Origin of the sequence: Cellulophaga baltica, from assembly GCF_018861125.1 — a bacterium.
Classification (GTDB): Bacteria; Bacteroidota; Bacteroidia; order Flavobacteriales; family Flavobacteriaceae; genus Cellulophaga; species Cellulophaga baltica_A.
This window is the reverse complement of the sequence record NZ_JAHKQN010000019.1, coordinates 57672-115342: the sequence shown is the minus strand read 5'-3', so window position 1 is coordinate 115342 and position 57671 is coordinate 57672. Positions and strand designations below refer to the sequence as shown.

The window sequence follows — 57671 nt, the reverse complement described above, 5'->3', positions numbered from 1 at the left end:
AACTGATTCTGGAGCCACGGAAATATACTTGTTATTTCTAAAAACAGATGCTGTTTTTGGCCGAACATCTAATAGGGCTTTAATATTTCCTCTAGCTTTTTGAACTGCAGCATGTTGAAATAATTCCCCTACTGAATAAAAAACCATTACCGCTATACCTTCAGGATATTCTCCTAAAGCGAATGCTCCAATTGTCGCTATAGACATCAGTAAAAATTCAGTAAAAAAATCACCTTTTTGAATACTTTTCAATCCCGCCTTTAAAACTGGCAAACCAACCGGAAAATATGCAATTCCGTACCATACTAACCGAACCCATCCTTTAAAAATTGAAATTGCTTCCGTATAATCTAAAGTAAGACCAACCACAAGCATTACAAAACTTATAATTGCCGGTAAATAAATTTTAAAATTTGAAGTAGCTTCTTCTTGACTATGACCGTGATCATGACCACAACAACTAGATTCATTAGTACCGCAATTTTTATTTACATCATCTTTCTCAATCATATTACAAAGTTGAGAAATAAGTTTATGCAACGGTAGTGCATTTAGTCATTACATTTATCACAAATGCCTTTTACAACAAGATTAACATCTTCTGCAGTAAAATTATCAGGTAAGTTCATAGGTTGAATCTTATGATCTGTAAGACAAGTGGTTTCATTACACTTAGTACAATGAAAATGCAAATGCAAGTCTTGCTCAACATCGCAATTACAACCTGCTTCACATAAGGCATATTTTGTAGTTCCTGTGCCGTCATCAATTTGATGCACAACACCTTTTTCTTCAAAGGTTTTTAGTGTTCTATACAAAGTTGTTCTTTCTGCTTTATCAAAAGCATGTTCAATAGCAGTTAAGCCAACTGCAATTTCTTTAGTGTCTAAAAATTGATATACCAAAATACGCATAGCTGTTGGCCGTATATTTTTTTGTTCAAGAAATTGCTCAATAGCAGTCATTAAAATAGTTATTTAGAATTAGCTACATCTATAGATTAAAGTTACTCATCTACAGCAAATAATCCTATAACTAATCGTCGATAATTGTTTTCATTGTTGTTTTTATCTTTAAAGAAGTAATCTTCTAAAATCCCAAATTATGAAAAATTATAAATTATACTATTTGATTTCTCTAGCACTATTTTCTATTGCTATTATAAGTGCTGTTATAAACTCTTATGTTAATTACAATATAGTCGCATCTAAGTTTATAAGTCTTGGTTACCCTGCTTACTTAATTGAGGTATTAGGTGTAGCACAAATTTTAGGATTGGTTATTATTTTTACCAGAAGAAGTAAATGGATGGTAGAATGGGCTTATTCTGGATTCTTTACCAATTTAATTTTAGGAATAATAGCACACTTATTAGTAAAGGATGGTAACGGCGCTATGGCTGTTTTTTGTTTAACATTATTATTAGTTAATTACATACTTTACAAAAGGAAAAATGTAGAGCATAAAAAATATATAAAAAAAGTAAAAGAGAAAGTCCAACTTAGAAAAGTTGTTTAATAAAAAAACCGCCAATTAATTGGCGGTTTTGATTTATATAAAACAATATGCTTCTTATTTATTCATAAGTGTTTGCGTGCTTTTCAAATCACCATCAACATAAATTTTCAAGTAATAATATCCTCTACTTAAGTACCATAATGGTAATACTGTTTTATTTTCTCCTGTAGATAAAGTCTTATTAGATTTATAAACAATTCTACCGTAACCGTTATATATTACAAATGTTGCTTTTGATCTTTCTGAAGCTTCTATTTTAGCCACTACATAAGATGAAAATGGATTAGGATATACATCTGAAACAATTAATTCTCCAGAGCCAGAACCATCATCAGTACAAGAACCTACAGTATAACCGTATCTTTCATAATACTTCACTAAATATTCCCATACACAAACAGAACGACCTTTATAGCACATTGCTATTTTGGTATATCTACCTTTAGTTTCACAAACTACATTTTCAACCTCAACAACAATATCAGATTCAATATAACACCCATTAGCATCAGTTACCGTTACTGTATACGTAGTAGTTTCTTCTGGGCAAGCTGAAATCTCCTCAGTAGTTTCCCCTGTACTCCAAGCATACGTATAAGGGGCTACACCACCAGTTACACTAGTAACACCAATAGTTGCACAAGACTCATCACCATAACCAGCATACACTTTAGTATCTTCTGATTGTGTAATTTCTATTGCAGTAGTTTCTTCAATAGTAATTTCAGTAGTTAAACTTTCTCCTGATGCATCTGTAACAATTACGCTATATTCACCACCAACTAAATCAGTTGCTGTTGCAGTTAATTGTCCGTCACTCCATTCATAAGAATACGGTGAAACACCACCAGACACACTTACAGTTGCAGTAGCATCTTCACCATCACAATTTGTAGCTGTAGCCGTAATTTCATTTATTTTAAACTCTTCTAACAGAAAACGTGCAAATACCGGAAAGTGATCTGAAGCTGTAGTTGAAAAATCTGCATCATAAAACTCATACCCTACACTTACAGTTTCTTCAATATAATAAGGACTAACTTCTTCTGACACCATAATATGGTCAATCATATTCTCACTAAACACATAAGAACGGTAATTATTATCACTTAAAACACTCGTAAGAATGTTGTAATTAGTTGGATCATTTACATAAGCCTCAAAAGTACTTACTGCAGAAGAAACATCACTAGCCACTGTAAAATCAACATCATCATTATAGTCCCCCATAACAATTAAGTTTCTTGAACCGTATTGTACATCTAGAGTATCTTTTAAAATCTCAACATCATATTTACGCATATCGTAACGCTCTTGCGTAGTTGTTGAACTGTTTGCTCTTGCATGTAAAGCAACAATATCAAACTGTTTAGTTACACCCTCAATAGTAACATCAGCAGTCATTAAAAATGGTAAACGACCACTAGCGTAAAAACGAGTTTTATCTGTTACTGGGTAATCAGCTAAGGCAGACTCATCACCACCGTTATAATATGGATGAATACTTGCCAAAAGAGGTTTTGTTTCTACTACCGAAACTGTAGCTGTATTATATATAAAGCCTAGTTTTTGTTGTGTCCCAGAAGTATCATCAGGATACGAAACAGCATCTGACAATACGTAATCATAACCTTCCATTTCACCCACTAAAGTCGCAAACAACTCTTCATCTGAAATTTCTTCAACAGCATAGATATCAGCATCTAAAGATTGTAAAACTACTTTAACACTATCTTTTTGAACTTGATCAGGATTGTCATAACCCAAAGCCGGAGAATTTGAAGCATCACCAAACCACTCAATATTCCATGCCGCAACATCAAATGTTTTTTCTTTTGAAATGGTAACAGAACTTCCTAATGGAACATACTCACCAGCACAAGCCATATCAGATTTCATACGTGGTAATAATTGATATATTTCGTAAAAACGACCTACAACACCAATAATCTCATCACAAGAATCTGGTTGCCCTAAACCAACTAATGCCTCAACATCAATATCTATACGTAATTCTCCTGTTCCACTAGCATCAGTAATTTCAAAGTTTGAACCTCCGAATATAATATCTCCTGGATTAGGAAAAGAAGGACTTACCACTCTTACCAATTCCGCTGGATGATCACCTAATTCTGCCAATGTAATTGTCTGTACTTCTATTGGAGTTGCTGGCAAACCATTATTTTCAACACTAACAACAGTGCTAATTTGTATTTGATCGCTATATGAACTTCTAGTTCCTGTAAGTGTAATAGAATCGCCTACCATAAAATTTCCCTCTCCATGAACAGTTTGGTCAAATATTGCTATCGCTGCAGTTGCATCTTGAATATAAGCAGAACCTGCAAATTCATCTGCAACTGTTAATACTCCTGAAATAGTTACTAACTCACCATCTTCAGTATTTCTTGCTTCAAGAATAGTTATAGTTCCTGGAGCTATTACTGCCGCTCCATTTTCAGTACCCGGAGAAGGAAAAGCTTGTGTGTATGTAGATGTGTTTCTTAAACCACCTGTACCGTTAGCAATACGTTGCATTGAGTGATTGTCTTTATCACCTTCACCCGCCTCATTAACTTGTGCTTCACCAGAATTCAATAAGACTAATAAACCAGCATCATCGTCATCGTCAGTTCCGTAAACTAAAGCATCAATTAAAGTATCATCTACTAAAATTGCCGTATCATTTGGAAAGCTCGTAGCATCACCTTGATAAAGTGCAATTGCATCTGCTCCATTTTGCAATCCGTTTGTTGTAAAAGCTACTAAATCGACATTTTCAACACTTTCAGAGCCAATTACAAAATAACCATTCTCATCAGTAGCATAACCATCTAAATCTATAGCATCATTATAACTTAAATCATCACTACCATTATATAATACGATTACATAGCCATCTAAAGGTGTATTACCTGTTCCGCCATCGTAAAGTTCTACAAATTCTAATGCATCAGTACTAGTATTATCTACATCAGCCTCATTTATTAAAAGTGTTACAGAATCTGATACCGTATATGTATAAGTGGCAAGAGGAACTGGCAAGCTTGCTGTTGCATTATCTATTTGATCATCTAATGCATCAGCTCCACTGAAAGTCCAATTCTCAATTGCAAAAGCAGTATCAGGAACAGTATTTTCAACTCTATAGGCCCAGCCATCGGTATATTCCCATGCTTGACCAGAACCATCAACATCTATTTCACCAAAAACATCAACTACTACGCCATCCATAAAAAGCTCAACAGCGTCATCACCATTTATTGCCATAGCACCAGAAGTATATGTAGGTTCAAAACCAAAGAAATTTGCAAATTCTACACTTTCTGAAGCTACATATATAAATGTACCCGCTGTAACTGCGACTGCATCAAAAGTGAATTCTTCACCATCAGTACCACCGCCATTATTTGCAGAACCTAATCCATAAACACTTAAATCATCTATATCTTCCGTTACATACAACTCAACACCTTTAGGTACTCCACCTGTAAGTGGACCATCGTATAAGGCAGTAATTAATAAGGCGCTCTCAGAATTGATAGTCACAGTAGTTGTTGTAAACTCAATACCATCTGAACTTTCTGAAATATTACCTGTAGCATCTACTGCTATAACCGTAAAACTATATGCAGTAACAGCTTCTAAATTTTCAATAGTTATTGATGTTTCTGTTGTTGTTGCAACAAGTTCAGTACCATTATATATTTGATATTCAGTAACAGCTACATTATCTGTTGAAGCATCCCATGATAAATCTACACTTGAACCTGTAATATTTGATGTTACAATATTTTCAGGCGTTGTAGGCACTTCGTTATCTTCAACGGTTGTAGTTGATAAATTTTCGGCTCCTGGTGTCGGAGTTGACATAGCATAAGCACTAGTACTTTTTAAGCCTCCTGAACCATTAGGTGATCTTTGCATTGAATTTAAAGTTCCATTACCATCTTCATTTTCATCAACTTGTATTTCTCCTGAATTTAATAAAACTAGCAAACCTTCATCGTCAGCATCACTTGTACCATAAACTAAGGCGTCAATTAAAGTGTCATCAGCAAGCACTGCTGTTCCTGTTGAAAAACTCGTAACATCACCTAAATAAAGAGCAACAGCATCAGCTCCGTTTTGTATTCCGTTTGTTGTAAATTCAATTAAATCAACATTAGCAACACTTTCTGATCCTATTACAAAATAGCCGTTCTCATCTGTCGTATAACCATCTAAATCAATAGCATCATAACTAACATCTGAACTACCATTATACAATACAACCACATAACCATCTAAAGATGTGTTACCAGCACCACCATCAAAAAGCTCTATAAACTCAGATGCATCAGTACTATCTTGATCAGCATCTACTTCATTAATCAAAAGTCCTTCATCAGAACTACCGGCTGCAACAGAAGTACCTTGTAATAAAACATCATCAAAACCAGCATAATCACTACCTCCATTTTGTTTTACATATAAATTTAAAGCTACTGAACTAACCGTATTAGGAACAGATGCTGTAATTTTTTCCCATCCTGAAGTACTATAAGGACTATCTACTGTAATAGTTACTATACCTTGAGAAACTCCGTCATGTAAAATTTCATACGTAATAACATCACCATTTGCCACATCAAAACCATCTACATTTACACTGAATGACAAGGTAACATCTTCAAAAGTTGAAACATCTACACTGTTAAAGGCTAGTGTACCTCCATCAGCTGTACCACAATTACCTTCTAAATCTTGAATACCAAAAAAGTTAATTCCAGAATTTGGTGTTGTTATTGAACCAACACTTGTCACTACATCCCAAATATCAGTACCATCGGCACATGCAACCGGAGACTGTGTATATGCCCAAGTATCTTCAATACTACTTTCATAACCTTGAAAAACAATGTAATCACCTGTTGCAGGAATATCTGTAGCTTCAAGTGTTGTAACTGATTCTTCATTACTATTACCTGAAGTATTGCTTGAAGCATCAATTGCTACAACGTAAAAAGTATATTCTGTATCCGCTATTAAATCAGTAACCGTATAAGTAGTTTCAGTAGAAGATGCTATTTGTGTTCCGTCTTGAAATATTTGATAAGCTATAACACCTACATTATCTGTTGATGCATCCCATGATAAAACTGTTTCAGTATCAGTAGTATTTGCAATTACTAAACTCTCAGGAGCTGTTGGCGCTTCAGTATCAGTAGAAGTAGTCTCAAATCTATTCTCTGCTTGTGGTCCTCCCCAAATTGTTGTAGCAAATGCTGGGTTATCAATAAAAGGATTTCTATTCCCTTGAATACCCTCCAGAAGAATATTTCTATTAATTTCTACTTGAGAAACAGGGTCTTCAGCGTTCCATTCTAAAAATATATCTCGCATATCTGAACTGTACGTAGAGTCACCTAAGCCTACAGTGTTAGGTAAACAACGATCGCCATAGCGCACATACATATACATCATCATACGAGCAACATCGCCTTTCCATTCATCACCAGGATAAAAACCAGAATTAATTGCTTTTGCAACGCCAGAATCATCTATGTAAGGATTGTTACTTCTTGTACTATTAAATTGCACATCAGAAGCACGTAAGTGATGCGCATCAGAACCTGGACCAGATTCTCCTAAATTAGGGTTGCCTAATGATTTTGGATACGTATGTTCACGGTTCCAATCTCCAGTATTCCCACCGTTTGAATCTTTTGATCTACTTCTATCATTTGTTAAGTCTGAATCAGTATCATCATACCCGTATATTAACAAAACGTTATTAGAATTTGTAGGGTCAAGATCAGTTTGCTTTAATGCGTCCCAAACACCAGGAGTATAACTTAACTCCGTAGTATGAGTATTCGTAATTAAAGTTGAAAGGTTCGTTTTTAAATCTTCTCCAGTTGCAGTAATATCAGTTCCATTATAATAATCAGGAACTTGAGCATGCACAAAAGTTAAAACAAGAAAGTTTAAAGCACCTAAAAGCAGGCACTTTTTAAAGTAATTTTTTTTCATATCGTGTTGGTTAATTTTAAACAGTCAAACTTAGCACTTGACTATTGGTTTCTCTAAAATACATTATTAACTATACGTTAAGAAATTATAACTACCCGAAGTATTCTATTATTACTAAATTCTTTATTTAACCTTGTAGATTTTATAGAATAAAAAATATATAGCAATAAAAATATTATTTTAAAAATAAGGTAATTGAAATTAAAAATCGGCTCATTTTATTTTAACAAGAATTGAATTACATAATTCTCTTAAAAAAATCAAATAAGAACAATGCAATAAAAAAAATAAATGTTCTTATACATATAAAACCAAAAAAACCTCTAATTTTCATTAGAGGTTTTTTGTGATGGCAGAAGGATTCGAACCTTCGACCGCCTGCTTAGAAGGCAGGTGCTCTATCCAGCTGAGCTATGCCACCATTTACAAACAAAAATTATTATTCTAGTTTGCGGGTGCAAATATACTATTTTCCATATTTATTTTGCAATATTTTTTTAAGTAAATTATACATTTACCAAAAACAAGATACAAAGTAATAAATATCAAACAGTTATAAAACTAAAAAAAGTACAAACAGTTATTCAAAACATCATTTTAAGCCTCAAAAGTTTTTGTTCTTTTTACAATTAGTAAGCCTAAAACAGTTATACCTGCATTCACAGCAATATTTACAAACCCAAAATTAAACTGAAAATTTTCTAATAAGTACACACTTAAAAAATAAGTTAATAATGGTGAAGAAATACAAATTACAGGAACCCAATTATCTTTAATGCTAATACTTGTAAACATGCCAAACATATACAAACCTAGTAAAGGTCCGTAAGTATACCCTGCCACTTTAAAAATCAACGAAATAACATCACCTTTACTATTAGCAAATAGCATAATAATTGCAAATATCACTACGGAAAAACCAAAAAGCACTCTGTTTTTAATCGTTTGCTTTTCTGCTACTGATTTAGTCTCAATATCTAGAAAATCGTATGTAAATGATGTGGTTAATGCTGTTAAAGATGAATCTACACTAGAAAATGAAGCAGCTATAATTCCTAATAAAAAAAATACACCTGCAAAAACACCTAAATGATTTAATGCTAAATTAGGAAATAAGTTATCGGTTTGAACAAAAGATCCCTTCTCGTTTACATCTAAAGTAACTCCGTTTTTTTGAGCATACATATAAAGTAACACACCCAAACCTAAAAAAAGAAACTGAGTTAAAGCTAGTATAAGACTATAGGTTAACGTGTTTTTTTGAGCATCCCATTGATTTTTACAGGTAAGTGTTTTTTGCATCATATTTTGATCTAAACCAACCATAGCAATTGCTACCAGAATACCTGCAATAAATTGTTTGTAAAAGTTATTGCCAGAACTGCCTTCCCAATTAAAAACTTTAAAGTACTCATGAGATGTAATCTCACTTACGGTATTTGGGAAAGATAAATCCAATTCTGTTGTTATGGTATATATTGTAATTAAAGCGCCTAATAGTAAAAAAGTAGTTTGCATTGTATCCGTCCAAACAATAGTTTTAATACCCGATTTATTGGTGTACAACCATACTAACAATAGTATTATAAGAACTGTTACACAAAAAGGAATTTTCAACTTGTCAAATAATGCATATTGCAAAATTTTAGATGCTAAAAGTAGTCGTAAAGCTGCGCCAAATGACTGAGAAATTAAAAAAAATAATGATCCTGTTTTGTATGATTTTAACCCAAATCTATCTTTTAAAAAACCATAAATTGAAACCAATTTTAACTTAAAATACAATGGAATTAATACAAAAGTGATAAAAATATAACCTACTACATTACCCAAAATAAATTGATAAAAATAGAAGTAATTATTACCCACCATACCTGGTAATGAGACAAATGTAACACCGGATAAACCTGCACCAACCATACCAAATGCCACTAAAAACCATGGTGATTGTCTATCACCTGTAAAATAGGTTTCAACACTCCTATTTCTAGAAGTAAAATAGGAGATAATCATTAAAATTATAAAATAAAGTATTATTATGCCTAAAACTAAGTAAGTGTTCAATATGTGTTATTTAAAAAATATGGTATAATTTACTGTTTTTTAATAGAAATCTATTTAACTTATTCAAAATTCCACTCATCGACACTAATTTGTTATTCAACTACAAATGAATTTATATTCTTTTTTATTAATTCATCTTTGCCGTAAATATTAAAACTATGGATGTATTATTTATCGAAGACGATACAATTGAGACAATGAAATTACAACGTACTGTTTCAAAACTTCAATTAAAGCATAATATCATAGAAGCTAAAAATGGGGAACAAGCATTGGAGGTTTTAAAAAATGCTACTAAATTACCAGATATAATACTTTTAGATTTAAATATGCCACGAATGAGCGGTATTGAATTTTTGAGTATTTTAAAGGCAGATGAAAAATACAAATATCTTCCTACAATCATTCTTACAACATCAGAAAACAGAGCTGATTTGTTAGAATGCTATAGAATTGGAATTGCTGGCTACGTAATAAAACCCTTAAAATATGAAGATTACGAAACTAAATTAAAAACCGTTTTTGAGTATTGGGAAACAAATGAGCTAGTGAAGGCATAGGAAATTTAGCATTTCACAACATTTTTTTTATAAAACGTAATATATTTCCTACTTTGTAAAGAAAAATAAAAAAGTTTTATGAAAGGTGTTGTTTTTACAGAGTTTCTTGAAATGGTTGAATCTAAATTTGGTTTAGAAGTCGTTGACACTATTATAGAAAATTCTAATTTAGCCTCGGAAGGAATTTATACTTCTGTTGGCACCTATGACTTTAATGAAATGATTAGTCTTATTACCAATTTGAGTGATGAGGTAAAAGCCCCTATGGGTGACCTAATTTATACTTTTGGTCTTTACCTGTTCAATGGTTTAGGTACTTCTCACCCTGAAGTAATAGAAAACTATACTAATCCAATTAATCTTTTATACGCAATTGAAGACCATATTCATGTGCATGTAAAAAAACTTTATCCTGACGCAGAACTTCCTACATTTAAAATATTAGACAAAACCGAAACTTCATTATCTATGATATATAGTTCTTCTAGAGGTCTATATAGACTAGCACACGGTTTAATTGAAAAAACATTTGAACATTTTAATGGTGAAGCAACTATTAGCTATGAACTTCTAAAAGAAGACGGGACTGAGGTTAAATTTGATATTGTCCAACATGGATAGTAAAGAAATTACATTATTAAAAAAAGCACTTGCAAGGCAAGTCAAGGCACGTAAGCAAGCCGAAAGAATCTTAGAAGAAAAATCTAAAGAGCTCTACGATGTTACTTTGCATTTAAAAGAAGCAAATAATAAGCTTGAAGAAACATTAACTGAAAAATCAACGCAACTTGATGGTGTCTTTGTTAATCTAATTGACCCTTACGTTGTAATGGATTTAACTGGTAATGTTATAAAAATGAACTCTTCTGCTAAAGAGTTTTTACAGGCTGATAATACTAAAGAAAAATTAAATTTAGGCCGGTTTATTCATAAAAATTATATTGATTATACTCATACTTCATTTAAAGCATTAATTGAAGTTGGTATTGTTAAAAATTATCGGGCCAAATTAGTTATAACAAAAGGTGTTGAAAAATATGTTGAAATTAACGCAAGCTTAATTTATGACAACAACCAAAAACCAATTGGAGCTCAAGGAGTTATAAGAGATATTAATCAAGAAACAGAAATAAAAAAACTTTTAAGTGAACAAAGAAAGCAATTAGATATAATTGTTCAAAATTCCCCATTAGCAATTGTTTTAGTACAAAATCGTGATATTATAAAGGTAAATAACTCTTTTATTCGTTTGTTAGGATATTCTGAGTCTGAATTGAAAAATATTAAAATTGATACCATTGCAAAACCTGAAGACCCAAAACAAAGAGAATCTTTGTTTAATCAATTGGAAAAAGGTGACATTGATAATTTTACAATCACATATAAATACATAAAAAAAGCTGGCGGCCATATTCTTGGTAAAACTGCTATTAGTGCTGTTAGAAACCAAAACGGGAGTATTGATTACAAAGTTGGTTTAATTGAAGATATTACAAAGACAATTGAAGCTGAAAAGCAGTTAGTAGACTCTAAAAACAGATTAACAAAACTTATTGCAAACTTACACACAGGAATTCTTGTTGAAGATGAAAACCGAAAAATTACTCTAACCAATGAAATGTTTCATGATCTTTTTGATGTTAAAATTAATAAAGAGGGGTTAAAGGGTTATGATTGTGTTGTAGCTATAGAAAAGATTAAGCATCTTTTTAAAAATCCCGAAAGAGAAATAAAAAGAATTGAAGAAGTTACTAAAAACAAAAATCTTGTTCTAGCCGATGAAATTGAAATGATTGATGGTAGAATTATTGAACGTGACTATATTCCTATATTCAATAGTAATGTTTATGCTGGCCACTTATGGACTTATAATGATGTTACAATTGCTAGAAATTACAAGATAAACCTAGAATCAGAAAAAGAAAAATACAGCAGTATTATTGCTAACATGAACCTCGGGTTAATTGAAATCGACAATAACCAAATTATTCAATTGGTAAATCAAAGTTTCTGTAAGATATCAGGCTATTCAGAAGAAGAACTTATTGGTAAAAAAGCAACTGATGTAATTCAAGTCATTAATAAAGATTTACTTGAAAACAAAATTGCTAGTAGACGTACAGGAAAATCTGATTCATATGAAATAGATATAAAACATATTGACGGCACTGTGAAACACTGGTTAGTTAGTGCAGCACCTAAACATGATGTTACAGGAAAAGTAATTGGTTCAATTGGCATCCATTTTGATATTACTGAACAAAAAACATTAGAAAATCAAAAAGAAACTTTACTTAAAGAATTAGAACAGAGTAATAAAGGTTTACAAGAATATGCTCATATAGTATCACATGATTTAAAATCGCCATTACGAAGCATTAATGCACTTTGTTCGTGGTTGAATGAAGATTATAAAGATGTTTTAGATGATCCTGGTAAGTATAACTTAAATATGATGCAAGAGAAGGTTGAAGCCATGGACAGTTTAATTGATGGTATTTTAAAATACTCAACTATTAACAGTGAAAATATTGTAAACACATCTGTTGATGTTAATGAAGTAATTAAAGAAATTACTGATATTATATTTATTCCTGATCATGTTGAAATTGTGGTAACTAACAAATTACCAACAATTTGTGCTGACCGAACTAAAATACACCAACTTATTCAAAACTTTTTAAGCAACGCTGTTGTTCATATAGAACGAGAAAAAGGACTTGTAGAAATTGGATGTATCGAAACACCAACGCATTGGGAATTTAGCGTAAAAGATAACGGTGTAGGTATTCCAAAAGAATACCATGAAAAAATATTTAAAATATTTCAATCTGTCGGAAATAAAGAACGCTCAACGGGTATAGGCTTATCAATTGTAAAAAAAATCATTGACTTATACGAAGGTAAAGTTTGGTTAGAAAGTGAGATTGGTGTAGGAACTACTTTTTTCTTTTCATTAAAAAAATAATTATGAAAACAGTTCAAGTTCATAAATTAAAAGGTAATAAATGGAATTTTATTTCTGAAAAACAGGAATTAAAAGACCCTTTAGTTTTAGTATTTGGCAATCGGTTCTTATTAGAGTCACCAACTATTTATAATGATGTAAAAGAATTATTTCCCTCAGGAAATATTGTTTTTGGTTCTACATCAGGTGAAATTATAAATGAAAATGTACATGATGATAGTATTGTAATAACAGCTATTGAGTTCGAAAAAAGTAATTATATAGTCCATTCAAAAAACATAACAGAGTTTGATAATAATTCAGAAAAAGTAGGTGAAGCTTTAGCAACTAAATTTTCTAAAGAAAATTTAAAACATATTTTTATAATATCAGAAGGAAGTTCTGTTAATGGTAGTTCTTTAATAGAAGGTTTAGAAAAAAACATTGGTACTAACATAAAAATATCAGGTGGTTTATGTGGTGATGGTGCTCGATTTAAAAAAACACTAGCTTCATATAATGAAAGCCCAAAAGAAGGAGAAATTGTAGCTATAGGTTTTTACGGTGAAAGCTTAGAAATTTCATGTGCAAATTATGGTGGTTGGAAGGCTTTTGGACCCGAACGAATTGTCACAAAATCAGTTGGGAATATATTATATGAACTTGATCACAAACCGGCATTAAATTTATACAAAAAGTATTTAGGTGATAAAGCAAATGAATTACCTCAAGCAGCACTATTCTACCCTTTAAACCTTAAAGTTGAAGGTAGCGATAAATCAATAATTAGAACAATCTTAAATATTGATGAAGAAAACAACACCATGATTTTAGCTGGTGATGTACCAGAAAATGCTTCCGTCCAATTAATGATGTCTTCAGTCGATGATATTGCTGAAGGAGCATCAAAAGCCGCAACGTATGCCATGCGTAATAGAAAGCACAAACCAGAATTATCATTATTAGTAAGCTGTATTGGCCGCAAACTAGTTATGAACCAACGAATAGAAGAAGAAATTGAGGAAGTAATTGAAGTTACTGGCAATCAATCTGTAACAACAGGTTTTTATTCTTATGGCGAATTAGCACCATTTTCTAACCGAAATGAATGTAAATTGCACAACCAAACAATGACTTTAACCCTTATTAGCGAATAATGCACTCACTCTTAAAAAGACAAATTAGAAAATACATACCCGAGAATCTAAAAGACTCTAAGGAACTTGTACTTTTTATAGAGGCAATTGATAAGTCATATTCAGATTATGAAGAAAAATCTGAAATGATACAAAGAGCAATGAAATTAAGCTCCGACGAATTATATAAAGCAAATAAAGATTTACGTGCTGAAACTGAAAGTCAAAAAAAGACTTTAAATATTCTTAAAAAAGCGATTAACATATTAAACGATTCTAAGAATGTAATTGAAGATAATAACAAAATAAGTTTAGCTTTAGATCCTATAGAAATAGTAAATAGAATTGAAAAACAAGCTAAAGATATAGTTAGAATGACTGCTGAAAACAAAGCGATGGTCAAAAATCTAGAGCGTCAAAATGAAGCTTTAAAAGATTATGCTCATATGGTTTCACACGATTTAAAATCGCCTATTAGAAACATTAATGCATTAATGTGCTGGATACTAGAAGAAGAAAAAGAAAAGTTTTCTAATGAAAGTAAAGAAAATTGTAACTTAGTATCACAGAATCTCGAAAAAATGGATTCATTAATTGAAGGAATTTTAAGGCATTCAGCCATAGATTCTCTTGAAGAGCCAAAAATTCATCTTGACTTAAATAAATTGATTGATGAAATTAAAAAAACTATATATTACCCAAATACAATTACTATTGATATAATAGGTAGTTTACCTACCATGTATGTTGAAAAATATAAAATAGAACAATTATTTAAAAATTTAATTACCAATGCTGTTACTGCTACAGAACATCGCGAAAAGGGTGTGATTACTATTGATTGTATAAACGAAAATGAGTTTTGGAAATTTAGCGTAACAGATAATGGTAAAGGCATTGCAAAAAAACATCAAGAAAGTATTTTTACGATGTTTAAAAAGCTTGAAAATAAAGCTAACGCAACAGGTATTGGTCTTGCTTTAGTAAAAAAAGTAGTTAATATTTATGAAGGTGACATATGGTTATCTTCAGCTGAAGATCAAGGAACAATATTTTATTTCACTTTAAAAAAATAGTATGGAACAACAACCAAACTTAAATTATATAAAACAATTAGCTGGTGATGATAAAGCTTTTGAAATAAAATTTATTTCTGTCATAAAAGAAGAAATACCCCTAGAAAAAAAAGAATATGAGAATGCAATTGCTAGCAACAATTTAAAAGAAACAGCTGACATTGTACATAAATTAAAACACAAACTAAATATTTTAAGCCTTACAGAAGATTATAAATTAGCAGTGACCTATGAAGAGGAATTATTGAGGGGAGATAAGAAGCTAGATACAAAATTTTCAACTATCTTAGAGAAGATTGACGCTTATACTAAAAACCTATAACAATTATGAATTGTATCATTGTAGATGATGAAGCAACTGCAAGAGCTATTGTTGAGCAGTTATGTTCTAAAATTTCAGATTTAAATATTATTGATTCATTCTCAAATGCTATGGAAGCAATTAAGTTTTTGAATCAAAATACTGTTGATGTCATTTTTCTAGATATACATATGCCAGGATTTACAGGGATTGACTTTATACAAACGTTAAAAAACCCGCCAAGAATAGTGCTTACCACATCAGATACTGATTTTGCTATTGAAGCTTATGAATACGAGCCCATTGTAGATTATTTGGTAAAACCGATAACGCAAGACCGTTTTGAAAAATCTATTATTAAAATTAAAAAAGCTTTAAAAAATTCTGCCAAAACCGTAGAGAGTAAAACACTTCAATCTACCAATACTGAAGAAGATATTTATATAAATATTGATCGTAGGCTCATAAAACTTAAATTAAATGAAATTTTGGTTGTTGAAGCCAAGGGCGATTATATTGATGTAAAAACTATTCAGAAAACATACCGCGTACATAATACTTTAAAAAGTATAAAAGAAAAATTGCCCGAAAGTACATTTTTACAAATACACAGGTCATTTATCATCAACTTTACTAAAATTATAGATATTGAAGATAACAGTGTGTTAATAGAAAAAAACGTCATTCCTATAAGTAGATCTAACAGACCGGAACTTATGAGAAGACTGAATCTTTTATAGATTTTGATTACATATATCTAATCTCATTAGTTTTAAAACACATAATATTGTAAGTTTTTTCTCGTTAATTATAAATTAACCCAAACTTAATATATCATGCCGATTGAAATAAATGAAGAAAATGGAATTCACTCCTTAAAAGGAGAATTAAATTGGAGAAATGCAAATTTAATTAGAAATCACGTAAAAAACTTATTACAAGCTAACAATACTGTTATTATTAATATTCAGAAGCTTAACAGTATGGATAAGGTTGCAGCTAAAAACCTTGAGAGGTTGTATAAAGAAGCTACTTTAGAAAATAAAAAAATCACCTTTTTAGAACATAATAATGAAGTTATTAAAGCATTTATGCAAAAAACAAAAACCCATTATATTATTGAAAACAATTGTGTTTTAGAAAATAAATAAGCTTAAAAACCACCAATATTGGCAATTTTTAAGCTTATTTATATCAATTATTTTTTTATATTTTTATAAAATAACGGTTCTTTTAAAAAGAGCCATTTCACTTTAAAACCAATTTCAGTAAACTCAAAACCTGCTGCAGTTGCTGAGGCTATATTGCTGTATTTCGCATAAAAATCGGCACTCCATCTTTTATTAAATTGATGCTTCACCCCTGCTTCTGCTCTAAAAATTACAGAAAAATCATCGTCTTCAACTTTCTGTAAACCAGAAGCTGCACTTAACATATAGGTGGTCTTTTCTGAGAAATTACCTCGTAAATCTCCAAATAACTCAAAAGCCATATACTTTTCAGGACTAAAGTAAATTGTTGGCACTTGATCCTGAAAAGTGATGTATTGAAAATTCAATCCGAATTTGAAAGCTGGCTTCTTAAATAAGTTATAATACAACGATGTAAACAATATGTTTCTAACATTATTATCAGACTGTTGCGTGTGCATTAATTGTGTATACCATCCCAATTTAAAATTGGTGCCCAAATTATAATTTAATCCAAAATGATTCATTACAATTTCGCGTTCAATTAACTCTGCATTAAAACTTTGTAATTCACGTGTATACCCTAAAGTTAAATTTTGAAGCTTGAAAGGTTGCATTTCCAATTTAACATCAATAACAGGTTGCACATACGATTCACCTGAAAAACTAGAATTATTAATACCCAAAGAAGCTTTAACAGTTGTTTTAGGCAATAACTTATACCATATTCCTGCAATTAAAACATGCGTACTGGCACTATTTATTGTAACAGAATTATCTGTAGTCCTAAACTGATAACTTAAGGTTGTATTTAATTTTGTAGTAATAGGTACATTAAAATTTGTTGTACTTGAAAATGCGACATTATCACCATTATCAAAAGTATAAGCTACATGTTCTTCTACATAAGGTGTGTATTTAATGTTTAATTTTTCTATAAAACCTAAAGCATCTTTCTGACCTTTAAATACTTTGAGAGTTTGAAAAGCTGCTTGGTATGCAGGTATTATTTTATCAGAAGCAAACAATGCATTGGCTTTACCCAAATTGCCATCAAAAGAAGCACTATCTCTTTTTAAAATATCATCATAATTAGATAAACTCAATTTAAAATCTGCTGTATACATACCGTAAGTTGCACTTAACGCAGAAACCCAATTTCTGTCAGGGTATTTTTCTTTCAATAAAGCAATTTCTTCTCTCGCTATTTTGTATTTGTTATTCCATATTAAAGCTTGAACATATCTATTATAGGTTTTCTCTAATAATTCATCATCAGCAAGTTTATAAACTTTTTCTACTGTAAATTCTGAAATTTTCAAAGCAGTTTTATCATCTTCTCCAATATGATGAGCTAAAACAATTCCGTTTAAAGCTGTAATAGAATCTTTAGGACTAGTAGCATATCGTTTATATGTTTCAATAGCTTTATCAGAATTTTTCATGATTAAGTGAACATTTGCGATATTTAAAAGCGCATCTTTATCTTCCTTAAAATCAACAAAAATTTCATTTAATAACTTTAGACCCTTTTTATATTCTTGCTTATTTACATAATAGTTTGCAAAACCAAGATTCATATACTTTTTAGAAACTTTAGCACTTTCATTTTCTGGCTGTAGAGCAATTGCTTGTTCTACGACTTCTAGAGCTTTAGGATATTCCTTTAAGTTTGATAAAGTATTTGCATAACCTAAAACAGCACCAAATTTATCGGGGTTTTCTTTTGCTAGCTTTTCATATAAAGGTTTGGCTACTAAATATTTTTTTGCCCAAAGAAAAGATTCATTATAATTTATTTGAACCTCAAAATCTTGAGGATACTTTTTTAGTAGACTTGCAAAAATTTTATTAGCTTTTTCTGGCTCACCACTTAAACCTACTGCTCTACCGTAACACAGTTTTGCTGTTTTATTATCAGGGTCAGTTTTTAAATATGAATCAAAAAACACTTCTGCTTCTTGAAAATCACCTACCTCCAACATGCTAAAACCTTTTTGCATGCTATTCTCTTGCGCATGTAAAAGACTAAAAATAAGTATAAAAAGTAATGTAATGGAGTTTCTCATTAAGTTGTAAGTTTTTTACTACTTATAAAGTAACGATGTTTTTTTCAAATTATTAGGTTTAATTATTGTTTTATTCAATAAATATTAGATCTTGAGAAATCTAAATGCTTTAATTCAAAGAGATTCCCTTAGCAAATATTAAAGCCAGCTTACTAATTCCAAATAATTTAAATCTTAACTTATTAAATGTAACACATAAAAATTAACTAATAAATAAAAAATATAAGAATTTACTTACAATAAAGTAATTTTTAAGCGTTATATATACTGAAAACCAAACGCATAAATATAAAATCAAAATGAACACACTTAAACTTTTCTTACGAAAAATATCGCCTGAACAGCTGTTCATGGGCAGTGTTTTAGTGGTGAATGGCGGTAATTATATTTATAATTTATTGTTAGGCAGAATACTTGGCCCTGAGGCATTTGCAGAAGCAGCCTTATTAATTACCTTATTATTGGTTCTATCTTTTATTGGAATGACATTTCAATTAACCACTGCTAAATTTGCAGTAGTATTTTCAGGAAAACAATGGTCAATTTTTAAAAACCGGAGTTATAAACAAGCAAGTATTTATGGTCTTGTAGCTGGCTTACTTATTGTAATATTTGCTAAAAAATTACAAGAAATTTTTCATACAGAAAGTCATTGGATGTTTGTTTTGTTTGGTTTTGGAATACCACTATACTTTTTTATGAGTGTAAATAGAGGTGCATACCAAGGAAATCAAAATTTTAAAAATCTTTCAGTTACCTACCAGACTGAAATGTGGAGCAAATTGGTAATCACATTATTGTTATTAATTGCTATCCCTTTTGAGACCTCATTTTTAGTAGCATTGGGTATTGTTATTTCATTCTTTTTTGGCTTAATACCTTCTGATATAAAAGATTTAGACCTTACAAGTAAAGAGCGTTTATTACCTGAAAACACAAAAAGAGTAAATAAATTTATGATATTGACCGTATGTTATGAGTTTACTCAAATTATAATAAACAATAGCGATATCCTATTAGTAAAACACTATTTCGACCCACTTGAAGCTGGTTTATATGCTTCCTTAGCATTAATTGGGCGTGTTGTTTATTTTGTTGCTTGGATGTTCGTAATGTTGTTATTACCAACGGTAGTTCAAAAGCAAAAAGATGGTGAAGCGACTGCTCCAACACTCTTTAAATATGTAGGTTACATTGCTTTATTATCTACTGTGATTATACTTGCTTGTTATATTATGCCCGAATTTATAATTAACATAATGTTTGGCAAGGCTTACATATCAATGGCTAGTTTATTATGGCAATATGCTTTAGCAACATCATTATTTGCCATTGCAAACATATTCGCATATTATTTTTTATCATTAGATCAATATGTTCCAGTAATACTCTCGGGTATTTTAGGAATGTCACAAATAATATTAGTAGTACTCTTCCACAACAATTTAGCAACAGTGGTACAAGTACAAATAGTAGCGATGGCTATTTTATTAGCTGTTCAAATCACCTATTTTTTAACCAAAAAAACTAAATAATTGCAAAGTACAAGATAATACTTTAGTCATTACCCAAATTAAATATTACAATTATGAAATTAGCAATCGTAACAGCATACCCGCCAAGTAAAGTAACTTTAACAGAGTATGGTTATCATTTGGTAAAGCATTTTAGATTACAAGAACAGGTTACTGAACTTATATTAATTTGTGATAAAACTGAAGGTGAAAAAGATTTAGCCTTTGAAGAAGATGGTTGTAAGATTACAGTAAAAGAATGCTGGAGTTTTAATAGCTACAAAAATATTTTGAGTGTTAATAAAGCTATAAGCCAGACTAAACCTGATGCTGTATTATTTAATTTACAGTTTTTAAAATTCGGAGATAAAAAAATTCCTGCAGCTTTAGGTTTATTACTACCTGCAATTTGTAAAATGAGAGGTATCCCAACCATTTCATTATTACACAATATTTTAGAACAAGTAGATTTAGAAAGTGCTGGATTTACTAAAAACAAAGTTTTACAAGCCATTTATAACTTTATTGGCACTACTCTAACAAGATTTGTTTTAGCTTCAGATATTGTTGCGGTTACCATTAGTAAATATGTAACTATTCTAGAGAAAAAATACAAAACAGATCGTATAGCTTTAATTCCGCATGGTGCTTTTGAAACACCGCCAGAACCAACTTACGATTTACCTGAAGGTCCTAAACAAGTAATGGCTTTTGGAAAATTTGGAACATACAAAAAAGTTGAGATTTTAATTGAAGCGGTTGAAATTATTAGACAAAGAACTAAAGAAGATATAGAAATTGTTATTGCTGGTACTGACAGTCCAAATACACCAGGGTATTTAGAAGGAGTAAAAAACACTTATAATAAAGTTCCACAAATTAGATTTACAGGTTATGTTGCTGAAGAAGATGTTGAAAAGATATTTAGAGATAGTGCTGCGGTAATTTTCCCATACACCTCAACTACAGGCAGCTCAGGTGTTTTACACCAAGCAGGAAGTTATGGCAATGCAGTTGCTTTACCTGATTTAGGCGATTTGAGTATTCTTGTAAAAGAAGAAGGTTATAAAGGTGAATTTTTTGATGCAGACAATGCTAATTCATTAGCTGATGCTATACAAAACATTATAACAAATGATACGTATAGACGTAGTTTAGGACAAACAAATTATAAAGCAGCTTGTTCTTTACCTATGTCAACAATTACTGAAATGTATTTAGAAGAATTTAATGAAATTATAGAACAAAAGTCTGAGTCTCACTCTTTCAAAAAAGTGAATGCTTAATACTTTTTAAAATTTGGTTAGTGTGCGAAAAGGGAGATGTAAACACAATGTTTACTCTCCCTTTTTATTTTTCTGTAAACTGAAGTAATTATAAGACGATTTCTCTTTTCCATTAATATCAAAAAAACCAAAGTTGTGTTGTTTGTTTTTTCGCCAAGGTAAACTACCTGCAACTTCACTTGGTACTTCTTTAAAATCATACAATGTCCAAGCTAAAAATGGAATGTTATTTTTTAATAAAATAGGCTGTATTTCTTTATAATAATCCGCTTGATCAACTTCTGAACCTTTATAAAAATTCCATAACCCACTATATGATGATAGTCCGTATTCTTGCAACATAATAGGTTTTCCTTGAGATTTTACTGTAAGTTTATTGTAATCTTTCTCAAAATCAGAAATCTTTTTATAATAGTGAAATGAAACAAAATCTAATTCATTTACTAACAAAGTTGCCGCCTCTGGCGATGACCAACCAATAGTCACTGGATGGTTCACATCTTCATTTTTAATAGTTACTATCATTTGCTTTAACCAATTTACTACAGTAGTACTACTACGAGATTTAAAATCTAAATCTGGCTCATTTTTAATATCCCAAGCTAACAAAGCTTTATTATTTTTTAGTGCGTTAACAATAATTGTAGCATGTTTGTTTGTAATTGTCCAATCAGATACATCGTAATTTCCATAAAAATCAAACAGCGTAACAACTACCTTTAAACCGTTTTTATTAGCAATATCTAAGATTCTTTTTAGCTGGTCTAATTTTTCATAATCAATGGATGCTTTCCCAAAAGCTTCATAAGGCACAAATATTCGTATCGTATTCATTCCCATTTTTTTTATTAACTCAAAATCTAAATGAATAGTGAATGGATTAAATTTCTTGCCAAACATGTTCCACGGGCTATCTTTTGGATAATAATTCAATCCTTTAGCATTTTTAATATTAGAATAATCTATAGCAACTTTTTCTTGTGCGGCAACAGTGTCGTTAATAATCTTTTTTAAATGTCGAATTCGCCAAAAACCATCTTCTAATAACAAAATAGCTTTATAGCTTGATGTATCTCGCTCTTGTAAAACCATTTTATCTGCTTCAAAAACTTCTTTAAAAGAAACTACATTTTTGTCTTCAACTACAGCCAATTTACCATCAGCACTATAAAAATCTAATGATAAGTTATGGCTAAGTGTAGTGGTGTTTAGGTTTATATTATGCGCTAAATTGTAATCAATGGTTTTATACACCTTCACCCTTGCACTATCTGTATAATAATCTTTTACTCCATAATAATCATTGGTCTTATATGCTATATTTTTTACATACCAAGAACTTAAATAATCACGTTCAATCTCACCTTGAGTTTGCTTTTCTAAAGGTCTACCTGGGTTTTGTAAATCTTCCCAAGTAACATTAGGCAAATACACATCTTCACGTTCCACCTCAAGGTGTAACATTGAAGTACGATCTGCTCCAGTATTTAAATAAGATAATACGCTACTGATACCAAAAAGTATTAAGCCATTTACCGCTAAAAAAGAAAGTATTAAAATACCTCTATATATATTTCGGTTAATCCGTGCTGCCATCTAAATTTAAATTATAAGTTTTTACAATTCCTGCTGATTTTATTTCAATTTCATAATTTCCATCAGGATAAAAATCAGGATCTAAATAATACATTACTTTACCATTTTGTAAGGTACTAACTTTTGTCTCAATACGTTGCTTATCACTATCGTTAATAGCCAAACGAACCAACAAACCATCTGGTGCTAATTGATTCATAAAACTAGTTATAGGCCCTACAATAATTCTTCTATTGTCTTTTGAAATATTTACTGGATAATCATCAAATGCAGTTTTAAAACTTACGTTTATAGCGTTGCTTTTGGCCGCACCCGTAACATATGCTTTTACTTTCCAAGTATCTTTTTTATCAGGATGTAGCATTTTAGCAATAGCAACACCACCAATTGATAAACCTACTGCTTGTAATTGTATTCCTTTGGTATTTACGGCGGTAAATGATACTAGCGTTCCATCACTAATAACATTTCCAAATTCATCTTTTATAATTGATGTATTAAACCTAATAATCTGATTACCATCTGCGTAAGCATGATCTCGGGTATAATCAATTTTAAATGTGGTTGCATTTGCTGGAAAAACAATAGAGGTCAACTCTTTTGATTTTACACCATTACATAAAGCGGTTACTAAAATTCTACCCGATTTATGTGGCGCACCAACATTGTACCAAGCAATAAGGTCGTCTGTTTCTAAAGGAACATCAGTCACATCATTTTCAAACTGATATCTTAACTCAACCGTGGTACCATCAAGAACTGGATTATCATATACATCACTCGGAATTACAACAAGCATTGAAAAATCAATATCTCCTGCACTAATACTTCGAGGACCAAAATAAGATTCTAATCCATTCTTTTTTGAAATATTTGGTAATATTTCAAACGTGCCTGATTGTAAAACAATTGACTCATCTACTAATTTCCAATCGACCAAACCTATTTTTCTTGTTATTATTTTTGGCAAACTATATTGTACTCCAGCATTTGCTATTTCTCCACCAACGATAATTGTTCCAAAAGAATTTGTTACAACTAACTTAGGTAATAGGTCTATAGAGTTTATTTTGCTTTCAGAAATAAAAACTATAGTTTCATCAGCTAAAAACTCTTTCTTTAAGTCATTAAACTTAAAATCATTAGAAACTTTATCCGGTTTTACTTCAGTTTCTTTTTCTGAACTGCAACTCAGAATACCAAATACGAAAAGTAATACAAGTATATTTTTCATATTATTTAGGATTTCCAATATAACCATTCATCTCAAATTTTAAATAGTCAAACCCTTCACCATCATAAGGTTGAAACTGATCAGTTTCATGACTTTTTTTTCTGTTCGGGAATATAATAGTACCTATAGATTCATTTGGCAAACCGTTGATATAGCAATTATTTAAACTACTATTAATTACTTTTATCGACTCCATGTTTTTAGGCTCATACGTAAAAACTTGTTTACGTTGTACCCGCACACCTTCAGCTAAAAATTGATGATCAACCCACAACAGTTGTTTATCATTTGAATAATAAGAAACCAATAATTGCGGAATAGTAATCTCTTGTATTCCAGAATTAAATAAAACACCCTCAATACCGTGTTTTGTAAACTGCATATCTTGCAGCGCAACTTCTTTGTATAAATCTGAATTTGCAACATTACCCGCACATTGTAAATTGAATTTTGTGGGCTGTTCTTCTAATTCGATAGGTGTAAACTCATCAGGGTTAAAGGTTGGTGGAATTGTATCTTTAGTTTGTGACCATGCAATACCCTCAAAATTAACTCTAAAGCTCGTAATTTCTTTAGGCATCAATTTATGTTTCATATGGTATTTAGCGTTAAAATTGGCCAACTCTTTATTATTATCATTATAAAGTGTTGCTTTAATTACAACATCAGCAGGTACATTATCAATGTTTTGCAGCTCACCAATTATTGCATATTGAGAATCGTACTTTACCAATTTAGCCGAAAGCACTTCCAAAAGGGGTTGTTTTAAAACATCTTCATGATGCGTTTGCTGGGTACTTATTTTTCTACGCCCATGATTAAAAAAACTAGTGGTATTCGCTACAAAAAGCTGATCTGGTGGAATATCTTTATCAAAAGAAGAGGGTTTAATAAACCACTTTCCTTTCTTTTTTACGAGCTCATGATAATACATTTTACTCACTTTCTCTAAAGGTGTAATCCATCGCGTAGCGGTTTTAGCTTTAGCACTATTTTTAGTAACATTACTCAATTCAATGCCAATAGAGTCTAATTTTGCATAAGAGCTTAAAATACCATCAGTTACGGAAACTTCAAGCATGTATTGTGCTAAAGTTGCATCACTATCAGGATCAATATATGAAAATGCACGCTCAAACTCTTTAAAATCAATAGCATCATAATACGCTTTCACCACATTACTAGGTGCAATTTGTGTGGTGTTTTTCATGTAAAATTGATAATAACCAAAAGCTATACATCCTAAAATTATCACTGCCCAAATATGCATTACAGTAATAACTCGCTGCGGAAAACCACTATACGCTATTGCATGGTTTAAATATGATGGTGGCGCTATTTTTTTTGATTTTAGCATTCGAAACCAAATCATTTGAATATTAATTACGAATGCTATTACAACAGTTAATAATGGAATTACACCCCACATGATTTTCAAAAATCTTGGAACATCTTGCTTAGGAATAATTGCTGGAATTGGAGGAACATTCAATTTTTCCCAAACCATAATTCCGTTTTCTAACTGCTGTAAACGTTGCCAACCGCAGAAATACAAAATAGGATCATAAAATTTATCATTTGAAAAAATATATTTTAAATTGTACTTTTCAGGAACAGTCAAAAACTGCTGTAGTGAGCCAATACCCTCAACACCTCTAAATTTAGAATTTTCAATACGCTCAATAGCTCGTGTGGTCAGTTCAGGAAGTCTTCGAGCAGAATGATAATTTCCATCTACCGTCATTGCTTTTGTTTGTGCAGAAAGCCAAGCCATTTGATCACCAAAACCTAAAGGCAAATAACGCCAATGATCGTGCATATCTTGATTTAAGAAATTTACAATTGGCAACATTTTTATTTTAGCGGGTTGCGAGGGTCTAAAATACCCAAGACTCATCGTAAAAATGACCATAAAAAGTATTCCCCCTGCTAATAGACCACCTATAATACGATGATAAACAGAACCAAACCGTTTTTGCATAGCAACTTTAATATCACCTTCAACCATCCGGTAAGCAAATTCACCGAAAATGGGCAAAGCCATAATAGTAGCCCAAAGTGTAAACCTATCTAAAGTAAGAATATTAAAAGCGGTTTCTCCTAACATTATTAACGGAATTGGAGTTGTACCTCCCGTACCTAAAATGGTTAACAATGCCATTGATAATCCAAAGAAAATATATCGTTTACTAAAAAACCTGTAAAATATATACGGAATTAAAAATGTTAATATCCCCCAAGGAATTACTAAAAAGACCAAACCAGATGATGTTACTTCTAAAAAATTATCTCTGGAACCATGAGGAATTGGAACCTGTGTTATTGGATTTCTTTTTGAATTAAGCCAGTAAGGTAATATACAAAAAACAATGAGTAATAGTGATCCGAAACCAAAAGAAACAATACGCCAAAATGCTTTTTTAAACGAAGCAAAAAACACCATAAATGTCACTTCTTTCATAGTATTAACTTGCTCACGAGCTAAATCCATAACTGCCATTCCTAATAAAGGAAAAATAAAAAATACCATTCCGAAAATTGGTGTAACATGGTGTGAAGTAACAGTTACAGCTAATAATGATAGTGATGTAAGTAAATACTTGTATTTACCCGTTTTAATCCATAAATAAATTTCGGGTAAACAATGCATTAAAATCGATAATGCTGCCACGCTTGGTAATTGCCCGAAAATATGGAGTGTCTCTACAAATGTGGAAGAAAAAACGGCTAAAACTGCCGTATAACCAGCTACTCTCCTATTGCCAGTCATTAATAAACCAAACCTGTAAGCACCAGTAATAAACAATACTATAGCAGTAAGTCCTACAGTGAACATTCCGAACTTGAGCCCACCAATATGGGATAGAATACCAATGGTTTGATGTACTAATGGCGGATAAGCTTGAACAGTAAAACCAGTGTACCATCTAAAATCCCAAGGCTCAAACCAACTATTTGCATAATGATCTGCAAAAAATAAATGAATTAAAGCATCATAAGTATATTCTAACGTAAAAAAAATACCGGAACCATGAAAAGCAATACCTATTATAAGGGCTAATATTAATAACGTATTTGTTTTTTTCATTTAAACTTTATTGTAGGAAAATATAACAATATATAAGATTAAATTAAATAATTTATCATGGTTATACAACACAATCACAAAATTAACGTTATTGTAGAAGTTATCTTATAATTATGTAAGAAAAAACTTTATAATTAATGGTATTTAGTCATCGACACAAACAAACGAATTAACTATAGATAAATACTGTTCAACCAAAAATAACGTATTAAATAATATGCATTTTTAATTTTGACCAGAGCCCAAACTGAATTAAAAAATATGAAAATCTTAGCCATTGATGATCAACAATTAATCTTAATGTCTTTACAAAAAAGACTTGAAGAAACAGGATATGAAGTAAAAGTAGCAGATTCTGGAAGATTAGGAATAGAAAGCTTCAAAACATTCCATCCTGATTTGGTCATTGTCGACATCAATATGCCTGGCATGTCTGGTATTGATGTCATTAAGCATATCAGAATTATTGAAGAATCAGACACACCTATTATGGTAATGTCTGGTAATACCGATGAAAAAGTTATTGTAAATGGTTTTGAATTGGGAATTGATGATTACATGAAAAAACCCGTTAGTTTAAATGAGGTTACCGCGCGTGTAAAGAGAATCATTGGTAAACCAGAAAAAATAAGTACAGAAATAACAAAATCAGACGATAGCGCACAAATGTTACAGCAATATTGTGTTGGTGTGGTTATACCTTGTTACAACGAAGAAGACAGACTTTCTGGGAAAGAGTTTAAAGATTTTGTACACAGCAATTTAGGCTATCATTTATGTTTTGTAAATGACGGCAGCACAGATAATACATTAAAAGTATTAGAAGAGTTGAGCGTTGGAAACGAAAATAAGATAAGTGTTTATAACTGTGAAAAAAATGGAGGAAAAGCAGAGGCTGTTCGTCAAGGAGTTTTACATTTGGCAAAAGATCCTCAATTAGATTTTATAGGTTATTTAGATGCTGACTTATCTACAGATTTTAGAGATTTTGATGATTTGGTTAAAACTATTGAAAAATCAGATTTTAAAATTGTTAGTGGTTCTAGAATGGCAAGAATGGGTGCTGATATTACAAAAGAATCCGCAAGAGCTATAATTAGTAAAACTATAAACTTAATAATAAGAACAATTTTAAAAATGCCATTTAATGACACACAATGTGGTGCTAAAATAATGGATAAAGAAATTGCTACATTAGTTTTTAATAAAAGTTTTATTACTCGATGGTTGTTTGATGTTGAAATTTTTATGAGAATGCGTAAGCATTACGGAAAAGATAAAGTAATACAACTTATTTGTGAACAACCTTTAAAAAGATGGATTCATGCTGATGGTTCTAAACTTTCAATGTCTGATTCTGTAAAAATTGTTGGACAGTTAGCCAAAATTGCTGTTCACTATAATTAAAAAACAGTACAATTAAAATTAGTCATATTTATCAAAGGCTTACAATAAATAGTATTTATTGTAAGCCTTTTTATTTACAAAAACATTAATAATATCAGGTAATTCAACCTGTTAGCAAATTTTAAGAATAACGCAATATTTATTAATAAATATAAATATTTAACAATAAAAGTAACGTTTTCGAAAATAAATTCATTAAATATTCACACATTAATTAACAGAAATATACATAAACATTAACAAACTTATCTATCTACGATCTTCTGTTATTCGTCGAAAATTTAAGATACAAAATAGATTTAATTGATACGTTTAACTGGTCTTTAACATAAAATTAAAGATTACTTAACGGAACATTCCACATAATTAACAATTAACAACTCTATTTTATGAAAATCAAATTTAGAAGCTTACTTTCTTATTTTGAAAAAAGGATGTTTAATCTTTTTGTGAGAACGTTTGTTTTTTTATTCCTTAGTTATTCTTTCGGATCTATTTCCAAAGAGGATACTACTATTAGAACAAACAAAAAAGTATTACAGCAACAAATTATTGGTACTGTACTAGATGAAAATGGTCAACCATTACCTGGTGTAAACATTCTTGAGAAAAACACCTCAAATGGCATTCAAACAGATTTTGATGGTAATTTTACCATTTCAACATCAAATGCAAACCCTATTTTAGTAGTGTCTTATTTAGGTTATAAGACAAAAGAAGTTTCTGTTAAAAACCAAACAGAATTATCAATTGTTTTAGAAGAAGATGTAGCCGCACTAGAAGAGGTAATAGTTGTTGGTTATAGTACAATTAAGAAAAAAAATATTACCGGAGCAGTTAGTAGAATTAATTTAGAAGATTCTCCTTCTGCATTAACACCTACAACAAATATTTTACAGTCTTTACAAGGTGTTTCTTCTGGTATTAATGTAGGAACTTCAAATAGTGTGGGTGAAACTCCATCTATTACAGTACGTGGTCAAAATTCGATTTCATCTACATCAAATGAACCATTAATAGTTTTAGATGGTGTAATATTCATTGGTAGTGTAACAGATATAAACCCATCGGATATTGCTACAATTGATATTTTAAAAGATGCTTCATCAGCTGCTGCTTATGGTTCTCGATCTGCGAATGGTGTAGTTATGATAACTACTAAAAAAGGAAAGACAGAAAAACCCTTAATTAGGTTTTCTACTTCTACAGGTGTAAATGTTTGGCAACAGAAGCCTCAACTTTTAGGCACTCAAAAATATTTAGAAAAGTATGCTGCACAAAATGGTTTTGATTCTGCTGATGATATTAGTTGGGAAGGTGCTTTTAGAACAGCGTTATATGACCAAAGAGTAGAAACTGATTGGTTAGATTTTACTTCTCAAACTGGGGTAGTTAATGAAAATAATGTGTCTGTTTCTGGCAGAAAAGACAAAGTAAACTACTTTTTCTCTGGAGGCTATGTTGACCAAGAAGGTGTGATAATTGGTGATCAATTTAAAAGAATTTCTGTAAAGTCTAGATTGGATGTTGATGTAACTGATTGGTTAAATGTGAGCATTGATGGTACGTATAATAATAATGATTACTCAGGCGTACAAGCTAACCTTAGATTTGCATATTTAATGGCGCCATTTGGTTATCCTTATCGATATGACAACCAACCATATGATGTTGTATCAAATACTTCAACTGATTTAGAAAGGTATCCTACAGGTTCATCAATACAAAATCCTTTATGGGGTACTGATGGCACTGCGAGAAGCATGGATAAGAGAAACTATTTTTTGTTAACTGCAACTGCTGAAGTAAAAGTTCCATGGGTTGATGGTTTATCTTACAGAGTAAATTACTCTACAAGTACAAAAAAACAAAGACAAGAAAGTTTTTATTATGAAGATTACTATGTAACTGCAACAGATGTAATTGATGCTGATTCTGAATTTATAGATCGCTATAGCACAGAGTCTGTCCAAAATAATTTATCTCAAGCAAATGGTACCAACGTTGATACCAATACTGACACCTATGTAATAAATAATGTTATAGATTATAGTCAAACATTTAATAAAAACTTTGTAAACTTAACTTTAGTTGCTACTAGAGATTACAACTCTGTAACTACAAATACATTTACAGGTTCCGATTTTTCAGAAATAGGAAATACAATCTTGGGTTCAAATGGCTTATATTTAGCAGGTACTCAAGAAACAACTTATTCCATTACGGAAGAAACTAATGTTGGTTATTTAGCTAAATTAGGGTATGCTTTTGACAACAAATACCACTTAAATGCTTCTATTCGTAGAGACGGAGCTTCTGTTTTTGGAGCTGAAAAGAGATACGGAACTTTTAGTTCTCTAGGTTTAGCGTGGACACTTACTGAAGAAGATTTCTTAAAGAATAGTAAAGTATTAAATTATTTAAAAATAAACGGGTCTTACGGTACCAATGGTAACCAAAGTATTAGTGCCTATCAAACTTTAGCAACGGTTGCTTTAGGAAACTCGGGGGATATTGAATATGAATTTGGCGATGGTGATATTGAGTATGGTATTAGACAAACTTCTTTAGAAAACAATACACTGGGTTGGGAAAGTACAACATCATTTAATGTTGGTCTACAATCAACTTGGTTGAACAATAAACTTTTTTTAGATGTTGATTATTATACTTCACAAACTAAAGATCAAATTTTTACAAGACAAATTCCTGCGCTTACAGGATACTCAACAATCTTATCTAGCTTAGGTCAAGTTGATAATACTGGTTTAGAAATTAATTTACGTTCAACAAATATTCAAACTAAAAATTTCAATTGGTCTTCTAGTTTAATGTATTGGAGAAATAGAAACAAAATTGCTTCATTATATGGTGAAGATGCTGATGGCGATGGCAAAGAAGATGATGATATTAGTAATAGTTACTTTATTGGTAAATCTATAGGTGCTATATATGGTTACGAATATGTGGGAGTTGTACAAGCTGATGATACTGAATATTTAGCTAATGTTGGTGGTGAAGCAGGAGATCCTATGTTTAAAGATCTAAATGGCGATGGTTTAATTGATGCTGACAATGACAGAAAAATATTAGGCTATACTAAAGCTAACTTTAGTATGTCATTAAGCAATACTATAACTTATAAAAACTTTACGTTTTTTACTTTATTCAATGGTATTTTTGGAGGCAACGGTTTTTACCAAAAAGCAAATCAAAAACACAACTCATTTGCTGGTTCTGAAACAGATTATTCATACAACCAAGTTGATAATGGTGAATGGTGGACTCCTGAAAACGAAAGCACTACAAACCTAAGACCAGGATATGTAGACTCTAGATATTTAGGTTTACAATCTAGAGCTTTTATTAAATTACAAAAAGCAAGTTTATCTTACCAATTCCCTAAGGACATATTAAGCAAAATAGGTCCTAGCTTATCAAGTTTAGAACTTTATGCATCAGGTAGTAACTTATATACATTTACAAATTGGTTTGGTGGCGGTGACCCTGAAGAAGGTATAGCTGCAGGTGGTACTACTTTACCTGTATACTCTTCTTATAGTCTAGGTTTGAATATTAGCTTCTAATAAAAAAAATGAAAAAAATGAATATTAAAAAATATATAAATCGAAAGTTAAATATTAAGCTACTACTAATAAGTGGCATATTATTAACAAGTTGTAATGATGATGATTTCTTAGATTTAGATCCTGAAACATTTTATACAATTGACAATGTATTTAGTACAGGTGTGCAAGTAGAACAGTCACTTATTACATTATACGATTACGATAGAACATTAAGAACAAGTACTAGTTTTAATGGCATCATACAAGGTAAAGGAACTGATGTAATGGTTACTCCTGGTTTTAGATCTGGCTTACATTTTAGTGATTATTCAAGTATCAATGCAGAAAATTCATACTTACGAAATTTATTTAATTACCATTATTCCATCATCGCATCTGCAAATACTACCATTTCCGCTGCAGATATTGATGGTATTGAATTTGAAAGCGAAGAAACAAAAGCATATGTTTTAGCACAAGCCCGTTTTTTTAGAGCAAAAATACACGGACAGTTAGCCCAACTTTTTGGAAATGTAGGAATTGTTGACGAATCTGCCAGTGAACCAAGATATGATTATGAACAATCAACAAGAGCTGAAGTGTATCAATTTGCTATAGATGAATTAGAAGCTATTTTAGATGATTTACCTGAAACTGCTGCTGAGCCAGGGAAGGTTGTAAAAGGTGCCGCTCAACATTATTTAAGTGAGTTTTACTTAAGTTTAGGTACTGAAACAGGAGATTCAGATGATTTTGATAAATCAATTGAATACGCAACAGATCTAATAGATGGTGGTGTTTATTCATTAATGACAGATCGCTTTGGATCAAGAATTGAAGAAGAAGGTAAAGATGTGTATTGGGATTTATTTAGAAAAGGAAACATTAATTATAGCGATGGTAATAACGAAAGTATTTGGGCTTATCAAATGGACTATGATGCTTATGTTGCAGGTGATGAAAATGCAGCAACTGAGTATCCTAGGTATTGGGGGCCAGTATGGAGACAAATTGCCGGTGTAGATGGTACCGCTGAAGACGTAGGTGGTAGAGGGGTTGCCTACTACACTCCTACTGACTTATCTGAAACTATTATTTGGGAGGATGCTGTTTCTGCGGGAGATTTAAGAAATTCTGAAGCTAATATTACAAGAACTATTTATTATAATGACCCAGCTGATGAATACGCTGAGGTTTATGGTACTGTAGTTCCTCAAGAAGCTATTGACCAAGCTAAAAGTGAATTAGAAGGTGCTATTTATCCTATATTTCAAAGATTTACTACAGATCAATTTGAAGGACTTGATAACGGAGAAGATCGAAGTAATTTATTTATTGACAGGTATGCAATCAGATTATCTGAAACTATTTTAGTAAGAGCAGAAGCTCACTTCAGAAAAGGAGAAACTCAATTAGCTGCAGATGATATCAACATAATTAGAAATAGAGCGCAATGCGATGTGTTAGCTACTGCAGGTACTGTTGATATAGATTATATATTAGATGAAAGAGCTAGGGAACTTTTAGGAGAAGAAAGCCGTTGGAATACCTTATTAAGAATGGGTGGCACAGTTGCTGTAGATCGTATTAGAACTTACGCAGAGCATGATTGGACAACAAATTCTTTAACTTTTGATTTTAACGCTTTTCCTATTCCTCAATTATTTATCGACGCAAATAGCGAAGTTAGATGGGAACAAAACGAAGGTTGGTAATCATAAAATCAATTATAAAATGCTTATTAAATTAATAGCATAAACGAATTTTAACAGAGCTCTAAGATAAATCTTAGAGCTCTGTTATTATATTACCATTTCATTTAAAAATACGCCAAACCAACAAACTCAAATGAAAAATTACTTATACCTTTTTTCTATTTTTCTATTTATTATTACAAAATCTTGTTCTCCTCGAGCAAAAGGGAAACATTTATTTATTCTTTCAGGGCAATCAAACATGCAACGCTTAAAATTAGAAGAATCTTTCACTCCTACTATTGAGGCTGAATTTGGCAAAGAAAATGTAATTATAGTTAAAGATGCTAAAGGCGGAGAACCTATAAGGCGTTGGTATAAAAACTGGAAACCTAAAGAAGGGAATACTCCAGAAGCTAATCCAGATTTATATAGTAAATTAATAAATAAAGTAAATGTTTCTATTAAAGACGAAAAAATAAAAACAGTTACTTTTATTTGGATGCAAGGTGAACGCGATGCTAAAGAAAAACATGGCGAAGTTTATGAAAAAAGTCTTCTTGGTTTATACAAACAGTTAAGTAATGACATTAATAGAAATGATATGAATTTTATTATTGGTAGACTTAGCGATTTTGATATGAATAATGAAAAATACGAACATTGGACTATGGTTCGTGAAGCACAATTAAAAGTAGCCAATTCTAACCCACGTTTTAGTTGGGTTAATACTGATGATTTAAACGATGGTGAAAATAGAAATGGAAATGTAATTCATAATGATTTGCACATGTCAGCCATAGGTTACAAAAAACTAGGTAGTCGTTTTGCTGAAAAAGCAGCACAAATCATCAATAATTATTAAAAGTTACACTAAAATGAAAAAAATATATTTAACGGCCATCATCTGTATGTTGGCATATTTCTCAAATGCACAAACAAATACAGAGTTTAATAATATAAAGGTATCTTATTTCAATCCAGAAAAAGTAACAAAAATTGAAGACGGACATTATTTAATTGATTTTGGAAAAGCTTTTTTTGGCACTGTTGTACTTGAATCAAACCAAACTCAAAACGATTCCCTTTTTTTTCATTTAGGTGAAAAATTAAAAAATAATAGTATCGACAAAAAACCTGGAGCAACTATTAGATATCGAAAATCTACCGTTCCAAATTTACAATCAAACTCCCCTATTACGATTGATATGGTTCCTTACAAACGAAACACAACAGGTAATGCTATTATGTTACCAGATAGTATCGGAACTATTATTCCTTTTAGATATTTTGAAATTGAAAACCTTAAAATTCCTATTGAAGCAATAACAATTAAACAAAAAGCAATTCATTATAATTTTAATGATGACGCTAGTTATTTCACTTCCTCCAATGAAGTAATGAATGCCATTTGGGACCTTTGTAAACACACTATTAAAGCTACTAGTTTTACAGGTTATTATGTTGATGGTGATCGTGAACGTATTCCGTATGAAGCTGATGCTTATATTAATCAATTAAGCCATTATAGTGTTGATAATGATTATAGTATCGCACGTAGAACAAATGAATATTTTTTAAAAAACCCTACATGGCCAACAGAATGGATATTACACACAGTTCTAATGTTTCATGCTGATTACATGTATACAGGCGATTTAGAACCCCTAAAAAAACACTACGATAATCTTAAGTTAAAAACCTTGATGGAATTAGAGCGTGAAGACGGTTTAATTAGTTCTTCTTCTCCTAAACTTAGCAAAGAGTTTACGGCCAAATTAGGTTTTGAAAAAGGGGATAAAAAAATACAAGATATCATTGATTGGCCTCCCGCTCAAAAAGACACAGGTTGGAAACTTGCTACCCCAGAAGGCGAAAGAGATGGCTATGAAATTGTGAAAGTAAACACTGCCATTAATGCTTTTTATTATTATAATTTGAAATTAATGTCTGAAATCGCAGGTTTTTTAGATAAAGAAGACGATGTTACTCTTTTTAAAATTAAAGCTGAAAAAGTAAAAAAAACAATCAACGCTAAATTTTTAGACAAAACAAATGGATATTATATTGATGGTGAAGGTTCTACACACGCTTCGTTACATGGTAATATGTTACCACTTGCTTTTGATTTAGTTCCAGATGAATACGTAAGTACGGTTACTAAATTTATAAAATCTAGAGGAATGGCTTGTAGTGTTTATGGCGCACAATATTTGTTAGAAGGTCTTTACAAATACAATGAAGAAGATTATGCTTCTAATTTAATTACTGAGACTGAAAATGACCGTAGTTGGTGGAATATGATTCAAGTGGGAGCCACGATGACGATGGAAGCTTGGGATGTTAAATACAAACCTAATTCTGATTGGAACCACGCATGGGGAACTGCTCCATTAAATGCTATTACACGTTACATGTGGGGAATTCAGCCTAAAACTGCTGGTTTTGAAACAGCTATTATTGAACCAAAACTTGGTGATTTAACTTTCACAAAAATAAAAGTCCCAACCAAAAACGGTTCTATATATTCCGATTATAAATTAATCAATAAAACAGAAGGCGTTTATGAAATTGAAATTCCTGAAACCATGAATGCGGAGTTTGTATTACCAAACAATACTACCAAAGCTTATTTAAATGGTAAAAAAGTACGTAAAAAGCACACTGAAATTAAGTTATCTAAAGGGAAAAACATAATTAAAATTCAATATTGATAATTTAACTTAAAAGAGTTTTTAATATAAAAACAAGCCTAGCATTTATTGCTATATTTGTATGCAATCACATCTAAAAATGTGATACTATCAATCTACTTTTAAAATATTACAAAAAAACATATTAAATGAACTTATTTGACATTAAAAATAAAGTAATAGTAATCACTGGTGGTGGTGGTGTTTTAGGTGGTGAGATGGCTACCTACCTCTTAGCTAACGGAGCATTTGTTATTATTCTTGGCCATAGAGATACTACGGTAAACTCAGGTTTAGAAAAACTTAAAAAAATAAGTGATAACGTTTCAGGTTATGTTTGTAATGCTCTTGACGAAACTAGTTTAAAAGAGGTTTCTGATAAAATTATAGCAAAACACGGGAAAATTGATGTTCTAATTAATGCCGCAGGTGGTAACATGCCAGGTGCTACAATTGGTGTAAATCAAACAATTTTTGATGTAAATATTGACGATTTTAAAAAGGTTGTTGATCTTAATTTATTCGGTAGTATTTTACCTGCTATGGTTTTTGGTAAAGAAATGGCTAATAATAAAAAAGGAGTTATAATTAATGTTTCTTCTATGACTGCTCAGAGTGCTATTACACGTGTGGTAGGTTATTCAGCATCTAAAGCCGCTATAGATAATTTCACCAAATGGCTTTCTGTTGAATTGGCATTAAAATATGGTGAAGGTTTACGTGTAAATGCTATTGCTCCTGGTTTTTTTATCGGGAATCAAAACAGAGATTTATTAATTGATAAAGAGACTGGCAATTATACTGATCGTGGCGACACAATTATCAGAAATACACCTATGAAACGTTTTGGCGAAACTGACGAATTAAACGGTACAATTCACTATTTATGTGCTGATGCTTCTAAATTTGTTACAGGAGTAGTTTTACCTATTGATGGTGGTTTTAGTGCATTTAGTGGTGTATAATTCAATTTAAAACAATAAAATGGAACAAACATGGCGTTGGTACGGACCAAATGATCCTGTATCATTATCAGACATAAAACAAGCAGGTGCAACAGGTATTGTTTCTGCATTGCATCAAATTTCAAACGGTAAAGTTTGGGAAGTTGATGCTATAAAAGAACGTAAAGCAATTATTGAACAAGCTGGCTTAACTTGGAGTGTAGTGGAAAGTATTCCTGTTCATGAAGATATAAAAACTCGATCTGGTAATTTTGAAACCTATATTGAAAATTACAAACAGAGCATTATAAACCTAGCTTCTTGTGGAATTAACATTGTGTGCTATAACTTTATGCCTGTTTTAGACTGGACCAGAACTTCTCTTGATTATGAGGTTGAAGATGGTTCTAGAGCTTTACGATATGATGTTACTGCTTTTGCCACTTTTGAATTATTTTTATTAAAAAGGCCTGGTGCTGAAAGCACCTATTCTGATGAGCAAAAAGAAGAAGCTAAAGCTTATTTTAACGAACTTTCAGAAGAAGAAAAAACAGCGCTAATTAATAATATTATTGCTGGCTTACCTGGTGCTGAAGAAGGTTATACTTTAGAGCAATTTCAAAAGGTACTAGATACTTATGATGATATTGATGCTACAAAACTAAGAGAAAATTTAGTAGCATTTTTAAATGAAATAATCCCAATTGCTTCGCAAGAAAATGTAGTAATGTGTATTCACCCAGATGACCCTCCTTTTCCTATTTTAGGCTTGCCAAGAGTTGTAAGTACTGAGGCTGATTATGCATACATATTTGAAAACGTGCCAAATATTGCTAACGGAATTACATTCTGTACTGGTTCTTTAGGCGTGAGAGCTGATAATGATTTAGTTAAAATATTCAAACGCTTTGCTAATCGTGTGCATTTTATTCACCTTAGAAGTACAAAAAGAGATGAAAAAGGTAATTTTTACGAAGCAAATCATTTAGAAGGTGATGTAGATATGTACAGCATCGTAAAAGAAATTTTGATTGAGCAAAAACGAAGAGTAAAGGAAGGTAGAAAAGATTCTTTAATACCAATGCGACCTGATCACGGTCATCAAATGCTTGATGATTTACATAAGAAAACTAATCCTGGATATTCAGGAATTGGAAGGTTACGTGGTTTAGCTGAAATTAGAGGCTTGGAATTAGGAATCAAAAATAGCTTATAGTACAATGGCTACAATAGATGCAGATAACTTTATAACAGATAATTTTTTATTAAATTCTGAAACAGCACAAATACTTTATCATGATTATGCTGTAAAAATGCCGATTATTGATTACCATAATCACTTATCACCTAAGCAAATTGCAGAAAATAAACCAATGACCAACATTTCAGATGCTTGGTTAAATGGTGACCATTATAAATGGCGTGCCATGAGAGCCAATGGTATTGATGAGCAATTTATTACAGGTAGTGCTACTCAAGAAGAAAAATTTAATAACTGGGCATCAACAGTACCATATACATTGCGTAATCCTTTATTTCATTGGACGCATTTAGAATTGAAACGCTATTTTGATATTGATGATATTTTACAAGAAAGTAATGCTTCAGAAATATATGAGAAAGCTAATGCAATTTTAGCTGATAAAACTCCTGCACAGCTTTTAATGCAAATGAATGTAGAGGTTATTTGTACTACCGATGATCCTATTGATAATTTACAATACCATCAAGAAATAGCGAAACAAAACTTTTTTACAAAAGTTTACCCTACATTTAGACCAGATCAACTTTTTTTAATAAATAAAGAATCTTTCAATTCATATATAGAAAAGCTAATTGTTATTAGCACAATAAGAATCAATAATTTAAATGATCTTTTAAAAGCTATACAAAGTAGAGTTGATTATTTTGATGACAATGGTTGCCGTTTGTCTGATTTTGGTTTAGAACAAATTTACGCTTACAATTTTACCTATGAAGAAGCTGATGTAATATTAAAGAAAAGACTCTCTGGTGCTACTTTATCTGAAAATGAGACTAACATATACAAATCTTGTATTCAATATCATTTAAGTAAGATGTACCGTGCTAAAAATTGGGTACAACAATTTCATTTAGGTGCTTTAAGAGATAACAATACACGCCTTCTAGAACAATTAGGAGCCGATTCTGGCTGTGATTCAATGGGAGATAATACGCATGCAAAATCAATGTCTGCCTTTTTCGGAAGACTAGATTATGAGAATAGTTTAGCAAAAACAATCACCTATAATTTAAACCCTTCACAAAATGAAGTATTTGCTACTATGATGGGGAATTACAATTCTGGTGAATATATTGGTAAAATGCAATGGGGCTCTGGCTGGTGGTTCTTAGACCAAAAAGATGGCATGGAAAAGCAATTAAATGCTTTGTCTAACATGGGCTTATTAAGCCGATTCGTTGGTATGCTTACGGATAGCAGAAGCTTTTTATCTTTTCCAAGACATGAGTATTTCAGACGTATATTGTGCGATTTAATTGCTGAAGATGTAAACAAAGGTCTTATACCAAATGATCTTAATTTTCTAGGTAAAATGATTCAAGATATCTGCTACAATAATGCTGTTAACTACTTTAATTTCAAATAAATAATTGACAATTATTTATTATTATCATAATTTATTTCACAAAAAATTAATTACAATTTAGTCTAAAACTCAAAATAAATGCTTTTTTAGGTATTTTATGTATCTCAAGTAAAACAAACTTGAATCAATAATTTTAAAAAAGTATACTTTTGTATTTATCCACACTATAAAACTCGTATAAGCTACTAATGGCACCTAAAAGAGCAACCATAACATCTATTGCAAAACATCTTAATTTAGATGTGTCTACTGTATCTAGAGTTTTAAATGGACTTGCTAAAAAATATAGAATTAGTGAAAAGACCGTAAAATTAGTAACTAATACAGCAAATGAATTAAATTATACGCCCAATAAAATTGCTAAAAGTTTAAGGTTAAAAAAAACATTTACTATTGGTTTAATTGTACCTGATATTTCTAATCCGTGGTTTGCTGAAATAGCGTTAAGAATTGAAAAAGAATCAAGAAAAGTAGGTTACAATGTCTTTCTATGCAATAGTAGTGATGACATTAATATCGAAAAAGAGTCCATGAACTTATTAGCTGAATGGAAAGTTGATGGCGTAATTATGGTTCCTATTGGTTTAGAATATGACCACTTACTTGATTTTTACAACAACCATATTCCCTTAGTGCTTATTGATCGTTTTTTTGAAAATGTCGAAATCCCTTATGTATCTACAAATGATTATAGTGGTGCTTTTGATGCTATAGAACACCTAATTGATAACGGCCATAAAAATATTGCCTGCATACAAGGTGTCGTTGGTACATCATCAAACACACAGCGCGTTGAAGGTTACGAAAATGCTCTCAAAAAACACAACATCCCATTAGATGAGAATTTTATTTTAGGAGATGATTTTAATTTCGAAAATGGTTACGCCCAAACCAAACAAATCATTAAAAATTTAAATAAAACGAATATCACTGCCATTTTCTCTACAAGTAATCAAATTACTTTGGGAGCTTTAAAAGCTATGAAAGAAGAGAACATTAATATCCCTGATGATATTTCTATAATCTCTTTTGATGAGCATAATTATTCTGATTTATTGTACATTCCTATTTCTACAGTAACACACTTTGATGATAATTTGGGTAAAAAGGCCATTGAGCTTCTTTTTAATCAAATTGATAATAAAACGAGTACTCAAGAAAACATCTTACTACCCACCCACCTAACAAAAAGAGAGTCTGTAAAAAACAGATTAGCGAAAGTGACTAAATAATTAATCTTTCTTCCTCTATTCTATTTTCATTAAAAATTCAGAGAAATTCTATACCTCAATAGTTATGTAGAGTTTTACTAACTGTCAATTCATTTCTTTTGTAGTTCTCAAAATAACAATTCGCAACTAAAAAGTCTTGCACAAAAAAACAAAAACACTATCTCAAAGAAAACAGAAAATCATTAAACAGTATTCAAGGTAAATTAAGATTTCTTAAATTTAATTAGATATTTTCACATATTCATTGAATTTAATGTTTCAAAAACAATTAAACGCAAAAATTGAACAATCGTTTGTTCAAAAATAATTACTTTCTATATTTGTCCATATCGTTATGATAATTTTAAGATTTACAGCATCAACAGCCGTAATAGAATAATCATTCTTTTCTCTTTTAAAAATTGTAAAAATCTGTAATTATTACCCTTACAGATTTTCATAAATCATTTAAAAAGTGAGTTAAACTTAATTTACGATTGCTATAAAATGGACACAACACTTAAAAACAATTTAGAGTACACATTATTTTCTTGGGGAAAACAAGCTGGCCTTAATCCTATAAATGCTGTAAAGGCAAAAGGTTCGTATGTTTTTGACAAAGACGGAAAAGAGTATTTAGATTTTTCGTCTCAATTAATGAATGTAAATATTGGACATGGTGACCAACGAATTACAGAAGCTGTTACAAAACAGATGAAAGACTTCGCTTACGTTTATCCTGGTATGGCAACCGACGTAAGAGGTTTATTAGGTAAAAAACTTGCAGAAATAACACCCGGGAATTTAACAAAATCATTTTTTACATTAGGTGGTGCCGAAGCAGTTGAGAATGCTATTAAATTATCAAGAATATATACAAAACGTCATAAGATTATTGGGCATTACCGTTCCTATCATGGTGCTACATATGCTGCAATGGCTGTAGGGGGCGACCCTAGAAAATTTGCTATTGATAGTCAAGGGGCTGGTAACTTTGTTCATGTTGAAAACCCTTATTTCTATAGATGCCCTTGGAATTCAACAAGTTTTGAAGAATGCGGGGAACGTGCTTTTGCAAATTTAGAACGTATTGTAAAATTTGAAAACCCTGATGCTATTGCTGCTATTTTATTAGAAGGAGAATCTGGTTCTTCTGGGTGTATTAAATACCCTCCAATGTATTTAGCAAAAGTTAGAGCACTTTGTGACCAGTATGGTATTCTTTTAATTATAGATGAAACCATGAGCGGTTTTGGGCGTACAGGAAAAATGTTTGGTGTTGACCATCATAACGTTACTCCAGATATTATGTGTATGGCTAAAGGCTTAACTTCTGGCTACTTGCCATTAGGTGCCATGACAATTACAGATACTATTGCAGCTGCTTTTAATGATAAACCTATGGCTCTTGGGCTCACCTACTCTGCTCACGCAGTTTCTTGTGCCGCGGCATTAGAGAATTTAAAAATTATAGAAGAAGAATCTCTAGTTGAAAAAGCTGAGAAAATGGGAATCTATATTGAAGAGCAGGTAGAAAAATTGAAAGAAAAACACCCATCAATTGGTGATTTTAGAAATACAGGATTATTAGGTTGCATTGAATTAGTTAAAAATAGAGAAACTAAAGAGCCAATAACCCCTTGGAATGCTCCTGCAGATCAAATGCAAATCACAAATGAAATGGCTAAAAAAATAAGAGACTTAGGCATGTTCACTTTTGTAAGATGGAATTGGATTTTTATTGCTCCACCACTAAATGTTAGTAAAGAAGATGTAGATAAAGGTTTAAATATAATTTCTGAAGCAATTTTAATTGCTGATAAACACTTTTACTAATCATGGCTGAAAAACAAAAAAAATTACCATTAGAGAGTGTCAATTCACCATTATACAGTGAAGATTTAGCTCCTATTCCTAAAAATGAAAGAACTTGGGGTGTCTTACATATTGCAGCGCTTTGGGTTGGTATGGGTGTCTGTATTCCTACCTATTTATTAGCTTCTTACATGATTAAAACTGGTTTACACTGGTATGAGGCACTCATTATTATTGGCATTGCAAATTTAATTATTACAGTACCAATGTTGCTTAACGGACATTCAGGTGTAAAATATGGTATTCCTTTTCCTGTAGTTGGTCGTGCTGCTTTTGGCACAAAAGGAATTCACATACCATCAATTACTAGAGGTATTATTGCTTGTGGTTGGTTTGGCGTACAAACATGGATTGGTGGTTTAGCTTTATATGCAATATTTAATGCTATTACAGGTTCACCGGCTGAAATAGGACTTTCTATTGGTAAATTTATTGGTTTTGGAATTTTCTGGTTAATTAATATATTTTTTATCTGGCGGGGTACAGAAAGTATAAAATGGCTAGAGGCTTTTACTGCTCCTATTCTAATTATCATGGGCGTTGTACTTATCTGGTGGGGTTATGTAAAAGCAGATGGATTTTTTATTGTACTAGATCAAAGTCAGCAACTAGGCCAAAAAACGGCTTACATCACGCAAGAATACGAAGGCGAGACTAAATACCTTCATTTAAATTCATTATCAAATAAAGACCTTAGTAAAAAAGTTGATGAATATAGGATTGTCGATGCCTCTGAAAATGGAGATTGGAAACCCTATACTGAAGAACCTATTGCTGTTACAAATGACATAGTAAACGTTCAATTCAGAAATACAAAAATATCAGAAACACCTATAGAATCATCGATAGTAACTGCAACAGATTTAGCTAGTAAAGAAAATTCATTTGGTTCTAAAATATGGAAATACTTGCTCTGGCTTACTGCAATGGTTGGTTTTTGGGCAACAATGGCAATTAGTATTGCCGATATTACCCGATTTGCTAAATCACAAAAAGATCAAATATATGGTCAGTTTATAGGCTTACCGGGTACAATGGTTCTTTATTCGTTCGTTGGAATATTCATGACTTGCGCGGCTACAATAAATTTTAATGATGTTTTAATTGCTGAAGACGCTCCGTGGGATCCCGTATCATTATTATCAAAATTTGAAAATCCGTTAGTTGTCGTTATTGCTCAAGTATTTATGTTAATTGCTACGCTAAGTACAAATATTGCTGCTAATGTAATTGCACCGTCTAATGCTTTTTCAAACCTATTTCCTAAGAAAATTAGCTTCAAAATAGGGGGTCTAATTACAGGAATCATTGGAATTGTAATTATGCCATGGTGGTTGTTAAATGAGATTTCAACCATCTTAACTTTTATTAGTGGATTGTTAGGTCCTGTACTCGCTATTTTAATTGCAGATTATTTTTTAGTCCGAAAGAAAAAATTACATCTAGCGGAACTCTATAAAGTAAAAGGTATATATGCTTTTGGTGGTTCTGGTTATAACAAATATGCCATGATCTCATTAGTAATCGGAATCTTTACCGCCTTGGTTGGTTTTTGGGTTCCAAAACTTAACTTTTTGTACTCATTATCTTGGTTTACGGGCTTCATCATCTCATTTATCGTCTATTATTTATTAATGAAAAAATATACACAGAATGTCAATCTTAATTAAAAATGGTCATATCGTAACGGCTTCAGAAGATTTTATCGCAGATATTTATATTGAAGGTGAAAAAATCAAAGCTATTGGCAAAAATTTATCTTACGATGTAGCAACCACTATTGATGCTACTGATAAATTAATTTTTCCTGGAGGCATTGATCCGCATGTGCATTTAGATATGCCTTTTATGGGTACGTATTCCAGTGATAACTATGAAACAGGAACACTCGCCGCGCTTTTTGGTGGTACAACTACGGTAATAGATTTTATCTTACAAACACAAGGCGACACCTTACATAATGCTTTAAAAACATGGAAGAAAAAAGCTAAAGGTAATGCTATAGGAGATTACTCGTATCACATGGCCGTAACAGATTTCAATAATGATGTTGCAAAAGAAGTTGTGCAATTTATAGAAGAAGAAGGCATTACTTCTTTCAAAACTTTCATGGCTTACAAAGGTGCCCTTATGATTGATGATGGTCAAATGGTACAACTAATGAAAGTAGTTAAAAAACACGGTGGTATTGTCACTGTACATGCCACAAATGGTGATATGATTGATTCACTTGTTTCAAAAAACAGAGAAGCAGGGAATTTATCACCACTCTATCATTATCTGTCGCAACCAGAAGTAACTGAGGCTGAAGCGTCTGCTCGTTTTTTAGACATGCTTCATTACACCGGTTGTAGAGGCTATATAGTTCATATGACCTGTGAAGGTGCATTAAATGCGGTAAGAAAAGCGACACTTCGCAACCAAAAAGCTTACGTTGAGACTTGTACCCAATATTTGGTTTTAGATGCTTCTTTGTATGAAAAGGGTTTTGAAGCAGCCAAATGGGTAATGAGTCCTCCATTACGTGAAAAGAAAGATCAAAATGCACTATGGTCTGGAATAAATCAAGGGCTAATACAAACCGTAGGTACCGATCATTGTCCCTTTTTATGGGAACAAAAAGAAATGGGAAAAGATGATTTTTCTAAAATACCTAATGGCCACCCTGCAATTGAGCATCGTATGGAGCTTTTATATTCTGAAGGAGTTAGAACAGGAAAAATATCACTTTCAAAATTTGTAGAAGTTAGTGCAACAAACGCTGCTAAAATCTTTGGGATGTATCCTCAAAAAGGAACATTAGCAATTGGAAGTGATGCTGATATCATAATTTTTGATCCGAATAAGCAACACACAATTTCTGCAACAACACATCATATGAATTGTGATTATTCTGGTTATGAAGGAAAAGAAATTATCGGTAAAACCGAAACCGTTCTTTTAAGAGGAAAAATAGCAATCGCTGATGATAGTTGTCTCTTAACTTCCGGAGATGGAAAATTTGTAAAACGAAAAGCAGTAACTGAAAACATATAAAAATTATTAGAATGGCAAGAAAAATTAAATCAGGCTTAATACAAATGAGTCTACCAATGACTGAAGGTGAAGGATCTATTGACGAAATAGTAACTGCAATGTATGATAAGCATGTACCTTATATTGAAGAAGCCGGAAAACAAGGTGTTCAAATATTATGTCTACAAGAAATATTTACCACGCCTTACTTCTGTCCTGGTCAAGATAGCAAGTGGTATGCTTCAGCAGAATCTGTTCCTGGACCTACTACCGATAAAATATCAGTTTTGGCTAAAAAATATAGCATGGTAATTATTGTTCCTATTTATGAAAAAGAGCAACCAGGGGTTTTATACAATACTGCTGCAGTTATTGATGCAGATGGAACCTATTTAGGAAAATATAGAAAAAACCATATTCCGCATACCACAGGTTTTTGGGAAAAATTCTTTTTCAAGCCAGGAAATTTAGGGTATCCAGTTTTTCAAACCAAATATGCTAAAATTGGAGTCTACATTTGTTATGATAGACATTTCCCTGATGGTGCTAGAGCATTAGGACTGAATGGTGCTGAAATAGTGTACAACCCTTCTGCAACAGTTGCTGGTTTAAGTGAATACCTATGGAAGTTAGAACAGCCTGCGCATGCAGTAGCTAACGGATATTTTATGGGTTGCATTAACCGTGTTGGAGAAGAAAAACCATGGAACCTTGGTAAATTCTACGGACAATCTTATTTCGTTGATCCAAGAGGGAAAATAATAGCAGAAGCTTCGCGTGATAATGACGAATTATTAGTATCAGAATTTGATCTTGACCTTATTGACGAAGTACGATCTACATGGCAGTTTTATAGAGATAGAAGACCTGAAACATATTCTAAACTAACTGATCTTTAAAAAACTTTCAATAAATTAAATTACAATATAAATGGCCGAATTCAAAAGACCAACAACACAAGAGGAGTTTGATAAAAACTTCAAACTCAAAAAACCATTAATGAACGACACCGAGGCTTTTTACGAAAGTTCTCGATGTCTGTTTTGCTATGATGCTCCTTGTGTTCAAGCTTGCCCAACAAGTATTGATATTCCTTTATTCATCAAACAAATCAGCACTAAAAATGTTGAGGGTGCAGCCAAAACCATTTATGATGCAAACTGGTTAGGCAATGCTTGTGGTACTGTTTGCCCTACTGATGTTTTATGTGTTGGCTCATGTGTTTACAATCATCAAGATGTTAAACCTTTGCAAATTGGCCGTTTGCAAAATTATGCTACCAAAAACGTTATTAATTCTGGCAAACAATTGTACAAACCAGGTAAAGATAATGGTAAAAAAGTAGCCATTATCGGTTCTGGACCTGCAGGCATTGCTTGTGCTAGTGAACTTCGCCTTTTAGGTTTTGAAGTTACTATTTATGAAGCTAAAGAAAAGCCATCTGGTTTGACAGTTTATGGTATTGCGCCCTATAAGATTACTAATGAAGATGTTTTAGATGAAGTAGAATATCTTCAAAAACAATTAGGTTTTACTATAAAATATAACTCTCCTATTTCGAACAAAGCACAATTAGAACTTTTAGAACGTACTCACGATGCTATTTTCTTAGGTTTAGGTATTGGAGCTACAGCGGGCTTAAATATGGAAGGTGAGAATTTAGAAAATGTAATTGGTGCTGTTGAATTTGTAGAAGATTTACGTATGCAACACCATTTAATTGAGGTTCCTAAAAAAGTAATTGTACTTGGTGGTGGTAATACAGCTATGGATGCTGCTTCTGAAACCGCACGTTTAGGTGCCGAAAAAGTGTATTTAGCTTATCGTAGAGCAAAAGAAGATATGGGTGCTTATAGTTTTGAATATGACTTAGCTGTAAGTGCTGGTGTTGAAGGCCTTTTTAACTGCTCACCTATTGAAATTGTTGGTAACGGAACTAAAGTTACTGGTGTAAAATTCATTAGAACTTCAACTGAACATGGCATTCTTAGACCTTTAAATAATACTGAATTTGTATTGGAATGCGATATGGTCATAAAAGCTACTGGTCAAGCAAAACAAAAAAAGTTTACCGATTTAATTAGTGATCTTGAACTAGATCGTAAATCAAGAATTGTAGTAGACGAAAAAAATAATCAAACAACCAATCCTAAATATTTTGCAGGTGGTGATGTTATTAATGGCGGTGCAGAAGTTGTAAATGCCGTTTATGACGGAAAATTAGCCGCAAAAGGAATTCACCAATGGTTAACAAAATAAAAAAATAGTACATGGCAGATTTATCAGTAAACTTTGCAGGAATAAAAGCTCCCAATCCTTTTTGGTTGGCTTCTGCGCCACCAACGAACTCCGGATACCAAATTATTAAGGCTTTTGAAGCTGGTTGGGGTGGCGCTGTTTGGAAAACATTGGGCTTACCAACTATAAATGTTTCTAGCCGCTATGGTGCTGTAAATTATGGCAATACCCGCATGGCTGGCTTTAATAATATAGAACTTATCTCTGACCGTCCTTTAGTAGATAACCTAAGAGAAATGGAAGAGGTTAAAAAACATTTTCCTGATCATGCTGTTATTGCTTCTCTAATGGTCGATACCAGAGAACAATGGATTCAGATTATCAAAGATGTAGAAAATGCAGGCGCTGATGGTATTGAGCTTAATTTTGGTTGTCCGCATGGTATGTGTGAAAGAGGAATGGGTTCAGCCGTTGGTCAAGATCCAGTAGTACTTAAAACCATTGTCGAATGGGTAATGGATGCTGCTAAAATTCCTGTAATTACGAAACTGTCACCTAATATTTCACATATTACTGATCCTGGTTTGGCTGCCGCACAAGGTGGAACTGATGCTATTTCACTTGTAAATACTTTTAAAAGTATTGTTGGTATTGATTTAGATTCTTATGCGCCTTACCCTGTTGTCGACGGTAAAGGTTCTAATGGAGGGTATTGCGGACCTGCGGTAAAACCTATCGCCCTGAATATGGTGAAAGAATTGGCACAACATAAAGATATTAACCACTTACCAATTAGTGGTATTGGTGGTATTGAAACTTGGCGTGATGCGGTAGAATTTATTCTGCTTGGCGCAACATCGCTACAAGTATGTACTGCTGCAATGCATTACGGTTTTGGAATTGTTCGCGAAATGGAAGCTGGTTTAACTAAATTCATGGATGAAAGAGGTTATAATACAATCTATGATTTTGCGGGCAAAGCCTTACCTAATGTTACAGAATGGAAAAATTTAAACCTAAAATACAATGTAAAAGCCGAAATTAATGAAGACAAATGTGTAGGTTGTGATCTTTGCTATATTGCTTGTGACGATGGTGCGCACCAAGCTATTGCATTGCCTTTAGATGGTAGCAGAATACCAAGTATAATTGATGAAAATTGTGTAGGCTGTAATTTATGCTCTTTAGTTTGTCCTGTTGAAGATTGTATCACTATGGTACGAACTGATGATGGAAAAGAAAATGTAACTTGGCAGCAATTGACAGATAAAGATGAAATACCAAGTACTTTCAATGATAAAAGAGCTGGCGGTAACGGGCATTATGTTCCTGAACCTTCAAAAGCGTTACGAAGTAAGTAAACATCTTTATGTATTAGAACCACTAAAGTTTTTAAATGAATAAAAAAATAATTGTAATAGGAAGTACAAACCTCGATTTGGTTTTTCAAACTGAAAACTTCCCAAAACCAGGTGAAACCATAAAGAGTAAAGATTTTAGTATGCTTTCGGGCGGAAAAGGATCAAACCAAGCTATTGCAGCTTCACGCTTAGGTGGTAATGTATCTTTTATATCTAAAATTGGAAATGATGATTTTGGACAACGAAGTATTAAAGAGCTCAACCTAAGTAAAGTAAATTGTGATTATGTTTTTACAGACCACGAAGCCGTATCTGGTGTTGCTGTAATTTTAATTAATGAAAAAGGAGAAAATTCAATTGTTATGGCTCCTGGTGCAAACAATCTTTTATCCGTTAGTGATATTGATAATGCATCACCTATTATTAAAAATGCTGCAATTATTTTAATTCAACTAGAAATTTCAATAGATACTGTAAAATATTTATTGAAAACAGTAGCTTCTTCTGAAAGTAAAATCATTTTCAACCCTGCTCCTATGCATCTGCTTGATGATTGGATGTATGCTAAAATTTATTTAATCACACCAAACGAGAGTGAATCTGAAAGTTTAACAGGTATCAAAATAACAGATATTGAAACAGCTTCACAAGCTGCTGATTATTTTTTAAATAAAGGTGTAAAAAATGTGGTAATTACTTTGGGAGCAAAAGGAGCGTTTTTTAAAAATAAAGATGAGGAATTTCATATTCCTGCAAAAAAAGTAAAAGTTGTTGACACTACAGGTGCTGGAGATGTATTCAATGGTGCTTTAGCTGTTGCTCTCGGAGAATCAAAAAACTGGAGAGAAATTATAAAGTTTGCCATTGCTGCATCTACCATATCTGTAGGTAAATTAGGTGCTCAAACAGCGTCACCATATCGATCAGAAATTATAAGTAACAATTAATTATGAAGAACAAATTTATTATAGATACTGATACAGCTACTGATGATGCCGTTGCACTAATAATGGCAATGAAAAATGAAAGTATTAAAATTGAAGCTATAACAGTTGTTGCTGGTAATGTTGAACTTGAAAAAGGTGTACAGAATGCCCTATACACCATTTCTCTTTGTGATCAAGAACTGCCTGTTTATGCTGGTATGGATAAACCTTTACTACGACCATTAAAAACTGCTTATCATGTGCATGGTAATGATGGTCTTGGAGGTATCGGTTTAGAACCAAAAAATTTTAAAGCTAAAGAAAAACATGCGGTTCAAATTCTTATTGAAAAAATAAATGAAAACCCTGGTGAAATTACCTTAGTATGTATGGCTCCACTAACGAATATTGCAGCTGCAATACAATTGGATAAATCTATAGTACACAAACTTAAAAAATGTGTGATTATGGGTGGTGTTGGACAAGGAAGAGGGAATATTACTCCAATATCTGAGTACAACATTTGGGCTGACCCTGAGGCTGCTAAAATTGTATTTGAATCTGGAATACCTATTAGAATGGTGGGTTGGGACATTTCACGCGATTTCGCAGTTTTTGAAGAAGAAGATAGCAATCAAATTAAAGCTATTGGTACTCCCCTAGCAGATTTTGCACTTTCTATACAAGCAACTAGAAATGAATTTACTAAAAAAATGGCCAAACTTGAAGGTTTTGATTTACCAGACCCTATTGCTATGGCTATTGCTATTGATGAAAGTATTGCTACTGAAATAAAAAAAGCTCATGTAACTATTTTGACTAACGATGATTATTCTAGAGGACAAACAGCTATTGATTATATTGGTATTACAGGTTACGAACCAAATGCTGAAATAGTTTTACAGGCAGATAGAGCTAAGTTTATTGCTATGCTTCATAAATCATTACAATAAATTACTAATTATTATTTTTTTAATTTATAACCAAAAACGTAGTAAGCTAAAAGTATTAGAATTACAAAAGCACCCGTAATTAAAACTATTTGATACGGAGCTAATGCATATTTTACAACCAAAGTATAATACATGGCTCCGAATAATAGCACTACTACAGAAATATTAAAGTAATTCCATTTGGCAACCTTTAGGTCAGCTTCTTTTTTCGTTTTCTTTTTCAAACGGATAACAATACCCGTTAACACAAGAGTTGAAAGACAGAGTCCAAAAAAGAACCAAATAATTTTGGTAATTAAGCCTCCCCAAACACCAAAATGAAGCATATCTGCACTATCATTTATTAATGTTTTTGCACCTACTTCAGTTGCTTTTTGTATACCTACAACATCATAAGTTAATGGGTGCAACCAAACTCTATTCGCTCTATACCTCACTAAAGGCACATCGCTTTTACCTGTCACATATATTGGGCTATTTAAATTCTTAGGAAGTTTAATATCTTTTACCTTTAAGTTTGGTATAGCATTTTCTGCAGTACTAACCACTTTATTATAATCTACGGTAAAACCTAAATTTGAAAAAGATGTTTCATCTAAATCTAACGTTTCTATTTTGGGAGTCTCTGGATTTGCAACATCAGATACGTTAGCTGTGTTTGTTCGTTCTATAAAATACCAAATTCCTGTTATAGAAATCAATAAACAAAAAGGAACAGACCAAACACCTACTAATCTGTGTAAACTCCTAAAGAGTACTGCGCTTCCTTTATTTATTTTTAACTCAAATAATTTTTTCCACCAGTTTTTATAGAAGAACAGTGCTGTAATAGTGACTATAAACAACATAAAAGCAAAAACAAGTACCATAAAATGGCCTACGTTGTTATAGTCTATAAAAAAGTAATAATGAAAATCTCTAATAAATCGCTGAAATGTAAGTGTTGTGGCTCCTTGTATTTCACCAGTGTATGGGTTTACAAATACATACCATTCTAAACCCTCTTTTTCTACTGATACAAGATCACACAAATAAGGCATTCTACCACCTTCCCACTCTGTAATAACTCCATCAGGATACGCTTTTTCAATTTTTTTTACTATTTCGTTTTTATCAGCTTTAAGTTCTTGAACAGAAACTCTAATATCTGGTCTGAATATCCAATCTATTTCACGAGCAATAGTAGCTAATGTACCTGAAAAACATACAACAAAAAATAGGATACTAAGGTTAATACCAATCCAACTATGTAATTGAAAAAAGATTTTTTTCAGTTTTTTCATAAACTAACCATCATGATTTGAGCTACCATAACTAGATAAAAATTAAAATCTACTATATTTAGAACACGTGTTTATAAAGACCAAAAACACATAAACATCAATAATATAATATTCTTGAGAATTAGCATTAAAAAGGAGTAATAATTATAAAATATATAACATATTAAAAAAAATAACCCCGCCAAAGGCAGGGTTACTCACTCAACAAATTTTGAAAAACAATCATTCAAAATTACTAATCCCCATAACATCGTAGAGTTCTTTCGAATAAAACATATGAGCTCCTTTCATTGTCCATTCTACTCTTCTAATGTCACTAATCTCACTTAAAGGGTTTCCATCGACTAAAATAAGGTCTGCTTTTTTACCTTCTTTAATAGAACCATATTCTTTATCTGTACCTGTAATTTTTGCAGATTTAATAGTTGCTAATTTCAACACCTCAGCAACAGGTATTCCTGCTCTTACATACAATTCTAATTCTCTATGATATAAAAAACCTGGTAAACCATCTGTACCCGGAACTACCGTCACACCTCTATTAAATAAATCATTAACTACGGCTAACATATTATCGTAACTCTCTTTATAAATAGGTGTTGTTATTTCCGTTTTAGGTAAACCACCAGCATAAAATTGACGTTGATTAATAACCGGTAACCTATTCATTATTTTACTGTATGTTGGGCTAGGTTCTCCTTTTTGAGAAACAAACATGTTTTCAAAAATTGCCACGGTAGGGTCTATTAAAATATCTTTACGTTTTAGTAAATCAACAAAATCTAAATACTCTTTAGACTTTAAATCAAGATCTAAACCATGCTTAGCCACCATAGTAAATCGTAATGGTGTTCTGGTATCAATTGTATCTCCTAAAAAGTTTAAGAACAACATATTTATATGCTGAATCTCATTATAGCCTTGGTTAATTGCTTGTGAAGCGGTCATAAATGCAGGTATATGCCCACTCACACGCATACCTAAACCATGGGCTTTATCTATTAATGGTTTTACCCATTCTGGTTTAATAGAACTGTATAATTTTATTTGTTGGTAACCCAAATCTTTATAATCTTGAATCTCTGCTAAACCTTCTTCTAAAGTTTCTACTACATTACGTTGGTTAGCAAAAGGACCCGGACCATCAATAATACCACAAAAGGTTACTATATGAGGCCCAATAATATCATTTGCCTCAAATTGATCACGCAATTTGTAAAGTTGCTTATTGTTTGCTAAGTCTCTTACTGAGGTTATACCGCCTGCAACATGTAAAATACCACGTGATTTACCATTATGTGTATGCATATCAAACATACCTGGCATTAGCGTTTTTTCTGTTCCATCAACAACTTGGGCATCTGCATAAATAGTACCTTTATCTGTAGGACTAATTTCTTTTATAATATCGCCATCAACAAATACATCTTGATTTTCAAGTATTGAACCTTCTTCTGTAAAAACATTCACATTTTTAATCACAACCTTATCAATATCATGCGTAAGTGTTTTTGATATTTCAATTAAATAATCATCTTCAACCTGTCCTTGCATTTTTTGCATTTCAGAACGCATTGGCACATAATCTTTTTGTATTACGTGCAAATTCCCGTCAATGCTAGCAATCATTTGATCACCTTTCATCCACAAATAAGTCGGACTCATATCCAACCCTTTAATCATTAGTAGGTCAAGTTCAGTTCCATTTTCAAGCTTCATAGGCATATTTTTAACCAATTCAGCTTCTCCTTTAGGAAATAAATTTACTTTTTTAACATTGGTAGCTAATAATTTTTGTGCAAGTATTTCATAAATAGCAGGTGAACCATCGTATCTAAAATACAATTCATCAGCTTTTATTTTTCCTTTGTCTTCTCCTTTTGAGTTTTCCCAAGAAGCGGCACCACTATTACTTTTAAAATACTCACTAACAGGTACTTTACGGTAATTAACCCCTTCTATAGATTGGTCTATAATGAAACTGTCTTCATTAAGTGTTATATGTTCCGTGTATTCAGGACCACGACCTCTATCTGTGTAGGTATAAAAGTAGTTATAACTATTATCTCCCGTGATTTTTTTTGTGTATTCACCGGCTAGTTTCTCTCTAAAAACAACTTCGTATACAACCTCTTTGTCTGTGTTGTTTTCAACTTTATCAGTCTCTTTACAACTCACAACAAACAACACCATTAATACTATAAATAGAATTGGTTTTCTCATATTTTGATTAAAATTTCTTTTTGATATTCAGATTTGGTTTAGCTTTTATTTTAAAGTTTCTTCAAAATAGCGTAACCAGTTCTGCCCTAATATTTTTTCAATATCACCTGTACTGTAACCTCTTTTATCTAACACTTTTGCTACATTATAGTACCGTTTTGGCTCATCTAGCCCTTCAATCCAGGCTGGCCAACGTACCTGGTAAGATGGTTTAAAACGTGTTAAACGTGGTACATACCAATTTTCACGAGTAGCACCGTTTGCTTCCATACCTTGAATAGCAAAATCAGATGCAACACCTACATGATCAATACCTGCAACTTTTACTGCATGATCTATATGATCTACATATGTTTCAATGGTTGTTTCTCCTCCCGGATCAGGACCAATCATATACCCTAAACAGATTATACTCATGATACCACCTTTATCAGCCATTGCTTTTATTTGAGCATCCGTTTTTGCTCTCGGATGGTCTTTATATAAAGCATCACACATGGTATGATTAAAACAAGCACCTGTTTTACTAAATTTAAGTCCATCATTAGTAGTTTGATCACCACAGTGTGATAAATCTACTATAATACCCAACTCATTCATACGTTCTAACGCTTCAATACCAAAGTCAGACAAACCACCATCAGAACGCTCCGTACAACCACTACCTAATAAGTTTCTTTGATTGTATGATAATTGAATCCATCGTGTACCTGCATTGTACAGTGTATCAAGGTTTTCAATCGACTTTTCCATCATTGTTGCATTTTGAAAGCCTAGTAAAACTGCCGTTTTATCTTCTTTTTTTGCTCTCACAAAATCAGCAGCCTTAGTTGCGTATATTAATGTATCAGGATTATCATCTATTCTATCTCTCCATTCTGCTAATGCAGCCATAGCAACTTTTAAATTACCAGAAGCTAAAGATGCACTAAAACCCGTATAACCAGATTCATCTAATGCTTTAAAAGAATCTTCATTCCAACCACGAGGAATAAGTAAACCATCAATTACAATCGCTTTTTTATATAAAGCTTCAACATTTGTTTCAAGTGCTCTTTTTTCTGACGGACTTAATGTTGCTTCTAAAGAAGGTATTGATTCCATTATTGAAGAAAAACCTTGAGCAAGCTGACTAGGAAATACAATTCCCATTGATAACATTTTGGCTAAATTTCTACGTGTTTTTTCCATATTAATTCGGATTGGTTTAAGATTCTACGGCATAATGATTACACAATTGGCTTCTATAATTATCAGAATTTACAGATGCTAATTATGCCCTCAATCTAATAAGTACACATTTTGTTTTTTATAGACAGTAATTTTGTTTTAATTCTAAAAATATATTCCCGTTAACTAAAAACCAGTTTGCTTTATTTTTTTAACCAAAAAAAATAAAGCAAACTAATAATAAAACAATCAGCTAAAAAACAACAACTTAAATAAGATATTATACTTTTTTAACGGAATATTTTGAAACATGATTTTTGTCATAGTCTGCCTTTCTATTCTACCGCAAATTTGTAGTGTAATTAAAACAATCACCTTATGAAAACACAGAATAAAAGAACAATTACAAGAGTATTAAGCTTATTTGCTTTTATAGTTTTTACATCAAATTTTATTCAAGCTCAAGAATTTAGTTTAACAAATAATGAGTCTTCATTAAAAGTTTATGGAACTTCTAATTTACACGATTGGCATATTGATGCTGAAGAGCAAAGTGGCGTAATAAAATTTAAAAATTTAAAAACTGCCGTAATTGAAAAATGCAATTTAAAGGTCACTGTTAAAAGTTTAAAAAGTGGCAAAAACGGAATGGACAAAAACACATTTAAAGCATTAAACTCTGACTCGTACAGCTACATAACTTTTAATTTAACAAACATAAAAAATAGCATTGATAATGGTGATGGAACTTTTCAAGTAAAAAGTTTAGGAGACTTAACCATATCAGGAGTAAAAAAACAAATTGGTTTAGATTTTTTAGTAACTATTAGTCAAGGTAAAATAATGCTTACCGGTGAAAAGACGCTAAACATGACGCATTACAAA

Annotated in this window: 40 protein-coding genes and 1 tRNA gene (2 of these 41 cut by a window edge); 29 read left to right on the top strand and 12 right to left on the bottom strand. The window is 31.8% G+C overall.

What is annotated here, in order from left to right:
• Together KO500_RS09650 and KO500_RS09645 are read right to left on the bottom strand one after the other, a co-directional pair.
• Nucleotides 1–510, bottom strand: partial view of a heavy metal translocating P-type ATPase gene (locus tag KO500_RS09650; protein WP_215956335.1) — the 5' end (the start) only. 1443 nt of this gene lie to the left of the window's left edge; the window shows 510 of its 1953 coding nt (coding positions 1–510); it begins with the start codon at nucleotides 508–510; its stop codon lies off the left edge, out of view.
• A gap of 41 nt (nucleotides 511–551) precedes the next feature.
• Nucleotides 552–965, bottom strand: a complete 414-nt coding sequence (locus KO500_RS09645) for a Fur family transcriptional regulator (protein ID WP_215956334.1) — start codon at nucleotides 963–965, stop codon at nucleotides 552–554.
• 139 nt (nucleotides 966–1104) lie between these two features.
• Between KO500_RS09645 and KO500_RS09640 the strand changes: the two genes are divergently transcribed.
• On the top strand, nucleotides 1105–1518 hold the full coding sequence (locus KO500_RS09640; protein WP_215956333.1) for a DoxX family protein: 414 nt from the start codon (nucleotides 1105–1107) through the stop codon (nucleotides 1516–1518).
• Nucleotides 1519–1572: 54 nt separating this feature from the next.
• Here the strand turns inward: KO500_RS09640 and KO500_RS09635 are convergent, their stop codons facing one another.
• From KO500_RS09635 to KO500_RS09625, 3 genes are all read right to left on the bottom strand, one after another.
• Nucleotides 1573–7533 (bottom strand): endonuclease, encoded by a 5961-nt coding sequence (locus tag KO500_RS09635; RefSeq protein ID WP_215956332.1) that lies wholly within the window; start codon nucleotides 7531–7533, stop codon nucleotides 1573–1575.
• Nucleotides 7534–7880: 347 nt separating this feature from the next.
• A tRNA-Arg gene (locus tag KO500_RS09630) sits at nucleotides 7881–7954 on the bottom strand.
• A 176-nt stretch (nucleotides 7955–8130) separates the two neighbouring features.
• A complete protein-coding gene (locus tag KO500_RS09625) occupies nucleotides 8131–9597 on the bottom strand; it encodes a sodium:solute symporter (RefSeq protein ID WP_215956331.1) in 1467 nt (488 codons plus the stop codon).
• Between the two features lie 158 nt (nucleotides 9598–9755).
• Between KO500_RS09625 and KO500_RS09620 the strand changes: the two genes are divergently transcribed.
• The 8 genes from KO500_RS09620 to KO500_RS09585 all read left to right on the top strand — a co-directional run bounded on the left by KO500_RS09620 (nucleotide 9756) and on the right by KO500_RS09585 (nucleotide 16768).
• Nucleotides 9756–10157 (top strand): response regulator, encoded by a 402-nt coding sequence (locus tag KO500_RS09620; RefSeq protein WP_215956330.1) that lies wholly within the window; start codon nucleotides 9756–9758, stop codon nucleotides 10155–10157.
• A 78-nt stretch (nucleotides 10158–10235) separates the two neighbouring features.
• Nucleotides 10236–10778, top strand: a complete 543-nt coding sequence (locus KO500_RS09615) for a heme NO-binding domain-containing protein (RefSeq protein ID WP_215956329.1) — start codon at nucleotides 10236–10238, stop codon at nucleotides 10776–10778.
• On the top strand, nucleotides 10771–13125 hold the full coding sequence (locus KO500_RS09610) for a PAS domain-containing sensor histidine kinase (RefSeq protein WP_215956328.1): 2355 nt from the start codon (nucleotides 10771–10773) through the stop codon (nucleotides 13123–13125). The genes KO500_RS09615 and KO500_RS09610 overlap by 8 nt, the downstream gene beginning before the upstream one ends.
• A gap of 2 nt (nucleotides 13126–13127) precedes the next feature.
• Nucleotides 13128–14261, top strand: a complete 1134-nt coding sequence (locus KO500_RS09605) for an FIST signal transduction protein (RefSeq protein WP_215956327.1) — start codon at nucleotides 13128–13130, stop codon at nucleotides 14259–14261.
• Entirely contained in the window at nucleotides 14261–15316 is a 1056-nt protein-coding gene (locus KO500_RS09600; RefSeq protein WP_215956326.1) for a sensor histidine kinase, read from the top strand. The genes KO500_RS09605 and KO500_RS09600 overlap by 1 nt, the downstream gene beginning before the upstream one ends.
• A 1-nt stretch (nucleotide 15317) precedes the next feature.
• Nucleotides 15318–15638 (top strand): Hpt domain-containing protein, encoded by a 321-nt coding sequence (locus tag KO500_RS09595; RefSeq protein ID WP_215956325.1) that lies wholly within the window; start codon nucleotides 15318–15320, stop codon nucleotides 15636–15638.
• 5 nt (nucleotides 15639–15643) lie between these two features.
• Nucleotides 15644–16357 carry a LytR/AlgR family response regulator transcription factor gene (locus KO500_RS09590; protein WP_215956324.1) on the top strand — a complete coding sequence of 238 codons (714 nt, stop codon included), beginning with the start codon at nucleotides 15644–15646 and terminating at the stop codon, nucleotides 16355–16357.
• 96 nt (nucleotides 16358–16453) lie between these two features.
• The gene (locus KO500_RS09585; RefSeq protein WP_215956323.1) at nucleotides 16454–16768 is read left to right on the top strand and encodes an STAS domain-containing protein; all 315 of its coding nucleotides are present in this window, start codon (nucleotides 16454–16456) and stop codon (nucleotides 16766–16768) included.
• 47 nt (nucleotides 16769–16815) lie between these two features.
• On the opposite strand, the gene KO500_RS09580 is transcribed toward KO500_RS09585, so the two are convergent.
• Nucleotides 16816–18876 carry a tetratricopeptide repeat protein gene (locus tag KO500_RS09580; protein ID WP_215956322.1) on the bottom strand — a complete coding sequence of 687 codons (2061 nt, stop codon included), beginning with the start codon at nucleotides 18874–18876 and terminating at the stop codon, nucleotides 16816–16818.
• Between the two features lie 299 nt (nucleotides 18877–19175).
• Here KO500_RS09580 and KO500_RS09575 point away from each other — a divergent pair, with 299 nt between their 5' ends.
• Nucleotides 19176–20411 (top strand): oligosaccharide flippase family protein, encoded by a 1236-nt coding sequence (locus KO500_RS09575; protein WP_215956321.1) that lies wholly within the window; start codon nucleotides 19176–19178, stop codon nucleotides 20409–20411.
• 53 nt (nucleotides 20412–20464) lie between these two features.
• On the top strand, nucleotides 20465–21676 hold the full coding sequence (locus tag KO500_RS09570; RefSeq protein WP_215956320.1) for a glycosyltransferase: 1212 nt from the start codon (nucleotides 20465–20467) through the stop codon (nucleotides 21674–21676).
• A gap of 51 nt (nucleotides 21677–21727) precedes the next feature.
• Here KO500_RS09570 and KO500_RS09565 read toward each other — a convergent pair whose 3' ends face one another.
• From KO500_RS09565 to KO500_RS09555, 3 genes are read right to left on the bottom strand one after another with little or no spacing between them, the layout of a single operon-like run.
• Nucleotides 21728–23272 carry a cellulase family glycosylhydrolase gene (locus KO500_RS09565; RefSeq protein ID WP_215956319.1) on the bottom strand — a complete coding sequence of 515 codons (1545 nt, stop codon included), beginning with the start codon at nucleotides 23270–23272 and terminating at the stop codon, nucleotides 21728–21730.
• Entirely contained in the window at nucleotides 23256–24506 is a 1251-nt protein-coding gene (locus KO500_RS09560; RefSeq protein ID WP_215956318.1) for a hypothetical protein, read from the bottom strand. The genes KO500_RS09565 and KO500_RS09560 overlap by 17 nt, the downstream gene beginning before the upstream one ends.
• A gap of 1 nt (nucleotide 24507) precedes the next feature.
• Complete coding sequence (locus tag KO500_RS09555; RefSeq protein WP_215956317.1) at nucleotides 24508–27594, bottom strand: hypothetical protein; 3087 nt, start codon at nucleotides 27592–27594, stop codon at nucleotides 24508–24510.
• Between the two features lie 261 nt (nucleotides 27595–27855).
• On the opposite strand from KO500_RS09555, the gene KO500_RS09550 reads away from it, so the two are divergent.
• The 17 genes from KO500_RS09550 (at nucleotide 27856) to KO500_RS09470 (ending at nucleotide 52110) form a co-directional block, all read left to right on the top strand.
• On the top strand, nucleotides 27856–29001 hold the full coding sequence (locus tag KO500_RS09550; RefSeq protein WP_215956316.1) for a response regulator: 1146 nt from the start codon (nucleotides 27856–27858) through the stop codon (nucleotides 28999–29001).
• A gap of 389 nt (nucleotides 29002–29390) precedes the next feature.
• Nucleotides 29391–32588 (top strand): SusC/RagA family TonB-linked outer membrane protein, encoded by a 3198-nt coding sequence (locus KO500_RS09545; protein ID WP_215956315.1) that lies wholly within the window; start codon nucleotides 29391–29393, stop codon nucleotides 32586–32588.
• 17 nt (nucleotides 32589–32605) lie between these two features.
• Nucleotides 32606–34285: a RagB/SusD family nutrient uptake outer membrane protein gene (locus tag KO500_RS09540; protein WP_215956314.1), complete on the top strand. Its 1680-nt coding sequence runs from the start codon at nucleotides 32606–32608 to the stop codon at nucleotides 34283–34285.
• Between the two features lie 133 nt (nucleotides 34286–34418).
• Nucleotides 34419–35129 (top strand): sialate O-acetylesterase, encoded by a 711-nt coding sequence (locus tag KO500_RS09535; RefSeq protein ID WP_215956313.1) that lies wholly within the window; start codon nucleotides 34419–34421, stop codon nucleotides 35127–35129.
• A 13-nt stretch (nucleotides 35130–35142) separates the two neighbouring features.
• Complete coding sequence (locus KO500_RS09530; protein ID WP_215956312.1) at nucleotides 35143–36978, top strand: alpha-L-rhamnosidase C-terminal domain-containing protein; 1836 nt, start codon at nucleotides 35143–35145, stop codon at nucleotides 36976–36978.
• A 128-nt stretch (nucleotides 36979–37106) separates the two neighbouring features.
• Nucleotides 37107–37922 (top strand): SDR family oxidoreductase, encoded by an 816-nt coding sequence (locus KO500_RS09525; protein WP_215956311.1) that lies wholly within the window; start codon nucleotides 37107–37109, stop codon nucleotides 37920–37922.
• Between the two features lie 19 nt (nucleotides 37923–37941).
• A complete protein-coding gene (uxuA, locus tag KO500_RS09520) occupies nucleotides 37942–39117 on the top strand; it encodes a mannonate dehydratase (protein ID WP_215956310.1) in 1176 nt (391 codons plus the stop codon).
• A gap of 4 nt (nucleotides 39118–39121) precedes the next feature.
• Complete coding sequence (uxaC, locus tag KO500_RS09515) at nucleotides 39122–40531, top strand: glucuronate isomerase (protein WP_215956309.1); 1410 nt, start codon at nucleotides 39122–39124, stop codon at nucleotides 40529–40531.
• Between the two features lie 188 nt (nucleotides 40532–40719).
• Nucleotides 40720–41763 carry a LacI family DNA-binding transcriptional regulator gene (locus KO500_RS09510; protein WP_215956308.1) on the top strand — a complete coding sequence of 348 codons (1044 nt, stop codon included), beginning with the start codon at nucleotides 40720–40722 and terminating at the stop codon, nucleotides 41761–41763.
• Between the two features lie 486 nt (nucleotides 41764–42249).
• Entirely contained in the window at nucleotides 42250–43578 is a 1329-nt protein-coding gene (locus KO500_RS09505) for an aminotransferase class III-fold pyridoxal phosphate-dependent enzyme (protein ID WP_215956307.1), read from the top strand.
• Between the two features lie 2 nt (nucleotides 43579–43580).
• On the top strand, nucleotides 43581–45287 hold the full coding sequence (locus KO500_RS09500; protein WP_215956306.1) for an NCS1 family nucleobase:cation symporter-1: 1707 nt from the start codon (nucleotides 43581–43583) through the stop codon (nucleotides 45285–45287).
• Nucleotides 45271–46653: a dihydropyrimidinase gene (hydA, locus tag KO500_RS09495; protein WP_215956305.1), complete on the top strand. Its 1383-nt coding sequence runs from the start codon at nucleotides 45271–45273 to the stop codon at nucleotides 46651–46653. Before KO500_RS09500 ends, hydA begins: the two co-directional genes overlap by 17 nt.
• Nucleotides 46654–46664: 11 nt before the next feature.
• On the top strand, nucleotides 46665–47531 hold the full coding sequence (locus KO500_RS09490) for a nitrilase-related carbon-nitrogen hydrolase (RefSeq protein WP_215956304.1): 867 nt from the start codon (nucleotides 46665–46667) through the stop codon (nucleotides 47529–47531).
• 31 nt (nucleotides 47532–47562) lie between these two features.
• Entirely contained in the window at nucleotides 47563–48891 is a 1329-nt protein-coding gene (locus KO500_RS09485; RefSeq protein ID WP_215956303.1) for an NAD(P)-dependent oxidoreductase, read from the top strand.
• A gap of 11 nt (nucleotides 48892–48902) precedes the next feature.
• The gene (gene preA / locus KO500_RS09480) at nucleotides 48903–50231 is read left to right on the top strand and encodes an NAD-dependent dihydropyrimidine dehydrogenase subunit PreA (RefSeq protein WP_215956302.1); all 1329 of its coding nucleotides are present in this window, start codon (nucleotides 48903–48905) and stop codon (nucleotides 50229–50231) included.
• Nucleotides 50232–50266: 35 nt separating this feature from the next.
• Nucleotides 50267–51178, top strand: a complete 912-nt coding sequence (gene rbsK, locus KO500_RS09475; RefSeq protein WP_215956301.1) for a ribokinase — start codon at nucleotides 50267–50269, stop codon at nucleotides 51176–51178.
• Nucleotides 51179–51180: 2 nt separating this feature from the next.
• Nucleotides 51181–52110, top strand: a complete 930-nt coding sequence (locus KO500_RS09470) for a nucleoside hydrolase (RefSeq protein ID WP_215956300.1) — start codon at nucleotides 51181–51183, stop codon at nucleotides 52108–52110.
• 11 nt (nucleotides 52111–52121) lie between these two features.
• On the opposite strand, the gene KO500_RS09465 is transcribed toward KO500_RS09470, so the two are convergent.
• The 3 genes from KO500_RS09465 to KO500_RS09455 form a co-directional block, all read right to left on the bottom strand.
• Nucleotides 52122–53393 (bottom strand): PepSY-associated TM helix domain-containing protein, encoded by a 1272-nt coding sequence (locus tag KO500_RS09465; RefSeq protein ID WP_215956299.1) that lies wholly within the window; start codon nucleotides 53391–53393, stop codon nucleotides 52122–52124.
• Nucleotides 53394–53615: 222 nt separating this feature from the next.
• Complete coding sequence (locus KO500_RS09460; protein WP_215956298.1) at nucleotides 53616–55616, bottom strand: amidohydrolase family protein; 2001 nt, start codon at nucleotides 55614–55616, stop codon at nucleotides 53616–53618.
• 45 nt (nucleotides 55617–55661) lie between these two features.
• Nucleotides 55662–56807, bottom strand: a complete 1146-nt coding sequence (locus tag KO500_RS09455) for a dipeptidase (protein ID WP_215956297.1) — start codon at nucleotides 56805–56807, stop codon at nucleotides 55662–55664.
• Between the two features lie 357 nt (nucleotides 56808–57164).
• Between KO500_RS09455 and KO500_RS09450 the strand changes: the two genes are divergently transcribed.
• A protein-coding gene (locus KO500_RS09450) for a YceI family protein (RefSeq protein WP_215956296.1) crosses the window boundary here: on the top strand, nucleotides 57165–57671 show its 5' portion. The gene runs 81 nt beyond the window's last position; 507 of the gene's 588 nt are visible here — the first part of the coding sequence; the start codon lies at nucleotides 57165–57167; its stop codon lies beyond the right edge, outside the window.

Coding starts and splice junctions, on each gene's coding strand:
- KO500_RS09485 (WP_215956303.1), top strand. CDS start 47,563: ATGGCCGAATTCAAAAGACCAACAACACAAGAGGAGTTTGATAAAAAC.
- KO500_RS09545 (WP_215956315.1), top strand. CDS start 29,391: ATGAAAATCAAATTTAGAAGCTTACTTTCTTATTTTGAAAAAAGGATG.
- KO500_RS09540 (WP_215956314.1), top strand. CDS start 32,606: ATGAATATTAAAAAATATATAAATCGAAAGTTAAATATTAAGCTACTA.
- KO500_RS09465 (WP_215956299.1), bottom strand. CDS start 53,393: ATGAAAAAACTGAAAAAAATCTTTTTTCAATTACATAGTTGGATTGGT.
- KO500_RS09610 (WP_215956328.1), top strand. CDS start 10,771: ATGGATAGTAAAGAAATTACATTATTAAAAAAAGCACTTGCAAGGCAA.
- hydA (WP_215956305.1), top strand. CDS start 45,271: ATGTCAATCTTAATTAAAAATGGTCATATCGTAACGGCTTCAGAAGAT.
- KO500_RS09605 (WP_215956327.1), top strand. CDS start 13,128: ATGAAAACAGTTCAAGTTCATAAATTAAAAGGTAATAAATGGAATTTT.
- KO500_RS09600 (WP_215956326.1), top strand. CDS start 14,261: ATGCACTCACTCTTAAAAAGACAAATTAGAAAATACATACCCGAGAAT.
- KO500_RS09585 (WP_215956323.1), top strand. CDS start 16,454: ATGCCGATTGAAATAAATGAAGAAAATGGAATTCACTCCTTAAAAGGA.
- uxaC (WP_215956309.1), top strand. CDS start 39,122: ATGGCTACAATAGATGCAGATAACTTTATAACAGATAATTTTTTATTA.
- KO500_RS09580 (WP_215956322.1), bottom strand. CDS start 18,876: ATGAGAAACTCCATTACATTACTTTTTATACTTATTTTTAGTCTTTTA.
- KO500_RS09550 (WP_215956316.1), top strand. CDS start 27,856: ATGAAAATCTTAGCCATTGATGATCAACAATTAATCTTAATGTCTTTA.
- KO500_RS09555 (WP_215956317.1), bottom strand. CDS start 27,594: ATGAAAAAAACAAATACGTTATTAATATTAGCCCTTATAATAGGTATT.
- KO500_RS09505 (WP_215956307.1), top strand. CDS start 42,250: ATGGACACAACACTTAAAAACAATTTAGAGTACACATTATTTTCTTGG.
- KO500_RS09460 (WP_215956298.1), bottom strand. CDS start 55,616: ATGAGAAAACCAATTCTATTTATAGTATTAATGGTGTTGTTTGTTGTG.
- KO500_RS09640 (WP_215956333.1), top strand. CDS start 1,105: ATGAAAAATTATAAATTATACTATTTGATTTCTCTAGCACTATTTTCT.
- uxuA (WP_215956310.1), top strand. CDS start 37,942: ATGGAACAAACATGGCGTTGGTACGGACCAAATGATCCTGTATCATTA.
- KO500_RS09590 (WP_215956324.1), top strand. CDS start 15,644: ATGAATTGTATCATTGTAGATGATGAAGCAACTGCAAGAGCTATTGTT.
- KO500_RS09535 (WP_215956313.1), top strand. CDS start 34,419: ATGAAAAATTACTTATACCTTTTTTCTATTTTTCTATTTATTATTACA.
- KO500_RS09470 (WP_215956300.1), top strand. CDS start 51,181: ATGAAGAACAAATTTATTATAGATACTGATACAGCTACTGATGATGCC.
- KO500_RS09620 (WP_215956330.1), top strand. CDS start 9,756: ATGGATGTATTATTTATCGAAGACGATACAATTGAGACAATGAAATTA.
- preA (WP_215956302.1), top strand. CDS start 48,903: ATGGCAGATTTATCAGTAAACTTTGCAGGAATAAAAGCTCCCAATCCT.
- KO500_RS09500 (WP_215956306.1), top strand. CDS start 43,581: ATGGCTGAAAAACAAAAAAAATTACCATTAGAGAGTGTCAATTCACCA.
- KO500_RS09635 (WP_215956332.1), bottom strand. CDS start 7,533: ATGAAAAAAAATTACTTTAAAAAGTGCCTGCTTTTAGGTGCTTTAAAC.
- KO500_RS09530 (WP_215956312.1), top strand. CDS start 35,143: ATGAAAAAAATATATTTAACGGCCATCATCTGTATGTTGGCATATTTC.
- KO500_RS09615 (WP_215956329.1), top strand. CDS start 10,236: ATGAAAGGTGTTGTTTTTACAGAGTTTCTTGAAATGGTTGAATCTAAA.
- KO500_RS09575 (WP_215956321.1), top strand. CDS start 19,176: ATGAACACACTTAAACTTTTCTTACGAAAAATATCGCCTGAACAGCTG.
- KO500_RS09565 (WP_215956319.1), bottom strand. CDS start 23,272: ATGGCAGCACGGATTAACCGAAATATATATAGAGGTATTTTAATACTT.
- KO500_RS09570 (WP_215956320.1), top strand. CDS start 20,465: ATGAAATTAGCAATCGTAACAGCATACCCGCCAAGTAAAGTAACTTTA.
- KO500_RS09645 (WP_215956334.1), bottom strand. CDS start 965: ATGACTGCTATTGAGCAATTTCTTGAACAAAAAAATATACGGCCAACA.
- KO500_RS09525 (WP_215956311.1), top strand. CDS start 37,107: ATGAACTTATTTGACATTAAAAATAAAGTAATAGTAATCACTGGTGGT.
- KO500_RS09490 (WP_215956304.1), top strand. CDS start 46,665: ATGGCAAGAAAAATTAAATCAGGCTTAATACAAATGAGTCTACCAATG.
- KO500_RS09510 (WP_215956308.1), top strand. CDS start 40,720: ATGGCACCTAAAAGAGCAACCATAACATCTATTGCAAAACATCTTAAT.
- KO500_RS09595 (WP_215956325.1), top strand. CDS start 15,318: ATGGAACAACAACCAAACTTAAATTATATAAAACAATTAGCTGGTGAT.
- KO500_RS09560 (WP_215956318.1), bottom strand. CDS start 24,506: ATGAAAAATATACTTGTATTACTTTTCGTATTTGGTATTCTGAGTTGC.
- rbsK (WP_215956301.1), top strand. CDS start 50,267: ATGAATAAAAAAATAATTGTAATAGGAAGTACAAACCTCGATTTGGTT.
- KO500_RS09455 (WP_215956297.1), bottom strand. CDS start 56,807: ATGGAAAAAACACGTAGAAATTTAGCCAAAATGTTATCAATGGGAATT.